This window comes from Kitasatospora sp. NPDC048662 (assembly GCF_055587065.1).
In genome coordinates this window covers 1-57671 of sequence record NZ_JBVJHA010000008.1, presented here as the reverse complement: position 1 = coordinate 57671, position 57671 = coordinate 1, and the positions used below count along the sequence as shown (strand labels likewise).

Below are 57671 nucleotides of genomic sequence, written 5' to 3'. Positions count from 1 at the left end.
CGCTCGCTGGCGGCCAAGCCGATACCGCCACAGGCGTAGGCCGGGCACCGACGGCCGGGGCCCCGGGAGTTCACCCTCCCCGGGCCCCGGCCGTCCGCATTGCTGTCGGCGGTGTCAGGCGCGGCGCCTGCGGACGGCGAGCAGGACGGCGGTGCCGGCGGCGAGCAGGATCGCTCCGCCGGTCAGGGTGTACGTCAGGGCGGTGTCGTTCATGCCCGTGTAGGCCAGGCCGCCCGAGGGCTGTGACGACGGCTCCGGGGTGGGCGTGGGCGCCGGGGTGGTGGGGGGCGGGGGGATGAGGCGGTTGACGGCTGTGGTGGTGATGCCGTCGTCGAGGTGGTCGTCGTCCAGGACGACCCGGCCGAGGACCGGCTGTTCAGGGGTCTGGTAGCCCTTGGGCGGGGTGACTTCCTGCCAGTAGTACGTGCCCTTGTCGGTGACGGTGTGGCAGGTGCCGTCGTCGCCGGTGGTGCACGGGTCGCCGACCTTGGTGTCCGCCTTGTCGCCGTCGGCCTGGAGGCCGTCGGTGCCATTGGTTTCGCGCCACAGCTGGAACACGGCGCCGGGCAGCGGCTTGCCGTCCTGGTCGTGCTTGACCAGGCGGAGTTCGCCCTGCTGCTGCATGAAGCCGAAGTCGAAGGTGTGGTCGTTCTGGCCCGGGCCGCCCGTGGTGAGCTTCCGCTCGACGTAGGTGCCGCCCTTGGGGACGGTGCCGTCGGAGTCGATCGCGCGGTTGTCGCCGACCTGAGCCTTGGTGGGCACCCAGTGGTGGAGCGGGCCGCCCTTGGCGTAGTCGGCCGGGTTGTCGAGGCGGATGGTGTAGGCGGTGTTGGGCTTGAGTCCGCCGGTCACGTTGGTGTTGTCGAAGTAGTACTCGCCGCGCGGGGTGGTCCTGGTGGTGCCGACCTTCTTGCCGTCCGCGTCGTACAGGTTCACCGTCGCGCCGGGAACCGGCTTCTGCTGCGGCAGTTGAAGGCCGGAGCGCTCCGGGTCGTACCAGACCCGGTTGCCGATCTGCAGCGGCGCCCGGTCGCAGAGCACTTCGAGGTCGGCCATCGCCGCGCCCTTGCCGAACTTCGAGCCGCTGGACAGCTCATTGCCGAAGCCCGGGTCCTGCGCGCCGTTGCGGAGGGTGAACATGGTGCCGGCGCTGTAGGCGTGGTTGTACACGTCGTAGCCGGAGGTGGCGATGGAGTTCTCGACCTTGGAGAGCGCCATGCCCGCGTAGGTGGCGTAGGTGTGGACGTCGCCGACGCGTCGGAGGTCGAAGAAGCCCTTGCCGCGGGTGGTGTTCCCGCAGCCGAGGTTGACGTCCATGACGTACGTGTCGCCGCTCTTGCAGGCCTTGTTGAGGTCGCCGGAGGCGATCGCGAACACGTACTGGGCGGCCATGGTCCCGCTGGCCTGGTCGCCGTAGCGGTCGCGGAAGGAGAGCAGCATGGAGCCGTCGGTCTCGAAGCCGATCTCGCCGAGCTCGGGCTGCCCGAAGTAGTAGCACGTGCCGTCGGTCGGCCGGGCGTCCTTCCACGGGTACCAGTAGTAGTTGGAACAGACGGCCGGGGACGGGCCCCGGTAGTCCATCGGCTGGTTGAGGACGGCGGCGCCGAACTTCCCGGTGGCCGGGTCGAAGGGCAGCACGATCGCCCGCACGTCGCCGATCTTCTGGGTGGACTGGCCGGAGCAGACGCCGCCGACGTAGCCGACGCCGTCCTGCATGCCGAGGCCGAAGGGCCGCCAGTCGTCCGCCGACGGGCAGTCGGCGGGGGTGGGGATGCTGTAGGCGGCCTTGGGCGCGGAGGCGGTCTTCGCCGTGGCGTCGTAGCGGTACAGCTTGCGGTTGTTGAGGTTGACCACGTACAGGTCGCGGTTGTCCTCGGTGAGTTTCAGCCCGCCGAGGCTCTCCTTGCCCGTGGCGGTCAGGTAGGCGACGTCACCGTCGTTGGTGTGGGCGGTGCTGCCGGCGTCCGGGACGGTGGCGAACAGCGAAGTCGCCTTCGTCGTCGGGTCGGTGACGTAGATCGCGCCGGGGCCGCCGGGGCCGTAGGGCGCGTCGCGCTTGGCGTGGGCGGAGCTGAACAGGCGCCGGTCGTCGCGGTTCCAGGCGATGCCGTAGACGTTGCCGGTGTCACCGCTGGTGCTGAGGTCGGTGACGTCCTGGTTCATGCCCCGGGACCGGTACGGGAAGCTGAGCAGGGTCCGCCTGGTCTCCGGTTCGGCGACCGAGGGCTGGCAGGCCGTCGCCAGTGGGGCGTTCTGCTGGCAGTAGTCGGCCGGGTTCCACAGGCCGGTGGTGACGGTGGCCTTCTTGCCCGCCGACAGGTCGACGAACTCGGTGTTGCTGCTGAGCTTGTCCGGCCCGCCCGCCAGGCCCTCGCGGGAGGCGAACGCCGGGTACAGCACGCCGGGCTTCGGATTGACCACGTCCACGCGGTACTTGCCGCTCGCGGTCGACTTGCTCGGCTTCAGCGTGACCGTGCCGTCGGCGGCGGTGACACCGGCGCTGGCCGCGCCGTCCTCGCCGGTCAACGTCACCGTCACCCCGCCCATGCCGGGCTCCAGCGCCGGGCTGTACGTCCCGCTCTCGTCCACCGCGCGGATCACCCGCACCGTCACCGAGCCGTCCGCGGTGGCGGCGGGTGCGGAGACTGCGGGGCCGGTGGCGATTCCTGCTGCGAGTAACGCCGCCAGTGCGGCGGAGCGCCGGTAGCCGCTTCTCTTGAGTTGCACGTTCCTCCCCTCCTCTTGTCGGCGCCCACTCCCCCGGAGCGGGCACACGATGTGTCGGAGGTTAGCGTGTCCCGGACGGGCTTCGGAACAGCGCCCTCCGCTTTCCCCACAAAGGGGTAACGGGCTTTGTTGACAAGGTGACTGACTGTTCGTCACCTCGAAACCCCGAGGTGGCCCCGCGCGTCCCTGCCGACACTCCGGTAACGAACGCGCATCCGACCGTTGACATCGCGCCCCGGCGATTGGAAACTTTCCTAACAGTTGGCCGCGACGGCGTCACCGGATGGAGGATGATCGGGCCCGTGACCACCCAGAAGAGTCCCCGTTCCCCGCTGGCCGGCACGCCCAGCCTGCTCCGGGCGATAAACGACCGCGCCGCGCTGGAGCTACTGCTCGCCAACGGCCCATTGTCCCGTACCCAGATCGGGAGTCTGACCGGACTGTCGAAGCCGACCGCGTCCCAGCTGCTGGCCCGGCTGGAGGCCGCGGGCCTGGTGGTGCCGGTCGGGACGACCGCGGGCGGGCCGGGGCCCAACGCGCAGCTGTACCAGGTGAATCCGGCGGCGGGGCACGTCGCGGGGCTGGACGTGACCAGCACGACGGTGCGGGTCGCGGTGGCCGACATCACCGGCGTGACGCTCGCGGAGCACCAGGTGTCCTGCAAGGGCTGGCCGGCGGCGGCGACGGTGGAGCGGGTCGCGGAGGCGGTCGCCGAGACGGTGCGCCGCGCGCAGCTCGCACCGGGGTCGCTGCGCGAGGTGGTGATAGGGATCGGCGGCGCGCCGGACCCGGTGACCGGCAAGCTGCGGTACGCCTCGCACCTGCCGGGCTGGCATTCGCCGCGCCTGCTGGAGGAGTTGGCGGCGGCGATCGGCGCGCCGGTGTCGATCGAGAACGACGTGAACCTGGCCGCGGTGGCGGAGCAGTCCGTGGGCGCGGCGGCCGGGTGCGAGGACTTCGTGCTGCTGTGGGCCGAGGAGGGCATCGGCGCGGCGATCGTGCTCGCGGGCCGGCTGCACCGCGGGTTCACCGGCGGCGCGGGCGAGGTCGGCTACATGCCGGTGCCGGGCGCGCCGGTGTCGTTGAACGCCCGGCGCAAGCACTCCGGCGGGTACCAGGACCTGGCCGGCGAGTCGGCGGTGCTGGCGCTGGCCCGGGCGCACGGACTGCGCGGCACGGAAGCGGCGCAGGTGGTGGCCGCGGCCCTGGACGCCCCCGAGGGCGATGCGTTCCTGGCGGAGCTGGCCGAGCGCCTGGCGGTCGGGCTGGCGGTGATCGCCTCGGTGGTCGATCCGGAGCTGGTGGTGCTCTCCGGGGGGACGCCGACCGCCGGCGGTGAGCGCCTGCGGGCGCTGGTCCAGCAGGCGCTGGGCCGGATGTCGATCCCCCGGCCGGAGGTGCGGCTGTCCGCCCTCCCCGGGTCTCCCGTCCTGGCCGGTGCGCTGCAGCGCGCGCTGGCGACCACCCGGGACGCCCTGTTCAGCACCCGCTGAAACGCGCAGCACGCAGGTTCGAACGGCCCGCAGGTCCGAACAGCTAAGCACCGAACAGCACAGGCACGTCCGCTCTCCCCTTCCCCACACGGGCGCCGGGCCTCCCCGGTCTGCCGCCCGGCCCCTCATCAGGAGTGCATTTCCGTGGACACCACCCGAAGCTCCCCGCGCGCCCGCCGCCCGCTGGCCGCGCTCGCCGCCGCGCTCTGCACGGCCGTCCTGGCCTCCGCCTGCACCGGCACCGACTCCGGTGGCGCGGAGGACGGTTCGGCGTCCGGGCAGGACGTGACGATCAATTTCTGGCACGGCTGGAACCAGGACAACGAGGTGAAGGCGATCAACGACAACGTCGCCGCCTTCGAGAAGCTGCACCCGAACATCCACGTCAAGGTGCGGGGGGACATCGCCGACGACAAGAGCGAGCAGGCGCTGCGGGCCGGCGGCCCGGACGCGCCGGACGTGGTGTCCTCGTTCAGCACCGACAACGTCGGCAAGTTCTGTTCCGCGCACGTGTTCGCGGACCTCGGGCCGCTGCTGCAGAAGGACGGCATCGACCCGGCGAAGACCTTCCCGTCGGCGATGCTCAAGTACAGCCAGTACCAGGGCAATCAGTGCACGCTGCCGCTGCTCGGCGACGCGTACGGCCTGTACTGGAACAAGACCGCGTTCGCGCAGGCCGGGATCAGCGGCCCGCCGAAGACGTTCAGCGAGTTCGCCGAGGACGCCGCCCGGTTGACGATCCCCAGCGGCGACTCGTACCGGCAGCTCGGCTTCATGCCGAACTACCACGGCTACGAGACGCCGATCGCGCACTACCTCGGCCAGTACGGTTCGAGCTACTTCGGCCCGGACGGCAGGTCGAACGTGGCGACCGACCCGACCGTGGCGGCCGCGATGACCTGGCAGAAGCAACTCGTCGACCGGCTCGGCGGGTTCGAGAAGCTGGAGAAGTACCGGACGGGCTTCGGCGACGAGTTCAGCGCGAAGAATCCGTTCGGCACCGGGCAGGTCGCGATGAGCCTGGACGGCGAGTGGCGGGCCGCCGCGCTGGCCGAGGACAAGCCGTCCTTCGAGTGGGCGACCGCGCCGTTCCCGGTGCCGGACGAGCTGGCCGCCACCTACGGGCGCGGCTACCAGACCGGCACCATCATCGGCGTCGCCAACGGCTCCAAGAAGCGCACCGCGGCCTGGGAGTTCGTCAAGTACCTGACCACCGACACCGACGCGGTGGTGTCCTTCGCCAACGCGATCCACAACGTGCCGAGCACCCTGGCCGCGCTGGATTCGCCGAAGCTGGACACCGACCCGAACGTCAAGACCTTCCTGGACATCGCCCGCAACCCGAACTCCTCGACCACCCCGGCCAGCATCAACGGCGGCGCCTACCAGATCTCCTTGCAGAACCTCAGCTTCGAGGTCGAGTCCGGCAAGCTGACCGACCTGAAGGCCGGCCTCACGGCCACCGCCAAGGAGATCGACGACGCGGTCGACCAGGCGAAGAGGTGACGGGCGGGCCATGGCAGTCGTGAGTTCGCCCGTCCCGCCGGCGCTGCGGGCCAAGCGCCGGCGGGAGCGGGCCAGGACGCTGGCGTTCCTGTCCCCGTGGCTGATCGGGTTCGGGGTCTTCTTCCTGTACCCGCTGGTCTCGACGGTCTACTTCTCGTTCATGCACTACGACGGGTTCGCCCCGCCGAGCTTCTCCGGCCTGCGGAACTGGGACTACGTCTTCACCAAGTACCCGTCGTTCTGGAAGGGCCTGGGCAACACCCTGTGGCTGGTCGCCGTGATGGTCGGCCTGCGGGTGGTGTTCGGGCTCGGCATCGGAATGCTGGTCACCAAGCTGAAGTCCGGCGCCGGGTTCTTCCGCACCGCCTTCTACCTGCCGTACCTGGCGCCGCCGGTGGCCGCCACCATGGCGTTCGCGTTCCTGCTGAACCCGGGCACCGGCCCGGTCAACCATCTGCTGGGCGAGCTGGGCCTGCCGCAGCCGGGCTGGTTCAACGACCCGTCCTGGTCGAAGCCGGCGCTGACCCTGCTGGCCATGTGGGGCATCGGCGACCTGATGGTGATCTTCATGGCGGCGCTGCTGGACGTCCCCAAGGAGCAGTACGAGGCGGCCGAACTCGACGGCGCGAGTGCCCTCCAGCGGTTCCGGTACGTCACGCTGCCGAACATCTCGCCGATCGTGATGTTCGCGGTGGTCACCGGGGTGATCCAGACCATGCAGTACTACACGCAGGCGATCGTCGCCGGGAAGGTCGCCTCCGGCGTGATCGGCGGCTCCGGGCAGCAGTTCGAGCCCGGGTATCCGTCCGGCTCCACCTGGACGCTGCCGCAGATGGTCTACAACCTCGGCTTCCAGCAGTTCGACTACGGCGCGGCCAGCGTCGTCGCCGTCATCCTGTTCGCCCTCTCGATGGCGTTCACCTCACTCCTGCTGCGCCGCAGGTCCGGCTTCCTCGCGGAGGACTGAGCCCATGACCCTCGCCCCCGCCCTGCCGCGCGAGGCCGCCGCCCCGGCCTCCACCGCCGCCGCCCGCACGGCCCGCCGCCGGGCCGCTCTGCACTGGGTGGCCGTGCACGCGCTGGCGATCGCCGCCGCGCTGTTCTTCCTGCTGCCGTTCGTGTTCGTCTTCCTCACCTCGGTGATGACGGACCATCAGGCGCTCACCTCCGACCTGTGGCCCACCCGCTGGCAGTGGTCGAACTTCTCCAAGGTCTGGCACACCCCCGGCTTCCTCACCTGGTGGCGCAACACCCTGCTGTACGCGGCGGCCGGCACCGCGCTGACCGTCGCCTCCAGCCTGCCGGTGGCGTACGCGCTCGCCAAGTTCCGCTTCCGGGGCCGCAACCTGGCCCTGATGGCGGTGGTGTCGATGATGATGCTGCCGCCGCAGGTCACGGTCGTTCCGATGTACCTGTTCTGGGCCAAGCAGCTGCACCTGAGCGGGTCGCTGTGGCCGCTGATCGTCCCGATGGCCTTCGGCGACGCGTTCTCCATCTTCCTGCTGCGCCAGTTCCTGCTGACGATTCCGCGCGAGTACCTGGAGGCCGCCCGGATCGACGGCTGCGGCGAACTGCGCACCCTGCTGCGGGTGGTGCTGCCGATGGCGAAGCCCGCCGTGGCCGCCGTCGCGCTGTTCCAGTTCTTCTACTGCTGGAACGACTACTTCGGCCCGCAGATCTACGCCAGCGAGAACCCCGGTGCCTGGACGCTGAGTTACGGCCTGGAGTCCTTCAAGGGCGCCCACCACACCAACTGGAACCTCACCATGGCGGCGACGCTGCTGGTGCTGGCACCGGTGATCGTTCTGTTCTTCTTCGCGCAGCGCGCCTTCGTCGAAGGCGTCACACTGACAGGGGTCAAGGGCTGATGTCCGCACTGAAGTTGGCAATCGTCGGCGGCGGTTCCACCTACACACCGGAGCTGATCGACGGGTTCGCACGGCTGCGCGACACTTTGCCGATCGGCGAACTCGTGCTGATCGACCCGGCCGTGGACCGCCTGGAGCTGATCGCCGGGCTCGCCCGCCGGATATTCGCCAAGCAGGGCCACGACGCCGTCGTCACCACCGCCACCGACGTCACCGCCGGCGTGCAGGGCGCCGACGCGGTGCTGCTCCAGCTGCGGGTCGGCGGGCAGGCGGCGCGCAACCAGGACGAGACTTGGCCGCTGGAGTGCGGCTGCGTCGGCCAGGAGACCACCGGCGCGGGCGGCCTCGCCAAGGCGCTGCGCACCGTCCCGGTGGTGCTGGACATCGCCGAGCAGGTCCGCCGCACCAACCCGGACGCCTGGATCGTCGACTTCACCAACCCCGTCGGCATCGTCACCCGCGCCTTGCAGACCGCCGGACACAGGGCCGTCGGCCTGTGCAACGTGGCGATCGGTTTCCAGCGCAAGTTCGCCGCCCGGCTCGGTGTCGCCCCGGAACTGATCCGCCTCGACCATGTCGGCCTGAACCACCTCACCTGGGAGCGCGGCGTCACCCTGCTCGACGCCCCGGACGCCACCACCGGACGCGAGGTGCTGCCGCAGCTGCTCGCCGAACACGGCGCGGCCATCGCCGCCGACCTGCACCTGCCGCGGCCGGTGATCGAGCGCCTCGGCGTCGTCCCCTCCTACTACCTGCGCTACTTCTACCAGCACGACCTGGTGGTGGAGGAGCTCAAGGTCAAGGGCTCGCGGGCCGCCGAGGTCGCCGCCATCGAGCGGCAGCTGCTGGAGATGTACGCCGACCCGGCGCTCGACACCAAGCCCGAACTGCTCGGCAAGCGCGGCGGCGCGTTCTACTCGGAGGCCGCCGTCCAGCTGATCGCCTCGCTCCTCGGCACCGACGGCCGCACCACCGTGCAGGTGGTCAACACCCGCAACGACGGGGTGCTGCCGTTCCTGCCCGACGACGCGGTGATCGAGGTACCCGCCGAGGTGGACGCCACCGGGGTGCGCCCGCTGCCGCAGCGCCCCGTCGAGCCGCTGTACGCCGGCCTGATCGCACACGTCACCGCGTACGAGCACCTGGCGCTGGACGCCGCGCTGCACGGCGGCCGCGACCGGGTCTTCGACGCACTGCTCGCCCACCCGCTGATCGGCCAGCTGGAGCTCGCCGACCAGCTCACCGACCGGCTGCTCGCGCACAACCGCGACCACCTGAGCTGGGCGTGACCACCGGCATGAGAACGATCAGCACCAGCACGCACCACCACGGGGGGACCGGCCGATGAGCCACGTCGCACACCTGCCCGGCGTCCTCGCGGTGGACGCCGGCAACAGCAAGACCGACCTCGCCCTGGTCGGCGCCGACGGGCGGGTCCTCGGCACCGCCCGCGGCGGCGGCTTCCAGCCGCAGAACACCGGCTTCGAGGCCGCGATCGCCGCGCTCGCCCCGCTGGTCGAGGACGTCGCCCGGCAGGCCGGCGTCCTTCTGCGGCCCGGCGGGCGGCCGCTGACCAGCCACGTCAGCGCCTGCCTGGCCAACGCCGACCTGCCGATCGAGGAGCAGCGGCTGCACGAGGCGATCACCGCGCACGGCTGGGCGCCGTCCGTGCACGTCGCCAACGACACCTTCGGCCTGCTGCGGGCCGGCACCGACGGGCCGCTCGGGGTGGCCGTGGTGTGCGGCGCCGGCATCAACTGCGTCGGCCTGCGGCCCGACGGGCGCACCGCCCGCTGGCCCGCGCTCGGCCGGCTCACCGGCGACTGGGGCGGCGGCGGCGGACTCGCCGACGCCGCGATGTGGCATGCCGCCCGGGCCGAGGACGGCCGCGGCGAGCCCACCCTGCTCTCCCCCATGATCGGCGCCCACTTCGGCCTGGCCGGGGCCAACGCCTTCGCCGAGGCCCTGCACCTGGGACAGTTCGACCGGGCCCGGCTGCACGAGGTCTCCCAGGTGCTGTTCGCGGCCGCCGAGGCGGGCGACGCGATCGCGCTGCGGCTGGTGGACCGGCAGGCCGACGAGATCGCCCGGCTCGCCACCATCGCGCTCACCCGCCTCGACCTGCTCGACCGGCCCGTCCCGGTGGTCCTCGGGGGCGGCGTCCTCGCCTCCCGGCACCCGCTGCTGATCGACAACCTGACGGCCCGCCTGGCCGCCGCCGCCCCGCTCGCCGAACCGCGCATCGTGGTCGCCCCGCCCGTCCTCGGCGCGGCCCTGCTCGGCCTTGACCACCTCGGCGCCGACCCGGCCGCCCATCGCCGGCTGCGCGACGCCTACCCCACCGTCCAGCCCGTGGCGGCCTGACGGCCCGTCGCCGCGCAACCGCCGCCGGGAGCGGTTCGCCCGGCGGCGTCCTGCCTCCCGGGCCCGGTGCGGGTCTTCACGGGCCTTGACCTTCACCTTCGGGGAAGGTCCAGCATCAGTGCTGCCGGACACCGGTCCGGTACGAGGAGGCGGGGATGGAGCTGCTCACCATCGGGGCGTTCGCCCGGGCGGCCCGGCTGTCGCCCAAGGCACTGCGCCTGTACGACGAACTCGGGCTGCTGCGGCCCGCCGAGGTGGACCCGGCGACGGGCTACCGGCGTTACGCGCCGGGCCAGTTGGAGCGGGCCCGGCTGGTGCTGTGGCTGCGGCGGCTCGGAATGCCGCTGGCCCGGATCCGGCTGGTGCTCGGCCTGGAACCCGCCCGGGCGGCCGAGGAGGTCGCCCGGTACTGGGAGTCGGTGCGGGCCGAGACCGAGGCCCGCCGGGAGCTCGCGGCCCTCCTCGTCGACCACCTCTCCGGGAAGGCCGGCACGATGACGGACAGCACGATGACGGACGGCACGACGACGGGCAGCGCGACGGGCGCCCTGCGGATCCGGTACGCGGCCCGGACGGACGTGGGCCTGGTCCGCGAACGCAACGACGACGCCGCCTACGCCGGCGCCGGGCTGGTCGCGGTCGCCGACGGCATGGGGCCGCAGGGCGGCGGCGGCTCGGCCAGCGCCGCCGCGATCGAGGCGCTGAAGGAACTGGAGCTGCCCACCGGGGAGTTGCTGAACTTCCTGGAGGAGGCGGTCTCCCGGATCGACGACCGGGTCGGGGAGGCCTCGCAGCTCCCGGACACCGGAACCACCCTGACGGCGATGCTGTGGTCAGCCCCGCAGCTCGCCCTGGTGCACATCGGCGACTCGCGCGGGTACCTGTTGCGCGGCGGCGAGCTGTTCCAGATCACCCACGACCACACCCTGGTGCAGTCGATGGTCGACGACGGCCGGCTGACCCTGGAGGAGGCCGCCTCGCACCCACAACGCACCCTGCTGGTCCGCGCGTTGACGGGATCGGGCGACAACCGGCCGGACGTGTCCCTGCACACCGCCCGCGCGGGCGACCGCTACCTGCTGTGCTCGGACGGCCTGTCCCGCTGGGTCACCGACGACGCCCTGCACACCGTGCTGAGCACCGTCGCGGTGCCGGAGCAGGCGGCGCAGCAGCTGGTCACGCTGGCCAACCGGGCGGGCGGGCCGGACAACATCGCCTGCGCGATCGCGGACGTGGTGGCCGGGGAGTGACCGTTCCGGGGGCGTCCCGTGCCGCTCCGCGCAGGTGACGGTACGTCACCGGGGTGACAAGTTCCGGTACGTATCTCAATTGGGGAAAATCTCGGCGAGGTGCGCAAGTTGCCCCGTTCTGTCCGTTGAACGGCACCGTGCGGGGCCGCTAGCGTCGCGCACTCACAGCGTGTCCGACGGGGGTGCGCGGGGAGACCGGGAGCCGACGCCAGATGGCGATCCGCAAGTCCACCATGCAGGAGCAGGTCGCCGCGGCGATCGCCGCGATCGAGCCGAACGACCGCCCGGTGGTGACCTTCCACACCATCTCGGGCCCGAGCCCGTGGCTGATGAGCCAGCTCGGCCTGATCGGCCAGCTGTTCATCAAGTACTACTTCGTGACCCTGACCCACCGGGTCGTCACGGTGCACCGCGCCTCCCGGATGAGCAACCGTCCGCAGGAGCTCGTGCACGTCATCCCGCTGGACCAGGCCCGCGCCTCGGTCACCGACGTGAACCGCGCCACCCTGTGGAGCTCGCTGAAGTTCCAGTTCCCGGGCGAGCCGAATCCGACCCGTCTGAACATCGCCCGCTACTGGCGCGCCGAGCTGGACACCTTCGTCAACGGCATGTTCGGCGGCGGCCCGGCCGTCCCGCCGCAGGGCCAGCCGTACCCGCCGCAGGCGTCGGCCGTCCCCCCGCAGGGCCAGCCGTACCCCCCGCAGGCCCAGGCCCAGGCCTACCCGCAGCCGGGACAGCCGCAGGGCCAGCCGTACCCGCCGCAGGGCCAGGCCTACCCGCAGCCGGGACAGCCTGGACAGCCGGGACAGTCGGCCCCGAACCCGTACCAGGTCTGAGCCAACGCCGGGGCGCCCGTCCGAACCTTCGGGCGGGCGCCCCGACACGTCACCGGCTCACCGCAGGTGCGCGGCCACCCACTCGGCGAGCAGCCGGGCGCAGCCGTCCACGGACGCCTGCCAGCTGAGCTCCGCGCCGTCCCCGGCCTCGTCGCTGACGTGCTTGACCAGCCGGACGGGCACCTGGGCGCGGTGGGCGACGGTGGCGATCGCGTAGCCCTCCATGTCCACCAGGTCGGCGGCGCGGGCGAGTTGGTCGCGCTCGGCGTCGGAGGAGACGAACCGGTCGCCGGTGGCGAGCACCCACTCGGCGGGGCCGAGGTCGATCGAACCGTCCATCGGGCGGCCGGTGAGCTGCTCCAGCAGCGGGGTGTCCAGGTCGTGCTGGAGCACCCGGCCGATCTCGTGGGTGCCGGCCAGGCCGGGCCGCAGCGCCCCGGCGGTGCCCAGGTTGACCACGGCGGAGGGCTTCGGTCCGCTCGCCAGCACGGTGGCCAGCGCGGCCGCCGCGTTGACCTTCCCCATGCCGGTCAGCAGCACCGGCAGCGTGGCGTCCAGGTACGCGGCCTCCTCGGGCAGCGCGAGGACGAGCAGCGGGCGGTCGGGGGTGACGGTTCCGATCAGGCGCATGACCAAAAGCTTACGAGGGCCCGGAACCGTTCGAACCCGGCCGGGCGTCGCAGCGGGCGGACCGCACCGCGGCCGGACGGGCACAAAGAGATCAACTCCCGCTCAAGTCAGGTGTGGTGGACGGCGCGGACCGCCATACTGCGGGATGACGGGGGACGTCGGACGGGGAGGTCGGACGGTGACAGCACCGGCAGTGGCACAGGAGCGGACGGGCACACTCGCGGCCCCGGTGGCCCGGCTGCGCCGAGCGGCGGCCACCCCGCCGGGGCGGCTGCGCACGGCGGGCGCGGTGCTGGCCGCACTGGTGCTGCTGTTCGGCGCGGTGGCGGTGTGGCAGTCCGCGCACCGGTCCCGGGCGGCCGGCCAGGTGGTGTCGGCCAGCGGCCCGCTCAGCCAGGACGTCGCCGAGATCCACCGCAGGCTCGCGGACGCCGACGCGACCGCCGCCGCCGGGTTCCTGCTGGCCGGCAGCGAGCCCGCCGAGGTCCGCGCCCGCTACCAGGACGACCTGGCGACCGCCGCCCGGCTGCTCGCCGAGGCCGCGGGCCGCAGCGGCGGCTCGGCCGAGTCGCAGCAGGCGCTGGCCGAACTCAACCGGCAACTGCCGCGCTACGCGGGCCTGGTGGAGACCGCCCGGGCGGTGGACCGGCAGGGCCTGCCGCTCGGCGGGGCCTATCTGCGGTACGCCTCCGACCTGATGCAGGGCACCGTGCTGCCGCAGGCGCAGCGCCTGGCGGAAGCCGAGTCGGCCCGGCTGGACGCCGACTACCGCGAGGCCGGAGCCGTCCCGTGGACGGCGCTCGCGCTCGGTGTGCTGGCGCTGGCCGCGCTGGCCCGCTACCAGGTGCTGCTGTTCCGGCGCACCAACCGGGTGTTCAACCTCGGGCTGCTCGGCGGTTCGCTGGCGGTGCTGGCGGCGCTGGGGTGGCTGCTGGTGGGCACCATGACGGCGGGCGGTGATCTGGAGGGCAGCCGGATGTACGGCACCCGGCCGCTGCGGGAGCTGGACCAGGTGCGGATCGCGGCCCTGCAGGCGCACACCGCGGAGAACCTCGATCTGGTGGCCCGCGGCGCCAGCGACAAGTACACCAAGCAGTGGAACGACCTGGTCGCCACACTCGACGAGGACCCGCGCACCCCCGGTTCGGTCACCAGGCTGAAGGCCGGCGCAGCCCCTGCGACGGCCGGTCCGCTGACCGACGCCGAGAGCGCGTACCAGCAGTGGCAGGACCGGCACAAGGACGCCGCCGCGAAGAACTCGGCCGGCGACTACGAGGCCGCGCTGCAACGGACGTTGACCGCGGGCGGCACCGACACCGCGGACGCCGCGTTCCGGGCCGCCGACGGGAAGTGGGCGGCCGCCGCGCAGATCGAGCAGGACGCGTTCGCCCGGGAGGCGGGCGGCGTGGACGGGGTGCTGGCGGGGCAGGCGGTGGCCGCCGGAGTGCTGTCCGTCCTGGGCGCGGCCGCCGCACTGCGCGGCATCGGCCGCCGACTGGCCGAGTACCGGTAGGAGGGGGGACGAGGGATGCGCACGGCAAGGTCACGTTTCCTGGTGGCGGCGGCGGTGCTCGCGGCCGTGGTGCTCGGCACCGGCAGCGCCGACGGCGCGGGCGGCACCGCCCCGCAGGCCGCACCCCGGGCACCGGCAGCCCCCGCGGCGGCCGCCGACAGCTGCGACCCGACGGACTCGCTGCCGCCCCGCCAGGCCGTCGGCGCGAAGATCGCCAAGATCCGCGAGCGCGGCACCCTGGTGGTCGGCGTCGACCAGAACAGCTACCACTGGGGCTTCCGCAACCCGCAGACCGGCCGGATCGAGGGCTTCGACCTCGACCTGGCGCACGCCATCGCCAAGTCCCTGCTCGGCGACCCGGACAAGGTCACCCTGAAGACCGTGCCCACCGCCCGCCGGGTCGAGGCGGTGAAGAACGGCGAGGTCGACCTGATCACCCGCACCATGACCATCACCTGCGAGCGCAAGAAGGACATCGCTTTCTCCGCACCGTACTTCCGGGTCGCCCAGCGGGTGGTGGTGCCGAAGTCCGCGCACGCGAAGACGCTGGCCGACGCGCTGAAGGGCAAGCGGGCGTGCGTCGCGCAGACCTCCTCCTCGGAGGCGGAACTGAAGCGCGACCCGCACGGCACCGTCTCGGTGCTCGCCCTGGAGAGCCAGCTGGACTGCCTGGTGCGGATGCAACTCGGCGAGGTGGACGCCACCTTGACGGACAGTGAGCTGGCCGCCGCGCAGGTCGCCCAGGACCCGCAGGTGGAGATGGTCGGCGAGCCGATCCTGCCCGCCTGGATGGGGGTGGCGATGAACCAGAACGACACCGACCTGATCGCCTGGGTCAACCAGGTGCTGGCCGACTGGCGGGCCGAGGGCGGCTGGCGGGCGTCCTACGACCACTGGCTGCGCGACACCATGGGGGCCCCGGACCCGTACCTGCCGTGAGCAGCCGGGGGACCGGCGTCCGCCCCGCGCCGGACGTCGGGGAGACTTGCCGCCGACGGACCGACGCCCCGTCACCACGAGCGTGCCCGAGAGGAGGAACCGCGATGGCCGGAGGGATCCGCCCAGTACTGAACCGTGAGCAGGTGGACCGCGCGCTGGCCCGACTGGGCGCCGAGCGCGACGCGGTCGAGGCGGCGCTGCTGGCGCTCCAGGACCACCCCGGGCTGCGGCTGCTGACCGGCGCCGAACTGACCGGGCGCACCCAGGAACGCTGGGCGGTCGCCGAGGGCGGCATGGCCCTGCTGTGGGCGCTGTTCGACCGGTACGCGGAGGCGCTGGCCTCGGCCCGCGCGGTGCGCTCGCGCCGCACCCGGCCCACCACCGCCGAACTCGCCGAACTCGGCGAACTGCTCACCGGCCGCGCGGTCACCGTCTCCGGCGGCCGTCTCCCGGAGGCGGCCGGCCAACTCGGCGCGCCCGCCCGGCTGGTGGAGCGGGTCACGCTGGCCGAGCTGCTGGAGCGGATGAACGCCTGGTACGCCGTGGTGGTCGAGGTGGTCAGCGCCGTCGACGCGGTGTGGACGGCGCTGCCCGCCCGGATCGACCTGCTGCTCGCCGAACTCGGCCGGGTGCAGATGCTCGCGCTCTCCGTCGGCGTCCGCCCCGGCGGGCACCCGCTGGCCGACGACCTCGCACAGCTGGCCGGGCAGTTGACGGCCCTGCGGGCCGAGGTGGTGGCCGACCCGCTGGCCCTGTGGCGGCCCAGCCGGGTGCCCGCGCAGCGCGGCCGGGCCGCCGAGGACGCCGCCTGGGCCTCCCCCACCGGTGCCGTGGACACCAGCGGCTTCGACCGGATGGGCCGGGCCCTGGACGACGTCCGGGTCGAGCTGGAAGCGCTGCTGCGGCTGCGCGACGAGTCCCACGAACGCCTGCAGCAGGTCGCCGACCTGCTCCAGCGCGCCGACCTGACGCTCGCCGAGGCGCGGCGGGCCCGCGGCGAGGTCCTGGCGAAGATCGCCGCCACCGAGGTGCCCGCCGTACCCGGCCCGGCGTCCGCGCTGCGCGAGGCGATCACCCAGGCGGTGGCCTTCCAGCAGACCGGCCAGTGGCACCGGCTCGGCCCGCTGCTGGACGCCCTGGAGGACGCCGCCGCCAAGGAGCTCGGCCGGGCCCGGCAGGCCCTCACCGAGGTCGCCCAGCCGCTCGCCGTCCGGGCCGAACTGCGCGGCCGGCTGGAGGCGTACAAGGCGATGGCCGCCCGGCTCGGCCTGGCCGAGGACCCCGAGGTGGTCGAACGCTTCGAGAAGGCCCGCTGGCTGCTCTGGAGCGCCCCCTGCGACCTGCGGGCCGGCGCCGAGGCGGTCGCCCGCTTCCAGCAGGCGCTGCGCGACCCGGAACGCCGGCCCGCGCCGCAGCTCGAAGCCGCACCACCGAGCGAGCCCGCGCCGCAGGCCGAGCCCGCACCGCCGAGCGAACCTGCACCGCATGCCGAGCCCGCACCACAGGCCGAGCCCGCACCGCCGAGCGAGGACAGTTCCGAGGGGGAGGAGACCGATGGCTGAGGCGTGCGCCCGTCCGGGCTGCGACGGCGAGATCGACGGCGACGGCTACTGCACCGAGTGCGGCCTCGCCCCCACCACCGCCACCGCCGCCAAGTCCGCCGCCCCGGACCGGCCGTGCGGCCGCCCGGGCTGCGACGGCCGGATCGACGGCGACGGCTACTGCACCGAGTGCGGCCTCGCCCCCACCACCGCCACCGTCCCCGCCCAGCGCGAGGCGTCCACCTCCGTCTCCACGCCCGCCCCGCGCAAGGCCCCCGCCACCGGCGAGCCGTGCGGCCGCCCCGACTGCGCGGGCACCATCGACGCCGACGGCTACTGCGACGACTGCGGCCTGGCCGCCGAACCCGCCGCCACCAGCGGCACCCTCACCACCGGCTCGGGCGTGTCCACCTCGGCCTGGTCCGGCCCGGCCCGGACCTCCTCGGGCCGCTCCCGTTCGCTCCGCTCCGCCCGCACCGCCTCCGGCCGGTCGGTCTCGGTGCGCAGCTCCCGGGGCAGCACCGGCAGCGGCCGCCGCGGCAACCTGGGCGCGGGCCTGGTCACGGTGCCGCCGGTGCCGACCGCCGACCCGTCGAAGGCCGTGCTGACGGACCCGCAGGTGCCCGAGGGCAAGCGGTTCTGCTCGCGCTGCGACCACCCGGTGGGCCGGGAGAAGAACGGTGTCCCGGGCCGCCCGGAGGGTTTCTGCACCAAGTGCGGCACCCCGTACTCGTTCACCCCGAAGCTGGTGCGCGGCGATCTGGTCGGCGGCCAGTACGAGGTGATGGGCTGTCTGGCGCACGGCGGGCTGGGCTGGATCTACCTGGCGGTGGACCGCCGGGTCAACGACCGCTGGGTGGTGCTCAAGGGCCTGCTGGACACCGGCGACGAGGACGCGCTGGCGGTGGCGATCGCGGAACGCCGCTTCCTGGCCGAGGTCGATCATCCGAACATCGTCCGGATCATCAACTTCGTCGAGCACCCCGACGCCCGCACGGCCGCCGCCGACGGCTACATCGTGATGGAGTACGTCGGCGGCAAGTCGCTCAAGGACATCGCCGGCCGGCGCCGCACCCCCGACGGGCGCCGGGAGCCGATGCCGGTCGAACAGGCCGTCGCCTACGCACTGGAGGCGCTGCCCGCGCTCGGCTACCTGCACGCCCGCGGGCTGGTGTACTGCGACTTCAAGCTGGACAACGTGATCCAGTCGGACGACACCCTCAAGCTGATCGACCTGGGCGCGGTCCGCCGGCACGACGACGACGGACCGATCTACGGCACCGTCGGCTACCAGGCGCCGGAGATCGCCACCGACGGCCCCTCCCCCGCCTCCGACCTGTACACGGTGGGCCGCACGCTGGCCGTGCTGACCTGCGACTTCCACGGCTGGACGGGCCGTCGGCGGCACGAGCTGCCGGGCCCGGACGAGGTCGAGGTGTTCGCCCGCTACGAGTCCTTCCACCGTTTCCTGCTGCGCGCCACCGCCCCTGACCCGGGCCGCCGGTTCGCCTCCGCCGAGGAGATGGCCGGGCAGCTCACCGGCGTGCTGCGCGAGGTGCTCAGCCTCCAGGACGGCCGGCCCCGGCCCGCCGTCTCCACCCTGTTCGGCCCGGAACTGCGGGTGGTGGACCCGGACTTCGGCGAGCAGCCGCCCGGCCCGCGGGCCGCCGCGCTGGCCCTGCCCGCGCCGCTGGTCGACCCGTCCGACCCGAACGCCGGCTTCCTGTCCGCGCTGCCCGCCACCGACCCCGCCGAGGCCCTCACCGCGCTGCGCGCGGCCGGCGCCGACTCCGCGGAGCTGCGGCTGCGGGTGGTGCGCGCCTACCTGGAACTCGCCGAGGACGACACCGCTTGCCAGGCGCTGGCCGCCCTGGAGGCCGAACACCCCGGCGACTGGCGGGTGGTGTGGTACCGGGGGCTGGCCGCGCTCGCCGCGGGCCGGGCCGAGGCCGCCGCCGAGTCCTTCGACGCCGTGTACGACGCCTTCCCGGGCGAGGCCGCGCCCAAGCTGGCGCTCGCCGTCTGCGCCGAACTGCTCGACGACACCGAGGAGGCCGCCGCCCTCTACGGACTGGTCTGCGGCACCGACCGGTCGTTCGTCGGCGCCGCGTTCGGCCTGGCCCGGGTCCGGCTGCGGGCCGGCGACCGGCCCGGCGCGGTCGCCGCGCTGGAGTCGGTGCCGGAGAGCTCCACGCACCACACCGCGGCCCGGATCGGCGCCGTCCGGGCCCGGCTGCGCGGCCGGGCCGCCACCGAGCCGCTGGCCGCCGAGCTCGCCGACAGCTCCGTCCAGCTGACGGCCCTCGCGCTGGACGCCCGGCGGCGCGCGGAACTCGCCGCCGAAGTACTGGAGACCGCCCTGGAGTGGGTGCTGGCCGGGGCCACCGGGAAGCCCGCCACGCTGACCGTGCTGGGACATCCCGCCGCGGAACGGGAACTGCGGCTCGCCCTGGAACACTCCTACCGGGTGTTGGCGCGGTTGACCGACCGCGCCGAGAAAAGGATCGAGTGGGTGGAACGGGCCAACCGGGCCCGCCCCCGGACGTGGGTGTGAACATGCCGCAGCAGACCGAGTGCCCGACCTGTGCCGAACCGCTGGGGCCCCAGGACGCCTTCTGCGGGGCCTGCGGCACTGCCCTGACCGGGCCGCCGACCGTCCGCGACCTGCCGGTGGTGCCGAGCTGCCCGAACTGCGGGTCCACCGAGCTCGCCGAGGGCTGGTGCCAGCACTGCGGGCACGCCCAGCCCCGCGAACGCGACCACCAGGAACACCAGGTGACGGGCGTCGCGGCGGTCTCCGACCGGGGCCTGCGCCACCACCGCAACGAGGACGCGTTCGGCGTCGCCGCCACCGAGGGCCCCGACGGCTCGCCCGCCGTGGTCGCCGTGGTCTGCGACGGCGTCTCCTCCTCGGCCCGCCCCGACGAGGCGTCCGCCACCGCCGTCACCGCCGCCACCGACTCGCTGCTCGCCGCGCTGGGCGCCGGCCGCGACCCCGGCCGGGCCATGCACGAGGCGATCGGCGCCGCCAACCGGGCCGTCACCGCACTCGCCCACGACGGCACCCCCGCCGAGCCGGGCCGCCACAACAACGCGCCCGCCTGCACCTACGTCAGCGCGGTCAGCACCGGCGGCCTGGTCACCATCGGCTGGGTCGGCGACACCCGCGCCTACTGGATCCCCGACGACCGGGAGTCCGCCGAGCCGTACCGCCTCACCGAGGACGACTCCTGGGCGGCCCGGATGGTCGCCGCCAAGCTGATGGACGAGGCCGAGGCGTACGCCGACCCGCGCGCCCACGCCATCACCGGCTGGCTCGGCGCCGACGCCGAGGACCTCGACCCGCACACCGTCAGCTTCACCCCGCACGTCCCCGGCGTGCTGCTGATCTGCACCGACGGCCTGTGGAACTACGCCGAGGCCGCCACCGACCTGGCGTTCTTCGTCCGCGCCGACGCCCGCGCCGAACCGCTGGCCGCCGCCCGCGCGCTGGTGCGGTTCGCGGTCGAACGCGGCGGGCACGACAACATCACCGTCGCCGTGCTGCCGATCGACCCGCCCGTCGCCCCGTCCACCCACGACGCCACCCTGGTCGACGTCCCGCTGCCGCGCGCCGCCGCCGACCCGGACGCCACCGTGCCGCTGCGCCAGGCCGCCGAACCGGCCGTGAACTGACCTTCACCCGACTTCTGACCTTCCGACAGGAGCCCACCGCATGGCCTCGTTGTCCAAGCCCGGCGCGCCGAGATTCGACGTCGACGTGTTCCAGAACGAGTACCTCGCCCAGGGCGCCCGGGAGGTCAACGCGATCGTCACCGTCACCGCGACCGGCGGCGGCACCTCCGGCGGGCGGCCGCTCGGCGCGGCGCCCGCCCCGGGGCCGGGCGCCGCCGTGGTGCTGGTGATCGACTGCTCCGGCTCGATGGAGCACCCGAACACCAAGATGCGGCACGCCCGGGAGGCCACCGCCGCCGCCATCGACACCCTGCGTGACGGCGTCGCGTTCGCTGTGGTGGCCGGCACCCACGAGGCCGTGGACGTCTTCCCCGGCAACGGCCGGCTCGCCGTCGTCGAGCGGTACACCCGCGGCCACGCCAAGGAGGCGCTGCGCCGCCTCAAGCCGTCCGGCGGCACCGCGATCGGCACCTGGATCACCAAGGCCCGGCAGCTGTTCGACTCGCACCCGCAGGCGTCGATCCGGCACGCCGTCCTGCTCACCGACGGCCGCAACGAGCACGAGAAGCCCGCCGAACTGCAACGCGCCCTGGACGCCGCGACCGGCGCCTTCACCGCCGACTGCCGGGGCGTGGGCACCGACTGGGAGGTCGCCGAGCTGCGGAAGATCTCCTCCGCGCTGCTCGGCACCGTCGACATCGTCGCCGAACCCTCCGGCCTCGCCGACGACTTCCGCGCCATGATGGCCACCGCCATGGGCAAGCAGGTCGCCGACGTGGCCCTGCGGGTGTGGACGCCCGCCAATGCCCGGGTGAAGTTCGTCAAGCAGGTCGCACCCGCCGTCGAGGACCTCACCGAGCGCCGCACCGAGGCCGGGCCGAGGGCCGGGGACTATCCGACCGGCTCCTGGGGCGACGAGTCCCGCGACTACCACGTGTGCGTCGAAGTCCCGGCCGCCGCCGTCGGCAACGAGATGCTGGCCGCCCGGATCAGCCTGGTGCTGCCGCAGGCCGACGGCACCGCCGAGGTGCTCGGCCAGGGCCTGGTGCGCGCCGTGTGGACCGACGACCTGGCCTCCTCGACCCGGATCAACGCCCAGGTCGCGCACTACACCGGACAGGCCGAACTCGCCGACTCCATCCGCGACGGCCTGGAGGCCCACCGGGCCGGTGACCTGGACCGCGCCACCGCCAAACTCGGCGCCGCCGTCCGCCTCGCCCACGCCGGCGGCAACGAGGGCACCCTCAAACTGCTGCGGAAGGTGGTGGACGTCGTGGACGCCGGGGAGGGTACGGTTCGGTTCCGTAAGAACGTGAGCGAGGCCGACTCGATGACACTCGAGACCCGATCGACCAAGACCGTACGCGTGAAGAAGTGAGCCGGACACCGCCGGACCCGAACCTGCTGGAGTGTGGGGGACCTGATGCCGATCTGCCCTAGGGGACACGAGTCTCAGGCCGAGGACTGGTGCGACTACTGCGGATTCCCGATGACCCCGCCGCCCGGGCTGGCGATCCCCGGGTTCCCGGCCGCCGCCGCACAGCCCGGCGGCCCCGGCGCGCCCGCCGCCGCGCCCGCCCCGCCGCAGGCCCCGTACGGCGGCGGATTCCCGCCCGCCGGGCCGGGAAGCACCCCGCCGGGCGGCACCCCGGCCGGGGGCGGCGGCGGTTACTTCGAGCCGCGCCGGCCCGCCACCCCGGCGGGCGGCACGCCCACCGGGCCCGCCGCCGGCGCACCCGGGGCCCCCGGCCCGTACGGCGCCCCGCCGCAGGCGGCCGCCACCTCGGCGCTGGCCACCTGCCCGATCTGCCGCACCCCGCAGACCGGCCGGTACTGCGAGGACTGCGGGTACGACTACAACCTGGCCGTCTCGGCCCGCCCGCCGGGCGGCCCCGCCCCGGCCGGGCACCAGCCGCCGCCCGCGCCGCAGCCCACCGGCGGCCCGCACGGCCGCCCCGAGCCCGGCCGGGCCCCGCAGGGCGCGCCGTCCGCGCAGCACGGCTACGGCTTCCCGCCGCCCGCCGCGCCGCCGGCCGCACCCGCCGGGTTCGAACCGTCCGCGTTCGAGCCGGCCGCGCCCGCGCCCGCCGGATTCGAACGGCCGACGCCGTTCGAACGCCCGCAGCAGCCGTTCGAGCCGCAGAACCCGTACGAGCGGCAGGACTACGAACGGCAGGACTACGAGCGGCCGGGCTACCAGCAGCCCGCGCCCGGCCCGTCCGTGCCGCCGCCCGGCTACCCGGCCGCGCCCGGCGCACCGTCCGCACCTGCCGCGCCCGGCGGCCCGGCCGCGCCCTCGTTCGACAAGCGCCCGCCGGCGGCCTTCCCCGACGGCGACTACGAGCGGCCCGGCCCGGTGTACGCCGAGCCCTCCGGCCCGCAGCCGGGGCAGCCGGGGCAGCCGGGGCAGCAGCAGCGTCCCCCGCAGAACGGCGACGACTTCGGCACCTCGTTCCGGCTGACCCCGCCCGGGCAGCAGGGCCAGCCGGGTCAGCCGGGCCAGCCGCCGGCCGCTCCGCAGCGCACCACCTGGTTCGCCGTGGTGGCCGCCGACCACGACTACTTCAGCGACATGATGACCCGCAGCGGCCCGGAGGCGGCCGGACTGTTCTTCCCGCCGTACACCCAGGAGCGGCGGATCCCGCTGACCGGCCGGGGCCAGCTGCGGATCGGGCGGCGCAGCCAGCAGCGCGGCACCGTGCCGGAGATCGACCTGTCGGTCTCCCCGGAGGACCCGGGCGCCTCGCACCAGCACGCCCTGCTCGCCGAACAGCCGGACGGCAGCTGGGTGGTGGTCGACCAGGACTCCACCAACGGCACCACCCTCAACGGCGGCCCGGACACCCTGCCGCCGCACACCGCGGTCCCGCTGAACGACGGCGACCGCATCCACATCGGCGCCTGGACCACCATCACGGTGCACCGGGCCTGACTTCCGGTCACCCGGTCCGGCCGCTGACAGCGCGTCATCACCGGCCCGGCGGCGGAGCGTTCCTCGCTCCCGCCGCCGGGCCGGTGGCGTGTCCGGCCATCACCGAACGATCAAAATTCGCACAACGGTGCTCGTGGGGAGTGCCGCACCCCCTACGCTCGCCCCATGACTGAAGCAATAACCGCGGACGGGATCCGGAAGCGGTACGGGGATGTCCAGGCTGTCGACGGAGTGTCACTCTCCGTCGGCACTGGCGAGTTCTACGGCCTGCTCGGGCCGAACGGGGCGGGCAAGACCACCACGCTGGAGATCCTGGAGGGCATCCGGGAGGCCGACGAGGGCCGCGTGGAACTGCTCGGCCTGTCGCCGTGGCCGCGCAACAGCAAGCTGCTGCCGCGCATCGGCGTGCAGTTCCAGGCGTCGGCGTTCTTCAACAAGCTGACGGCGCGCGAGACCATCCGCACCTTCGCCTCCTTCTACGGCATCGGCCCGAAGGCAGCCGACGCGATGCTGGAGCGGGTCGGCCTGACCGAGTCCGCGGGCGCGCTGACCGACAAGATGTCCGGCGGCCAGGCGCAGCGCCTGTCCATCGCGTGCGCGCTGGTGCACGACCCGGAGCTGGTCTTCCTCGACGAGCCGACCACCGGCCTCGACCCGCAGGCCCGCCGCAACCTGTGGGACCTGCTGCGCGACATCAACGCCGAGGGCCGCACCGTCGTCCTCACCACGCACTACCTGGACGAGGCGGAGATCCTCTGCGACCGCGTCTCGGTGATGGACCACGGCAAGGTGCTGAAGACCGGCGCGCCCGCCGCCCTGGTCCGCGAGATCGACGACACCGTCCGGATCCGGGTGGAGTCCGGAATGCTGACCGCCGACCGGGCCCGTGAGCTGCTCACCGCCGCGGGCGCCGCGTTCAGCAAGCTGGAGGACGACGGCATCACCCTGGCCCTGTCCACCCACGTGCCCGGGCCGGTGCTCGCCATGCTGGCCGAGGAGAACGCGCTGCGCGGCCTCGAAGTCCGCGGCGCCACCCTGGAGGACGTCTTCCTCCAGCTGACCGGACGGGAGTACCGGGCATGACCGCCACCGACCAGGCCCGCACTTCCCCCGCCTCGCCCGTCTCCGACGGCGGCGGCCCGGAGAAGGCCAACGCCTTCGTCGGACTGTCCCGGGTCATGCTGCTCGGCTTCGTCCGCGACAAGGGCACCCTGTTCTTCACCCTGGCCCTGCCGCTGATGTTCCTGGTGCTGTTCGGCGTCCTCTACAAGGGCGGCGGAACCTCGCACGTCAAGGTCGCCGAAGTCGGCCAGGTCAAGCTGCTGGACGCGCTGAAGGACCAAAAGGACGGCCCGCTGTCCGTCCTGGAGATCACCCCGTTCACCGACGAGAACGCGGCGCTCGCCAAGGTCAAGAAGGGCGACCTGGACGGCCTGGTGACCGAGGGCCCCGACGGCAGGCTGGTGCTCCGCTTCAGCCAGGCCGACCAGGTCAAGGCCGGCACCGTGCAGGGCATCATGAACTCCCTGGTGCAGACCGCCAACCAGCAGGCCTCGCACGCCACCCCCGCCTTCACCTTGGACGCCTCCAAGGTCGAGGACGACTCCACCCAGCCGATCCAGTACCTGACGCCCGGCCTGCTCGCCTACGCGATCGCCATGGGCGCGGTCTACGGCGCCTCCTTCACCCTGGTGACCTGGCGCAAGAAGCGGGTGCTGCGCCGCCTGCGGCTGGCGCCCATCTCGGCGGGCACCATCGTCGGCGCCCGGGTGCTGGTCAGCGTGATCGTGGCGCTCGCCCAGACCGCGCTGTTCCTCACCGTCGCGCAGCTGGACTTCTTCGGCCTGAAGCTCACCGGCAACTGGTGGCTGGTGATCCCGCTGGTGATCTGCGCCACCCTGGCCTTCATGTCGCTGGGCCTGGTCACCGGCTCGCTGGCGAAGTCCGAGGAGTCGGCGAACGGCATGAACCAGCTGATCATCCTGCCGATGTCCTTCCTCGGCGGCGCGTTCATCCCGCTGGACTCCGCGCCGAGCTGGCTGCAGGACATCTCCAAGGCCCTGCCGCTGCGCTACCTGATCAACCCCGCCAAGTCGGTGCTCAGCCAGGGCGGCGGCCTCGCCGAGGCACTCCCCGGCATGGGCATCCTGCTGGGCTTCACCGTGGTGCTGTCCGCCATCGCCTGGCGCTTCTTCAACTGGGACGACGCGTAGCCGCCCCTGCCCGCCCCGCGCCGGGGGCCGTACACCGGGACGTTCGGCGGTGTACGGCCCCCGTCGGCGTCTGCGACCATGGACGGGTGACTGACACCGGGCGCGACACCGCACACGAGGAGACCGTGCAGCCGACGACCGCGGAGGAGGAGCAGAGCTTCTACGACCGCGTCGGCGGCGAGCCGACCTTCCGCCGGCTGGTCCACCTCTTCTACCAGGGCGTCGCCCAGGACGAGTTGCTGCGTCCGATGTACCCGGAGGAGGACCTCGGCCCCGCCGAGGAGCGCTTCGCGCTGTTCCTGATGCAGTACTGGGGCGGCCCGCGTACCTACAGCGAGCACCGCGGCCACCCGCGCCTGCGGATGCGGCACGTCCCGTTCCAGGTCGACCGGGCCGCGCACGACGCCTGGCTGCGGCACATGCGCACCGCCCTCGACCAGCTCGCGCTGCCCGCCGAGGACGAGCACGAGCTGTGGAACTACCTGACGTACGCCGCCGCCGCGATGATCAACACGGCGGGCTGAGCGGGCCGCCCCGGCTCGGCGCAGCGGGCTGAGCGGGCCGCCCTGGCTCGGCGCAGCGGGCTGGCGCCTCTCGGGGCCGCCCCGGCCGGGGCCCCGCCGGGAGCTATCGCAGCGGGCTGAGCCCCAGGCCCGCGCCGGGGGCGCCGCCGGACCGCAGGGCGACCGAGCCGGCGGGGGCGTCCAGCCGCAGCCAGGGGCCGGCGCGGAACGCGTGCAGCGGGGTGCCGGGCCGCAGGAACCCGATCGCGTGGGCGGCGTGCGCGGCCCGCAGCGGCAGGCCCTCGGCGGCGCCCAGCGGCCGGGACCAGATCTCGTCCGCTATCGCGTCCACCGCCTGCCGGCTCCGGTGGTGCTCCGGCACCTCGGCGACGCGCTGCTTGAACTCGGCGACGGCGGTGCGCACTTCGTCCATCACCTGGTCGACCGGCGGTTGCCCGAGCGGCTGCCAGCCGGAGCGCGGCGGCAGCAGGCCGGCCCAGGACGGACCGGTGACCGGGGCGGGCAGTGCCAGGCGGGCGCCCGGCTCGTCCACGGACTCCAGCAACTGCCCGGCGGAGACGGTGAGGTCGGCCGCCGCCGGCTGCCCGGCGAGCCGCACGGTGCGCACCGCGAGTACCGCCGACCCGCCCAGCGGCAGCCGCCCGAACACCGCCAGCACGCCGCCGCCGTCCGCCCCCGGCACCACCTGCAACCGGACCGCGGCGGCCCGGTCGAAGCGCAGCAGCCGCCTCAGGAAGGCCACCAGGTCGGCGGCCTCGCCCTGGTCGGCGAGGTCGAGGCGGGGGTTCGCGGTCACCGGGGTTCAGCTCGATTCGTGAGTGCGGCGGTCTCGGTGCGAGGTCGTCGGACGCCCGTCAGACGGTGCAGTCGGCGGGCTGCTCGTCCATGAAGCGGCTGAGGAACTCCCGCTCCACGGGGCTGATCCGGCGCGGGCGGCCCTCGACGAGGTTGTAGGGGACGACCACGGTGGAGGCCTTGACGTAGACCGTCTCGGTGCCGTCCTCCGCGATGTCCTTGATCTCGTAGGAGACGGTCAGGGAGGCTCCGCCGATCTTCGTCACCCAGGTCTCGATGGTGACCGGCTCAGGGCGGTGCACCAGCGGCCGCTTGTAGTCGATCTCGTGGCGCGCCACCACGGACCCGCCGGCGAACTCCCCGGCCCCGGCCTCGGCGGCCTGGGTGAACATGAAGTCGATCCGGGCCTCCTCCAGGTAGCGCAGGAAGACCACGTTGTTGACGTGACCGAAGGCGTCCATGTCCGACCACCGCAGGGGGCAGGCGTAGATGTGGCGTGCCACGGTGTTCTCCTCACATCAGGTGGACCCGCAGGAAGCCTACGGGCCGCGGCCCGGCAGTCCGCCCCGAGGGGTGGGCTGCCGGGCCGCCGTGCGAACCGCGGATCAGCCGCGGGTCAGCTTCTTGTAGGTCGCGCGGTGCGGGCGGGCCGCATCGGCGCCCAGGCGCTCGATCTTGTTCTTCTCGTAGGACTCGAAGTTGCCCTCGAACCAGAACCACTTGCTGTCGCCCTCGTAGGCGAGGATGTGGGTGGCCACTCGGTCCAGGAACCAGCGGTCGTGGGAGATGACCACGGCGCAGCCGGGGAACTCCAGCAGCGCGTTCTCCAGCGAGGACAGCGTCTCGACGTCGAGGTCGTTGGTCGGCTCGTCGAGGAGCAGCAGGTTGCCGCCCTGCTTGAGGGTGAGCGCCAGGTTGAGGCGGTTGCGCTCACCACCGGACAGCACGCCGGCCGGCTTCTGCTGGTCCGGGCCCTTGAAGCCGAAGGCGGAGACGTACGCGCGGGACGGCATCTCGACCTGGCCGACGTTGATCCAGTCGAGGCCGTCGGAGACGACCTCCCACAGGGTCTTCTTCGGGTCGATGTTGGAGCGGGTCTGGTCGACGTAGCTGATCTTGACGGTCTCGCCGACCTTGACGGTGCCGCTGTCCGGGGTCTCCAGGTCCTGGAGCATCTTGAACAGGGTGGTCTTGCCGGCGCCGTTCGGGCCGATGATGCCGACGATGCCGTTGCGCGGCAGGGTGAAGCTCAGGTCTTCGATCAGCACCTTCTCGCCGAAGGCCTTGTTGAGCTTGTCGACCTCGATGACGACGCTGCCCAGACGCGGGCCCGGCGGGATCTGGATCTCCTCGAAGTCCAGCTTCCGCATCTTGTCGGCCTCGGCCGCCATCTCCTCGTAACGGGCGAGACGGGCCTTGGACTTGGCCTGGCGGCCCTTGGCGTTGGAGCGGACCCACTCCAGCTCTTCCTTGAGCCGCTTGGCGCGCTTGGCGTCCTTCTGGCCCTCGACCTTGAGACGGGTCTGCTTGGTCTCCAGGTAGGTGGAGTAGTTGCCCTCGTACGGGTAGGCGCGGCCGCGGTCGAGCTCGAGGATCCACTCGGCGACGTTGTCCAGGAAGTACCGGTCGTGGGTGACGGCGACGACGGTGCCGGGGTACTTCTCCAGGTGCTGCTCCAGCCAGTTCACCGACTCGGCGTCCAGGTGGTTGGTGGGCTCGTCGAGCAGCAGCAGGTCGGGCTGCTCCAGCAGCAGCTTGCACAGCGCCACGCGGCGCTTCTCGCCACCGGACAGCTTGGTGACCGGCCAGTCACCGGGCGGGCAGCCCAGCGCGTCCATGGCCTGCTCCAGCTGGGCGTCCAAGTCCCAGGCGTTGGCGTGGTCCAGGTCCTCCTGGAGCTTGCCCATCTCTTCGAGCAGCGCGTCCGAGTAGTCGGTCGCCATCAGCTCGGCGATCTCGTTGAACCGGTCGAGCTTGCCCTTGGTCTCCTTGACGCCGTCCTGGACGTTCTCCAGCACGGTCTTCGTCTCGTCCAGCGGCGGCTCCTGCTGGAGCATGCCGACGGTGAAGCCCGGCGAGAGGAAGGCGTCACCGTTGGAGGGCTGGTCCAGACCGGCCATCATCCGCAGCACGGTGGACTTGCCGGCGCCGTTGGGGCCGACGACGCCGATCTTCGCCCCGGGGAGGAAGGAGAGCGTCACGTCGTCAAGGATGACCTTGTCGCCGTGTGCCTTGCGCACCTTGCGCATGGTGTAGATGTATTCCGCCACGTGAGATCGCTCCGGCGTCGTCGTCGAGTAATCGGCTTGCAGCCTTCCATTGTGCCGTAAGGCCGGTGCCGCCCCGAACGCCCTTCGGGGTGCGCGGTGACGGCGGCCTGCCGGGCCGCGGCTGCGGGCGGCCCAGGACGCGAACGGCCCCGCCCCCTGTATGCGGGGGCGGGGCCGTCCCCTCCCCCCGACCGGATGGCCGGGGAGAGGGTCAGCGTGCGGGTCAGGCGCGGCTGTGGCGGCCGCGGCGGCGCAGGGCGTAGACCGCGGCGGCACCGGCGACGACCAGCGCGCCGGCGATCGCGGCGGTGATGCCGGTGCCCATACCACCACCGGTGGAGGCCAGCTCAGGACCGGACGAGCTGGGCTTCGGGGTGGCCGGCGGGGTGGTCGGCGGCAGGCTGACGCTGTCGGTCTTGCAGTTCAGCACCCCGCTGAAGGTCTGCGAGAAGCCGCCCGGGCCGGTGACGGTGAAGTTGTAGGCGGTGTCCTCGGCGACCGGCAGGACGACGTCCTGGGTGGCGCCGGGCTTCACGGTGACGTCCTTGCCGCCGACGGTGAACTTCCAGTCCCGGTCGCCCTTGTTGGAGACGGTGAGGACCAGCGCGCCCTGCGTGCAGTCGACCTTGCCGGTGGCGGCCGGGATCGGGCCGGTGGGCGCCCAGGCGAGGGTGGCGAGGGCGTTGACCTTGACCTTGTTGCTGCCGGCCAGGATCAGCGTCTGGCTGTGCTTGCCGTTCTCGTCGCCGACGAACGCCCGGCCGAGCTTGATGGTGGCGGAGGCGTCCGCGTTGATGGTGGCGGTGCCGGCGTCCGCACCGGCCGGGACCTTCGCGAACAGCTGGTCGCCGTTCTTGGCGGTCTTCACCGTGGCGCCGTTCTTGTCGACCAGGGTGACGCCCGCGTCGGTGCCCTTCTTGTCGAGGGCGACGGCGACGTCGGCGGCACCGCCGCCGGTGGTGACGGTGATCGGGCCGAGCGTCTCGCCGCTCTTGCCGGCCACCGAGCCCGGGTTGAGGGCCAGCGAGGGCTTGGGCTCCTCGGCGCCGCCCTTGGCGTCGGCCTGGGCTATCAGCCAGGCGGTGAGCTGCTTGGCCTTCGGGAAGTCGTTGCTCTGCCTGGTCGCGACGTTCGGGTCGGAGAAGTGCCAGATCGCCACCTGGGTGGCCGCGGCGGCGTCGTCCTTGGTCAGACCGTCGATCCCGGACGCCTTGGAGAGCGCGGCCTCGTCGATGTTCGGGAAGGAGTTCTCGAGGATCCACTGGATCTTCGGGCCGGCCTTGGCCTTGACCTTCTCCGGCTGGGAGAGCGAGGTGGAGGCCCAGTCGGTCTCGTGGTACGTGGCGTTCTTGAGCGTGTCGTTGAGCAGGTCGATGCAGTAGACGTCCAGGGTGCTCTCGGTGCCGACCACACCGAGGGTGAACTGTCCTGCGGGGATGGCCAGCCAGTGGCCGGGGCTCACCTCGTGTTCGATCTTCTCGCCGTAGCGGACGCCGCCCTGCAGCTTCCCGGTCACTCCCGAGTGGCCGTCGGCCGCGGCGGCGGTGCCGGTGGCGAGCAGCCCCGACCCGACGACAAGACCGGACGCGAGCATGACAGCAACGATGCGGGAGACAGCCCGCCCCTGCTTGTGGAACATGTGCGATCCCTCCGGGCGGCGACGTGCCGGTGGCAACCCGCCCCCTGCAAAGCGGCAACCCCCTGTGGCGCCGCTGCACGTGTGTGGACCAGACGCATCCTATTGACGCCGCCCGGGCGCTCGGCGCCCGTAGCAAATCAGGACGATATCGTGGCTGTTTCGTTATCAAGGAGCAGTCTGCCAGCGGGAGTTGATGAGTCGACATAAAGCCATGGACCGCCGCCGCGGCAATCAGGATTGCACCGATCGGTGCCTCAGGTGCCCAGAATCCGTCAGTTCAGAACCTCCTCCGTCACATCCGAACCCCCCGGCCCCGCGGACCCGGCGATCCCACCCGTCGGGCCGCCCGCCGCACCACCGGCCGCACCGGCCGCGGCCGCCGCCGCATCCGCCTCCCGACGGGCCGCCACCGCTTTGACGATCCATTCCGGCACCGCCTCCTCCACCAGCCGCACCGCCCGCGATCCGCCCCGGGCCGGGCCGGTCGGCCACTCGGCCGCCGAACTGCCCTGCACCACAGCCGTTCTGGCCTCCGCTGCCCGGGCCTCCACCGCACGTTTGAAGACCGCGGTGCCGCGGGTGAGATCGTGCCCCACCGCGCGGGCGTCGATCTCCACCTCGGTGCGCCGACTGCTCTCCTCCCCCCATTCGCGCACCCGCAGCCGCCCGCTCACCACCAGCGGGTCTCCCTTGGTGACCGAACTGACCACATTGACGGCGAGCCGCCGCCAGGCCACCACCGTCACCCAGGTGGTCTCACCGTCCGACCAATCCCCGCGCTCCCGGTCGTAGCGCCGCTCGGTGGCGGCCAGTCGGAAGCTGGCAACGGCCACGCCGCCGGCCGTCTCCCGGTACGTCACATTCGAGGCCGCATTGCCGACCATCGTCACCAGCGCGCCGTCCATTCCCCTGACTCCGTTCTCCGGCCGCCGCACCGGCCGAACCGCTTTTCGCCGACGGTATTTCCGCCGCGGACAGATCCTCCGCCCATCGGCGAATTCGGACCAGCAACTTCGCCTCCCCTGTGGAAAACTCGGCCCTGTGGAAAACCTCGATAACTCGGGAGAGTGAAATGTCGGTGATTTCCTGTTCGGAATCGATCACTTGAAGTGACAAGCTGGAGGCGTGTCCACGACAAATCACGCCGTGCACCCACTGGACACCCGTACGCCACCGCCGAAACCCCGAACGGGCGGACGTCAACTCGCCCCGTCCATGTCATCCGCCGGAACGAACCCCTAAACACGCCCCCACCCGCGGGCCGGTTCGGGGGATTGCCGCGCCGAATGCATAACGGGTGGGGAGACAGCCCCGTAACGACTGCACAACGTCCGGCTCCAGGACGCCACAGGACGCTGCGCACCACGGCACTACCTGCGATTATCGGACCGCCCCGTGGAGGCCGACACACCCCTGTCCGGTCTTCCAAGTCCAGGTGGCGGAACTGAACACCCGTATCCTGTCCCGGAACATCCCGTCCGGCGCCCAGGCCCGGCAAGCGGGCCGACGTCACACCCGGCCCCCATAGCTCAGCGGATAGAGCACCCGCCTTCTAAGCGGTAGGTCGCAGGTTCGAATCCTGCTGGGGGCACACCACACTCCGGCGACCCGTCGAGGAGCCCCACCCCCGCCCCGGCCAGTCCGGTCGGCCCCCGGTCGGCCCAGGCCGACCTCCGCCAGTCCCCACCCCGCGCCGGCCAGTCCCGGTCTGCCCCACCAGTCCCCCGCCAGTCCCTGCCCGGCCCCCGGTCAGCCCCCGGCCGGGCCCGGCCCCTCCCCCGCCACCAGGCCGGCCAGGAACCCGTCCAGCAGCGCGCGTTGGCGCTCCGGCGGGAATTCGGCGGGCGCGAACAGCGCCTGCACCACCAGTCCGAGCGCGAAGGACTGGGCCAGCGCGGCAAGGTCCGCGGCCGGCCGGTCGGTGGGGAGTTCGCCCCGTTCCTGGGCCTCGGCGCACAGCTCGGTCATCCGCCGCCGGCTGCGGCGGTAGCGCTCAGCGTGTTCGGCGGTCAGTTCGGGGTCGGTGAGCGCGACGTCCCAGGAGCCGACCCAGATCCGGTTGCCGGCCGCGCCCGCGCCGTCCAGCGGCAGGATGTCGAGCAGGGCGGCGCGCAGCACGGTCAGGCCGCGGGCGGTGGCGGCTTCGGCGGTGGCGGGGCGGTGGCGTTCGGCGGACTGCCGGTCGAGGACGTCCAGTGCGTGTGCGACCAGGGCCCGCTTGTTGGGGAAGTAGTGGGTGAGCAGCCCGGTGGAGGCGCCGAGTTCGGCGGCCACGGCGCGCAGGGTGAGTCCGCCGAAGCCGCGGGCGGCGAGTACCCGCCAGACCGCCTCGGAGACGTCCCGGCGGCGGGCTTCATGGTCTCCGCGAGCGGGTGGTGTCATCGCGCTAGGGTACCTACCAAACGTTTGTTATGTATGTCGGAACACCGGAGGGGCCGCCCATGTACACCGTCGCACTCGCCGAGAACGCCGAGCTCCGCCCGCTGGAGCCGTGGCAGGCCGAGGAGTTCCTGGCGCACATGGACCGCGCCCGGGCCACCGTCGACCCGTTCATCCCGTGGGCCGCCTCCAGCACCGACCTGGCGTCGGCCCGCGCGACCCTGCAGCGGTACGCCGACAAGCAGGCCGGCGACACCGGCCGGATCTACGGGATCTGGCTCGACGGCACCCTGGTCGGCGGGACGATGTTCGTCCACTTCGACGCCAAGGGCGGGGTGTGCGAGATCGGCGTGTGGTCGGAGCCGGCCGGCCGGGGCCGCGGGCTGGTCACCGAGGCGGTCCGGCACCTGCTGGACTACGCGCTGCTGGAGCGCGGCCTGTACCGCGCCGAGTGGTGGAACTCCACGGTGAACCCGCGCAGCCGGGCGACCGCCCAGCGCCTGGGCATGACCCTGGACGGGACGCTGCGCAAGTACACCGAGCACCGCGGCGAGCGCCTGGACCTGGAGATCTGGTCGATGCTGGCGCCGGAGTGGCGGGCGGCCCGCCAGGCGGCTTGATCCGGATCACATGGCCCGCACCCGGCGCGCTGTGGAAGGCTGACGCCCGCCCCTTCCCCAGCGTCCCGGAGGCCGTGATGTCCGCGAGCACCGATCCGCTCGACCGCCCCGGCCCCGGGGACACCGAGTTGCCGACCGAGGTGGCGGGCCTGCGCTGCTGGGTGGGCGCGGACCGGGTGGCGACGGTGCTGCTGGACCGGCCGGAGCGCCGCAACGCGGTGACCGGCGCCATGTGGCGGGCGCTGCCGGGCCTGCTGGCCGAGCTGGGTACCCGCACCGACGTGCGGGCGCTGCTTCTGACCGGCGCGGAGGGCACCTTCTCGGCCGGTGCGGACATCGCCGAACTCGCCGAGGTGTACGCCGATCCGGCCGCCGCGGACGCCTACCACGCGTTGAACGTGGCGGCCGAGGAGGCGCTGGCGGCCTTCCCGCGCCCGACGCTGGCGGTGATCCGGGGCGCCTGCGTGGGCGGCGGCTGCCAGCTGGCGGTCGCCTGCGACCTGCGGTTCGCCGCCGAGGACGCCCGGCTCGGCATCACCCCGGCCAAGCTGGGCGTGGTGTACCCGGCGGTGCCGACGCTGCGGCTGGCCGCGCTGGTCGGCCCGGCCCGGGCCAAGTACCTGCTGTTCTCCGGCACGCTCGTCCCGGCCGCCCGCGCGGAGCTCTTCGGCCTGCTGGACGAGGTCGTCCCGGCCGGCGAACTCGACTCCCGGGCGCGGGAGTTCGCCCGCCTGCTGACCCATCGTTCGCCGCAGACGATCGGCGCGGTGAAGGCGGCGCTGGCCGTCGCCCCGGCGGACGCGGCGGCCGCCCTGGAGCCCTGGGAGCGCGCTTCCCGCACGGCGCCGGACGTCCGTGAGGGCCTGGCGGCGTTCCTGGAGCGCCGCGAGCCGAGTTTCTGATCGGCGCACAGCGGCCCGCCGGTGCCGCCCGATTTCCGATGGTCCGATCGCCACACCGCGAGTCCGGCCCATTCGGAGGAGCAGCATGTCCGCCCCCGCCGTCGAGACCGCCCGGGCCTGCCGAATCAGCGACGGCGTGGAGCCGAAGAACGTGATCATCGCGGTGGTCCCGCGTGGTGCAGCGGGACCACACCCGGGCCGGCGGGTGGCCCGTCAGCGGATCGGCGCGCCGGAGATGGCCCGGGCGATGACCAGGCGCTGGATCTCGCTGGTGCCCTCGAAGACGGTGTAGATGGCGCTGTCGCGGTGCATCCGCTCGACCGGGTATTCGCGGGTGAAGCCGTTGCCGCCGAGGATCTGCATGGCCTGCGCGGTGACGAACTTGGCCGTCTCGCCGGCGTACAGCTTGGACATCGAGCCTTCGGCGTTGGTGAACGGCTGGTTGTTGACGGCCATCCAGGAGGCCCGCCAGACCAGCAGCCGGGCCGCGTCGATCCGGGTCTTCATGTCGGCCAGCTGGAAGGCGACGCCCTGGTTCTCGATGATCGGCTTGCCGAACTGGACCCGGGTCCTGGCGTAGTCGAGGGCGACCTCGTACGCGGCCCGGGCGATGCCGATGGCCTGCGCGCCGACGGCCGGGCGGGAGGCCTCGAAGGTGGCCATCGCGGCGTTCTTGCCGCCGCCCTTGCTGCCCTCGCGGGCCCGGGCGAGGCGGGCGTCCAGCTTCTCCTTGCCGCCGAGCAGGCAGTGGCCGGGGATCCGTACGTCGTCGAGGACGACCTCGGCGGTGTGCGAGGCGCGGATGCCGTGCTTCTTGAACTTCTGGCCCTGGCTCAGGCCCTTGGTGCCGGGCGGGATCAGGAAGGACGCCTGGCCGCGCGCGCCGAGCTCGGGGTCGACGGTGGCGACCACCACGTGGACGTGGGCGATGCCGCCGTTGGTGGCCCAGGTCTTGGTGCCGTTGATCACCCACTCGTCCTTGGCCTGGTCGTAGACGGCGCGGGTGCGCAGCGCGGAGACGTCGGAGCCGGCGTCGGGCTCGGAGGAGCAGAACGCGGCGACCTTGACGTCCTCGGGGGTGCCGAACATCTGCGGCGCCCAGGTGCCGATCTGCTCGTCGGTGCCGTTGGCGAGCACGGCGACGGCGGCCAGGGTGGTGCCGGTGATGGCCAGGCCGATGCCGGCGTCGCCCCAGAACAGTTCCTCCATGGCGATCGGGATGCCGACGCCGGACGGGTCGAAGAACTGCTGGGCGTAGAAGTCGAGCGAGTAGATGCCGATCTTGGCGGCCTCCTGGATGATCGGCCAGGGGGTCTCCTCGCGCTCGTCCCACTCGGCGGCGGCCGGACGGATGACGTCGGCGGCGAAGCCGTGCAGCCAGTCGCGGACGGCGATCTGGTCCGGCCCGGGGTCGAGCGAGAAGGTGGTCATGGTCGGCCTCCATGAGACGGGGATGCGGGCCGGAGCGTCCGCGCCACTGCGCTGTTACCTCCGGTAACATGGTGGCGAGTCTGCTACCGATAGGTAACCGGTGTCAACGCCCGTCCCGGGCCGCCCTGCACGCACGAGGAGCAGCGCATGACCAGCGAACCCCGCCGCGAACAACTGCTCAACGCCGCCGACCGGGTCGTCCAGCGCGAGGGCCCGAGCGCCAGCATGAACGCGATCGCCGCCGAGGCGGGCATCACGAAGCCCATCCTGTACCGGCACTTCGGCGACCGGAACGGCCTGATCGGCGCACTGACGGCACGTCACACGGCCGGACTGCTGGCCGCCGTCCGGGCCGCCCTCAACGAGCCGCTGGAGCGCCGCGACCGGGTCGAGCACGTGCTGGACATCTACCTGGCCGCGATCGAGGCCCGCCCGCAGGTGTACCGGCTGCTCACCCACCCCGAGCCCGGCGACCCCACCGGCGCGGGCAACGCGCTGGCGCCGGCGCTGCGGCAGATCGCCGAGGAGATCACCCGGGCCATCCAGCAGCAGATCGACCTCGGGCAGGACGGGCCGCTGCTCTCCGAGACCTGGGGCCGCTCGATCACCGGCATGGTGCTGGCGGCCGGCGACTGGTGGCTGGAGACCCGCCCCTGCCCGCGCGCCCGGATGGTGCAGGCACTGGCCGACCTGCTGTGGGGCCGGCTCTCCGCCGCCGCCGACCTGCCGCCGATGATCGTCGCCCCGGAGGCCTGACCGCCCGTCAAACATGAGCGGGTCTCACCTCTTGTGCGGCGGGGACGGCTCCGGCAGGATCGGCGCACTCCCTCCCCCACCCCGCCGCGAGGTGCCCCGTGCGCGTCCGCCGCTCCGCCGCCGCCCTGCTGCTCACCGCCGCCGCCGTCCTCGGCACCGTCTCGGCCGGCCCGCCCGCCGACCGCGCCGACCGGTTCGACGCCCGCAAGGTCTCCGCCACCACCCTCCCCGACGGCCGCACCGCCTTCACCGACCGGCACGGCCGCGTCCTCGACCTGCGTGGCTTCAACCTCGACAAGTACGACGAGACCACCGAGGCCGACCTGCGCGACCTCGCCTCGCACGGCTTCCGGCTGATCCGCGTCGCCGTCTCCTGGGCCCGCCTCGAACCCGCCCCCGGCCGCTACGACCGGGCCCAGCTCGCCCGCCTGCACCGCATCCTGGACTGGGCCGAGAAGTACCACCTGTACGCCGTCGTCGACTTCCACCAGGACGTCTACGGGCAGTACTTCGGCGGCGGAAAGGGCGGCGCGCCCAGCTGGGCCACCCGCGACGACGGCCTGCCGTTCACGCCCGACCCGAACGACTGGTTCGCCGGCTACTTCCAGCCGTCCGTCCAGGCCGCCTTCCGCCACCTCTACGACGACCGCGACCTGCAACGCGCCCAGGCCGACCTGTACACCACCGTCGCCCGCGAACTGCGCGGCCACCGCGCCCTGCTGGGCTACGACCTGTTCAACGAGCCGTTCGGCCCGGTGGACGGCGACCCCACCGACCCGGCCGTCCTCGCCGCCTCCGCCGCCGCCCTCGAACAGGGCCGGCTCCCCGCCATGTACCGCCGCCTGATCACGGCGGTCCGTCAGGCCGACCGCGACGCCTGGCTGTTCGTCGAACCCACCGTCCTGGTCGGCCAGGGCGTCCCCACCAGGCTCCCCGCCTTCACCGACCCCCGCCCCGGCGCCGACCGGATCGGCTACGCCCCGCACTTCTACGACACCGCCGTCGAAGCCGGCCGGGACTGGGACCCGGCCGGCGGCTTCATCGACGCCTACACCGACGCCATCACCGCCTACCCCCGCGCCCACCACCTCCCCGTCCTGGTCGGCGAGTGGGGCCCGCCCAGCGCCGCCACCCCCGGCAACGCCGAACTGATCCGCCGCCAGGTCACCGCGATGAACGGCTTCGCCGCCGCCTGGACCATGTGGTATTGGTGCCGGGGCACCGGCGGCTACTGCGCCCTCACCCCCACCGGCAACCCGGCCCCCGGCTACGGCCCCGTCTTCACCGAATAGACGTCACAGGACCCCCGCGCCCCGACCGGGGCGCGGGGGTCCCCCGGCGAAGCGAGGGTGCGAACTGCGCGAGCAGGACCGAGGGCGCACGCGACGAACCCGCACGCCCTGCGGCCCGGCTACTTCAGCCCGCGCCGAACCAGCAGCGGCTCGATCGACGCATCCCGCCCCAGCACCGCCCGCACACACTCCATCGCGTCCCGGCTCCCGCCCCGCGACAGCAGCTCGGCCCGGAACAGCTCCCCGCTCTCCCGCACCGCGCGCCCGCCCTCCCGGAACCACTCCACCGTCTCGGCGTCCAGCACCTCGGACCAGATGTACGCGTAGTACCCGGCGCTGTACCCGTTCGAGAACACGTGGTTGAAGTACCCGGTCCGGTACCGCGGCGGCACCGTCGCCATCCCCACGCCGGCATCGGCGAGAGCCCGCACCTCGAACGCCTCCGCGTCCTCGACGACCGTCCCGGCGGGCAGCGAGTGCCACGCCCAGTCGAGCAGCGCCGCCGCCAGGTACTCGACGGTGCGGAAGCCCTGCCCGTAGTTCTCGGCGGCCAGCATCCGCTCGACCACCTCGGCGGGCAGCGGCTCGCCGGTGACGTGGTGCCGGGCGTAGTTGGCCAGCACCTCGGGCCAGACCATCCACATCTCGTTGACCTGGGACGGGAACTCCACGAAGTCCCGCGGCACCTCGGTGCCCGCGAACAGCGGGTACGTCACATCGGAGAACAGGCCGTGCAGCGCGTGCCCGAACTCGTGGAACAGCGTCCGCACCTCGTCCCAGCTGAGCAGCGCCGGTTCCCCGGCCGCCGGGTGCGCGATGTTGAGGTTGTTGACCACCACCGGCTTGCCGCCCAGCAGGCGGGACTGCGAGACCAGTTCGTTCATCCACGCGCCGCCGCGCTTGGACTCCCGGGCGAAGAAGTCGCCGATGAACAGGCCCAGCGCGGAGCCGTCCGCGTCGGTCACCTCGAAGACCCGGGCGTCGGGGTGGTAGGCCGTCAGTTCCGGCCGCTCGGTGAACCGCAGGCCGTAAGCCAGGTTGGCCGCGAAGAACACGCCGTCGCGCAGCACCCGCTCCAGTTCGAAGTACGGGCGCAGTGCCGCGGTGTCCACGTCGTAGCGCTCGGCGCGCACCTTCTCGGCGTAGAACGCCCAGTCGTGCGCGGCGAGTTCGGTGACGCCGTCGGCGGCCGCGGCGGCCGCCAGCTCGGCGGCCTCGCGCTGCGCGTTGGCCACGGCGGGCCCGACCAGTCGGCCGAGCATCGCGCCGACCGCCTCGACGGTGCCGGCGGTCTCGTCGGCGACCACGTACGCGGCGTGGCTGGCGTGGCCGAGCAGCGCGGCGCGTTCGGCGCGCAGCGCGGCCATCCGGGCGGCCAGCGGGCCGTTGGTGTCCAGGCCGCGCCGCAGCGAGGCGGTGAGCAGGCGCTCGCGCAGCGCGCGGTCCGTGAGCTGGGCGAGTTCGGTCTGGTTGGAGAAGTTCTTCAGGCTGAGCACCCAGTGGCCGTCGTGGCCGAGCGCGCGGGCGTTCTCGGCGGCGGCGGCGATCGCGGTGTCGGGCAGCCCGTCGAGGGCGTCGGCGCTGTCCACCACGATCGCGCCGGCCAGCGAGGCCTCGTGGGTGTTCTTGCGGAACGCGGCGGCGTCGGCCGCGAGTTGGGTGTTGATCTCGCGCAGCCGCTGCTGGCCGGCCTCGTCGAGGCGGGCGCCGGCCCGGACGAAGGCGGTGTGGCGGCGCTCCAGCAGGCGCAACGACTCGGCGTCCAGGCCGAGTTCGTGGCGGGTGCGGTGGAGGGTGTCGAGGCGGGCGAACAGCGCCGCGTCGAGGTGGATCGCGTCGGAGTGCGCGGCCAGCCGGGGGCTGATCTCGGCGTCGAGTTCCTGGACTCCGGGGGTGGTGTCGGAGGAGTCCTGGTTCTCGAACACCACGCTCACCCGGCGCAGCACCGCGCCGGAACGCTCCAGCGCCACCACGGTGTTGTCGAAGGTCGGCGGCTCCGGGTCGGCGACGATCGCGGCGACCTCGGCGAGCTGGTCGGCCATGCCCCGCTCGAACGCCGGACGGTAGTGCTCTTCCCGGATCTCGGCGAAGGGCGGAAGCTCGAACACCAGGGTGCTGGGCGAGAAGAAGGGATTGTCGCTCATGTTCGCCGACCCTACGGGGCGCCGGGCCCGGGCGGAACACCGAATCCCCCACCTGCCGTCCTCGCGGCGGCTGTCACCGGTACCGGCTACCGTCAACAGGTCCACCCGCACGCCCCCGTACCGCTACCCGGAAGGAGCCGCCCCGTGCGTTACGCCCTGGTGCCCGACCCGCACGGCCCGGGCGGCCGGCTGCGCCCGCTGGCCGAGGACGGCTCCCCGCTCGGCCCGGCCGAGCGGGTGCCGCGGCTGGCCGAGGCGGTGGCGGCGGTGGAGGCCGAGCACGCGCCGCGCTGGGTGTGGCCGACGGCCGACACCGCGTACGGCCCGCTGCTGGCCGAGCTGCCGGACCGGGTGGCGCGCTGCCACGACCTGCGGCTGACGGAGACGCTGCTGCTCGGCCAGGAGGGGCGGCTCGGCGCGCCGCGTTCGCTGGGCGCGGCCTGGGCGCGGCTGCGCGGGCTGCCGGTGCCGGCCGATCTGCCGGAGGGCCTGCTGCCGGACGACGACGGCCTGTTCGCGCCGGACCGGCTCCAACTGCCGCCCGGCACCGATCCGTTGGAGGCCACGGTGGCCGTCCACGCGGAGCAGCTGCGGCGACTCGCGGCGATCGCCGATCCGGCGGCCCGGTCCCGGTTCCGGCTGCTGGTGGCGGCCGAGTCGGCGGGGGCGCTGCTGGCCTGCGAGATGGCGTACGACGGACTGCCGTGGCGTGCCGACGTGCACGACGCGCTGCTGACCGAGCTGCTCGGCCCGCGCCCGACCCTGCCGGGCACGCTGCCCGCGAAGCTGTCCGAGCTCGCCGTGGAGGTCCAGCAGGCGCTCGGCGTCAAGCCGTTCAACCTGGACTCGCACACCAAGGTGATCAAGGCGTTCGCCGACCGCGGCATCCACCTGTCCTCCACCCGCTCGTGGGAGCTGAAGGCGATCGACCACCCGGCGGCCGCCCTGATGATCCGCTACAAGGAGCTGTCGCGGCTGCACACCGCGCACGGCTGGGCCTGGCAGGCGACGTGGGCGCGCGGCGGCCGGTTCCGCCCCGAGTACGTGGTGGGCGGCGTGGTCACCGGCCGCTGGGCGTCCCGGGGCGGCGGCGCGCTGCAGATCCCGCGCACCATGCGCCGCGCCGTGGTCGCCGACCCGGGCTGGCTGCTGGTGGTCGCGGACGCCGCGCAGCTGGAGCCGCGGGTGCTGGCCGCGATGTCCGGCGACCGCGGCCTGGCCCGTACCGCCGCCGGCGGCGACCTGTACGCGGCGCTCGCCGCCAGCGCCTTCCAGGGCGACCGGGAGAAGGCCAAGCTGGGTCTGCTGGGCGCGATGTACGGCCAGACCGGCGGCGGCATCGGCCCGCTGCTGAACACGCTGCGCCGCCGCTATCCGGTCGCGATGGGCTATGTGGAGGCCGCGGCCCGCACCGGCGAGGACGGCGGCGTGGTCTCCTCCCGGCTGGGCCGGGTCTGCCCGCCGCCCTCGGCGGACTGGCTGGACCTCACCGAGGCCCCGGAGGCCGGCGAGGCGGCCGGCCGTTCGGCCCGCGCCCGGGGCCGTTTCACCCGCAACTTCGTCATCCAGGGCAGCGGCGCCGACTGGGCGCTGGCCCTGCTCGCGGCGCTGCGCCGCCGGCTGACCGCGCTGCGCAACGGCCCGGACCGCCCGCACCTGGTGTTCTTCCAGCACGACGAGGTGGTGGTGCACACCCCGGCCGATCTGGCCGACGCGGTGGCCGCCGAGGTCGCCGCGGCCGCCGACGAGGCCGCGGCCCTGGTCTTCGGCGACACCCCGGTGCGCTTTCCGCTCAGCACCGCGGTGGTCGACTGCTACGGCGAGGCCAAGTGATCACCCGGCCGGGCCCGGCCGGGTGATCAGCAGCAGCAGCGCGTCGTCGGCGAGTTCGCCGCCGGTGTGCGCCAGTAGGTCGGAGTAGATGCGGGCGACGGCGGTCTCCAGGTCGGCCAGGGAGCGCCAGCCGTCCTTGACCAGCGGGCCGACGCGTTCGGCCAGCGGGTAGAAGGTGCCGGAGCGGCGGCCCTTGGCCTCGACCACGCCGTCGGTGCACAGCACCAGGACGTCCTGCGGGCCGAAGGCGACGGTGGTGGGGCAGGGCGCGCCGGCCGCCGCGAGGTCGCCGAGGCCGAGTGGCAGCCACGGGTCGGTGGCCTCCAGTACCTCGGCGCGGCCGTCGGCGCCGACCCGGATCGGCGGGACGTGTCCGAGGTGCAGCAGTTCGATCCGGCCGGTGGCGCCGAACTCGGCGAACAGCGCGGTGGTGAACTCCCCGTCGGCGACGTGCCGGTGCATGCTGGCCTCGATCCGGCCGGCCACCACGGGCAGTTCGGTCTCGTCGTAGGCGGCCTCGCGGAACGCGCCGAGCACCACGGCCGCGGTCTGCACCGCGCCGAGGCCCTTGCCGCGGACGTCGCCGACCAGCACCCGGGTGCCGTACGGGGTGTCCAGGACGGAGTACAGGTCGCCGCCGATCCGTGCGGCGTCGGCGGCGGAGACGTAGCGCACGGCGAGCCGCAGCGGCCCGACGACCGGTTCGGGCTGGCTCAGCAGCGCCCGTTGGGCGGCCTCCGCGACCGAGCTGACGGCCGTGAAGGCCTCGGCTCGTCGCATCCGCAGTTCGGCGACGAAGGCGCTGAACGCGCTGAGCGCGAGGTAGCTGATCGTCGCGCCGAACAGGAAGCGGCTGTCGGCCGGCGCGGTGACCCTGTCGTAGTAGTGGTTGAGGCCGAACATCACCAGCAGGCCGAGCAGGCAGACCGCGATCAGCTCGCGCGGTTTGAGGGTGAGCGTGGCGATGGACGGCACCACGACCATCAGCGGCGCGAGGTAGGTGCTCGACCCGGCCAGGATGTCGGCCACGGCCACCACGCCGATGGCCAGCAGTGCGGGCATGGCCCGGCGCAGGACGGAGATGTCCTGCGGGTCGGCGGCGAGCAGCGCGCTGTGGCGGCGGGCGGGCGACGGGTCGCCGCTCCCGGTGGCCGCCGTGCGATCCCGGCGTCGAAGGGGCACATTCCCGAACATATCGGACGCGTACTCGCCCCGCCCTGTTCGGCCGAGCGGGTATCGGAGGGCGGCCCGGCCGTTCGGAGCAGCAGGCGGCGACGGGCCGCCCGCCGTGGCGGACGGGCGACGGGCGCGGACTAGGCTCGGGGTCGGGCCGCCGGTTGCTCCGACCGGAGAAAACACCGGTCACCCCTGGAGGGAATACCCCTAGGGGGTATGCTGTTCCTATCGGTACAAGCGCGAGCGTCCCGGAGGTCTCCATGTCCAGCACCGTCACCTACACCGTCAGCGGCATGAGCTGCGGCCACTGCGAGAAGGCGATCAACGGCGAGGTCTCCGCCCTTCCGGGTGTCACCGCGGTCTCCTCCGACGCCAAGGCCGGTACCGTCACCGTGACCGCCGAGTCCCCGATCGGCGACGAGCAGATCGCCGCCGCCGTGGACGAGGCCGGCTACGAGCTGGTCGGCCGGGCCGCCTGAGCCACCACGGGGGCGGCCGAGCAGTTCCGGCCGCCCCCGCCGAGAAGGAACGAGCCGATGAGCACCACCACCGATCCCGCCGCCCCGTCCGGACCCAGGGAACGCGTCGAACTGGCGATCGGCGGCATGACCTGCGCGTCCTGCGCCGCCCGGATCGAGAAGAAGCTCAACCGCATGGACGGCGTCGAGGCGGGCGTCAACTTCGCGACCGGGAAGGCCCGGGTGGACTTCGGCCCCGGCACCAGCGTCGCCGAGCTGATCGCCACCGTGGAGAAGACCGGCTACACCGCCGAACTCCCGGCGCCCCCCGAGCCCGAACCGGAAGCACCCGCGCCGGAGCCCGACCCCCTGCGCGAGCGGCTGCTGATCAGCGCCGTGCTCAGCCTCCCGGTGGTGCTGCTCTCGATGGTCCCGGCCCTGCAGTTCGACAACTGGCAGTGGCTGTCCTTCGCCCTCACCGGCCCCGTCGTGGTGTACGGCGGCTGGCCGTTCCACCGCGCCGCCTGGACCAACGCCAAGCACGGCGCCGCGACCATGGACACCCTGGTCTCGCTCGGCACCCTGGCCGCCTTCGGCTGGTCGGTGTGGGCGCTGTTCTGGGGGCACGCCGGGATGCCCGGCATGCGGCACTCCTTCGCCTTCACCGTTGACCGCACCGGCGCCTCCTCCACCCTGTACCTGGAGACCGCCGCCGCCGTCACCACCCTGATCCTGCTCGGCCGCTGGCTGGAGGCCCGCTCCAAGCGCCGCGCCGGCGCCGCCCTGCACGCCCTGCTCGACCTCGGCGCCAAGGACGTGGCGGTGCTGCGCGGCGGCCGCGAGAGCCGTGTCCCAATCGGCCAACTCGCGGTCGGCGACCGGTTCGTGGTCCGTCCCGGCGAGAAAATCGCCACCGACGGCACCGTGATCGAGGGCAGCTCCGCCGTGGACGCCTCGATGCTGACCGGCGAGTCGGTGCCGGTCGAGGTCGCCGTCGGCGACCCCGTCACCGGCGCGACCGTCAACGCCGGCGGACGGCTGGTGATCGAAGCCACCCGGGTCGGCGCGGACACCCAACTCGCGCGAATGGCCAAGCTGGTCGAGGACGCGCAGAACGGCAAGGCCGCCGCGCAGCGCCTCGCCGACCGGATCTCCGCCGTCTTCGTGCCCGCCGTCATCCTGATCGCCCTCGCCACCCTGGTCGGGTGGCTGCTGGTCACCGACAGCCCCACCGAGGCGTTCACCGCCGCCGTCGCGGTGCTGATCATCGCCTGCCCCTGCGCCCTGGGTCTGGCCACCCCGACTGCCCTGATGGTCGGCACCGGTCGCGGCGCCCAGCTCGGCATCCTGATCAAGGGCCCCGAGGTTCTGGAGAACACCCGCAAGGTCGACACCATCGTCCTCGACAAGACCGGCACCGTGACCACCGGCAGGATGACCCTGGTCGGCGTCCACACCACCGAGGGCACCACCGAGGACGAGGCACTGCGGCTGGCCGGCGCGCTGGAGCACGCCTCCGAACACCCGATCGCCCAGGCCGTCGCCACCGCCGCACAGGAGAAGTTCGGCGAGCTGAAACCCGTCGAGAGCTTCGAGAACCTGCCCGGGCTGGGCGTGCAGGGCATGGTCGAAGGCCATCAGGTGCTGGCCGGACGCGCCGCACTGCTCGCCGACACGCCCCTGCCGCCTGCCCTCGCCTCCGCCCGGGCCGCCGCCGAACGGGCCGGCCGGACCGCCGTCACCGTCGCCTGGGACGGTGCGGCGCGGGCCGTGCTGGAGGTGGCGGACGCCGTGAAGCCGACCAGCGCGGAGGCGATCGCCGAGCTGCGGGCCCTGGGCCTGCGCCCGGTACTGCTGACCGGTGACAACCGGCTGGTCGCCGAGTCGGTGGCGGCCGAGGTCGGCATCCCCACCGAGGACGTGATCGCCGAAGTACTGCCCGAGGACAAGGTCACCACCATCCAGCGACTGCAGGCCGAAGGCCGCACCGTCGCCATGGTCGGCGACGGCGTCAACGACGCGGCCGCCCTCGCCCAGGCCGACCTCGGCCTGGCCATCGGCACCGGCACCGACGCCGCCATCGAGGCCGCCGACCTCACCCTGGTCCGCGGCGACCTCCGCTCCGCCGCCGACGCCATCCGACTGTCCCGACGCACCCTGGCCACCATCAAGGGCAACCTGTTCTGGGCCTTCGCCTACAACGTCGCCGCCCTGCCACTGGCCGCCACCGGCCTGCTCAACCCCATGATCGCGGGCGCCGCCATGGCCTTCTCCTCGGTCTTCGTGGTCACCAACAGCCTGCGCCTGCGCAACTTCCGACCGGCCTGAACGGACACCGGCCTGAACGGACACCGGCCGCCCGGTCAACGGCCGAGCAGTTCACCGCCGTTGCAGTGCAGGATCTCGCCGGTGATGAACCCGGCCTCCTCGGAGGCGAGGAAGCACACGGCGGCGGCGACCTCCCCGGACTCGCCGATCCGCCCGAGCAGGGTGCGCGCCGAGCGGCGGGCGACCTCCGCCTCGTCCAGGCGCGGCCCGAAGAACTCGGTGCCCGCCACCGTGCCGGGCGCCACGATGTTGGCGGTGATCCCGGACGGGCCGAGCTGGGCGGCCAGGAAGTTGTTCCAGGCGTGCAGCGAGGCCTTCGCCGCCCCGTAGGAGCCGGCGCCGCGCAGTGCGGCGATCGAGGAGATGGTGACGACCCGGCCGGAGCCGGGGGTGAGCCGGTCGCGGACGGACTCGGTGAGCAGCACGGCGGTGAGCACGTTGCGCTCGAAGTCGCCGCGCCAGCGGGCCAGTACGGCGTGCGGGCCGGCGCCGAACACCGTCTCCCGGCTGCCGGCGTTGTTGACCAGCACGTCGATCCGGGCGGGCAGCTCGGCCAGGGCGGCCTCCACGGCGTCCGGATCGGCCAGGTCGCACACCAACGGGGTGACGTTGGGGCCGAGTTCCGCGGTGGCGTGGTCCAGGACGCCGGGGCGGCGGCCGACGATCACCACCCGCTCCCCGGCCTCGGCGAAGCGCCGGGCCACCTCAAGGCCGATGCCGGTGCCTCCACCGGTGACAACAACGTTCCTGGCCATGGCGCACTCCCTCCCTGACCGTTCACCGCTCCGCGGATGGCAGGCGGTCCGTACCGGATTGCCACGATTCCTATCACGCTGGGTTGCGGTGTCTGCGGGGTGGGTGACGCCGCGCGCTCGCCGTGCGGTGTGATATGCGCTCCGCCGTCCGGGTGCGCGGATGCACACGGAGAGTGGAGAGAGGCAACTCACACCCCCCTGGCGTAACTCTGCGCCCCCTGTTACGTCTTACCTTTTGTAGAGCGGGGCTCCGGCGGGCCCCGGACGGTCGTCGATTCGTCGACGGCCCTCGCGCACGGCGCCGGGCCGGATCCGGGAGCCCGGGGATTGCTTTGAGCGGCCGTTCCCCACCCCGGGATCGTCCCGGGCGCCGTGCGCCCCAACCATCACAGCCATGAAGACATGAAGAAGGGCCCGGCCCCCGCCTCCCTCATCGGGTGGCAGGGGGCCGGGCCCCTTCGTTGCGGCTGCGGCTCGCTCAGCGGGCGTCGAGCGGCACGTAGTCGCGGATCTCGACGCCGGTGTAGATCTGCCGCGGGCGGCCGATCCGGCTGGTCGGGTCCTTGATCATCTCGTGCCAGTGGGCGATCCAGCCGGGCAGCCGGCCGAGCGCGAACAGCACGGTGAACATGCTGGTCGGGAAGCCCATCGCGCGGTAGATCAGGCCCGTGTAGAAGTCCACGTTCGGGTACAGGCGGCGCGAGACGAAGAAGTCGTCCTTGAGCGCGTGCTCCTCCAGCTTGAGGGCGATGTCCAGCAGCTCGTCGGACTTGCCGAGCTGGGACAGCACCTCATGGGCGAGCACCTTGACCTGCGCGGCGCGCGGGTCGAACGCCTTGTAGACGCGGTGGCCGAAGCCCATCAGCTTGACGCCGTCCTCGCGGTTCTTCACCTTGCGGATGAAGGCGTCGACGTCGCCGCCGTCGTTCTTGATCTGCTCCAGCATCTCCAGCACGGCCTGGTTGGCGCCGCCGTGCAGCGGACCCCAGAGCGCCGAGATGCCCGCCGAGATCGAGGCGAACAGGTTGGCGTGCGAGGAGCCGACCAGGCGCACCGTCGAGGTGGAGCAGTTCTGCTCGTGGTCGGCGTGCAGGATGAGCAGCTTGTCCAGCGCGTTGACCACGACCGGGTTCAGCTCGTAGTCCTCGGCCGGGACGGCGAAGGTCATCCGCAGGAAGTTCTCGACGTAGCCGAGGTCGTTGCGCGGGTAGACGAAGGGCTGGCCCACCGCCTTCTTGTACGCGTACGCCGCGATCGTCGGCAGCTTCGCCAGCAGGCGCACCGTCGACAGGTGGCGCTGGGCGGCGTCGAACGGGTTGTGGCTCTCCGGGTAGAAGGTGGAGAGCGCGCCGACCACCGAGGACAGCATCGCCATCGGGTGCGCGTCCCGCGGGAAGCCCTGGAAGAAGCGCTTGACGTCCTCGTGCAGCAGGGTGTGCTGGGTGATCTCGTTGTTGAACGCCGCCAGCTGGTCCGCGTTCGGCAGCTCGCCGTTGATCAGCAGGTAGGCGGTCTCGATGAAGTTGGCCTCGCCGGCCAGCTGCTCGATCGGGTAGCCGCGGTAGCGCAGGATGCCGGCGTCACCGTCAATGAAAGTGATCGCGGACTTGTTGGCGGCGGTGTTGCCGAAACCGTTGTCCAGGGTGACCAGGCCGGTCTGCGGAAGCAGCTTCGAGATGTCGAAGCCGGCGTTGCCCGCAGTGCTCTCGACGACGGGGTACTCGTACTCGCCGTCCTGGTACCGCAGTACTACCGATTTGTCGCTCACGTCTTCCTCACCGACGAAATTTGATCCTCATCCGACTGCCCTGACTGTCTCAACGATCCCTCACCCGAAGGACGGCCGCGCACCGGGGGTGGCCCCGGAAAGGACCAGGGCCTACAAACTCTGCTGCCGCAGCCGGTGTGAACCGGACAAGATCGGCACCAGACCAGGTTCCGCTGTAAATCTCTTCACGTCAAGACAACCTCTGACCGTACCGTACCCCCTGAACCGCGCCCCGAGGCCAATCTGTGGTCCAGCGCGGAGTGCCGCCGCCCGGCGCTCACCGCCCGCACCGCCTGCCCGATCGCCTTCCGCGACCCCACCAGGACCACCAGCTTCTTCGCCCGCGTCACCGCCGTGTACAACAGGTTGCGCTGAAGCATCGTCCACGCCGAGGTCGTGACGGGAATCACCACCGCCGGATATTCGCTGCCCTGCGAACGGTGGATCGTCACCGCGTACGCGTGCGCCAACTCGTCGAGCTCGTCGAAGTCGTACGGCACCTCCTCGTCCTCGTCGGTCATCACCGTCAGTCGCTGGTCGTCCACGCTGAGTGAGGTCACGACGCCCACTGTGCCGTTGAAGACGCCGCTGCGGCCCTTGTCGTAGTTGTTGCGGATCTGCGTCACCTTGTCGCCGACCCGGAACGTCCGCCCGCCGAAACGGCGTTCGGGCAGGCCCTCGCGGGCCGGCGTCACCGCCGACTGGAGCAGCGTGTTCAGCGCGCCCGCCCCCGCGGGGCCGCGGTGCATCGGCGCCAGCACCTGGACGTCGCGCCGCGGGTCCAGGCCGAAGCGCTGCGGGATACGGCGGGCCACCACGTCCACCGTCAGGCCCGCCGCGCGCTCCGCGTCGTCCTCCGCGAACAGGAAGAAGTCCGGCAGGCCATCGGTCAGCGGCGGCAGGCCCTCGTTGATCCGGTGCGCGTTCACCACCACACCCGACTGCTGCGCCTGCCGGAAGATCCGGGTCAGCCGCACCGACGGAATCGGGCTACCCGAGGACAGCAGATCCCGCAGCACCTCGCCCGCACCCACCGACGGCAGCTGGTCCACGTCCCCCACGAACAGCAGGTGCGCGCCCGGCGCGACCGCCTTGACCAGCTTGTTCGCCAGGATCAGGTCCAGCATCGACGCCTCGTCCACCACCACCAGGTCGGCGTCCAACGGCCGGTCCCGGTCGTACGCGGCGTCCCCGCCCGGCTTCAGCTCCAGCAGCCGGTGCACGGTGGACGCCTCCGCGCCGGTCAGCTCCGCCAGCCGCTTCGCCGCCCGCCCGGTCGGCGCCGCCAGCACCACCTTCGCCCGCTTCGCCAACGCCAGCTGGACGATCGACTTCACCGTGAACGACTTGCCGCAGCCCGGGCCGCCGGTCAGCACCGCGACCTTCTCGGTCAGCGCCAGACGCACCGACTGCTCCTGCTCCGGGGCGAGTTCGGCGCCCGTCCGCTTCGCCAGCCAGCCCAGCGCGGCCGGCCAGTCCACCCCCCGGAACCACGGCAACCGGTCCTCCTCGGCCCGCAGCAGCCGCAACAGCTGACCCGCCAGCGAGATCTCCGCCCGGTGGAACGGCACCAGGTACACCGCCGTGATCTCCAGCCCGTCCCCGCCCGGCAGCCGCTCCCGCACCACGCCTTCCGCCGCGACCAGCTCCGCCAGGCAGTCGATCACCAGTCCGACGTCCACCTGCAGCAGCTTCACCCCGTCCGCGATCAGCCGCTCCTCCGGCAGATAGCAGTGCCCCTGGTCGGTCGACTGCGACAACGCGTACTGCAGGCCCGCCTTCACCCGCTCCGGCGAATCGTGCGGAATGCCCACCGCCTGCGCGATCCGGTCCGCCGTCAGGAACCCGATGCCCCACACGTCCGCCGCCAGCCGGTACGGCTGGTTCTTCACCACCCCGATCGACGCGTCCGCGTACTGCTTGTAGATCCGCACCGCCAGCGAGGTCGACACCCCGACGCTCTGCAGGAAGACCATCACCTCCTTGATGGACTTCTGCTCCTCCCACGCCTTGGCGATCATCTTCGTCCGCTTCGGCCCCAGACCCGGCACCTCGATCAGCCGCTTCGGCTCGTTCTCGATCACCTCCAGGGTCTCCACCCCGAAGCGCTCCACGATCCGCTCCGCGAACCGCGGCCCGATCCCCTTGATCAACCCCGAACCCAGGTACCGCTGAATGCCCTGCACGGTGGCCGGCAGCACCGTCGTGTAGTTCTCCACCGTGAACTGCCGCCCGTACTGCGGATGCGACCCCCACCGCCCGAACAACCGCAGGCTCTCCCCCACCTGCGCCCCGAGCAGCGCCCCCACCACCGTCAGCAGATCGTTCGCCCCACGCCCGGTGTCCACCCGCGCCACCGTGTACCCCGTGTCCTCATTGGCGTACGTGATCCGCTCCAGGACCCCCTCCACCTGCGCCAGCTGCAACGGACACCTCACACGCAATCAGGACACATCGCCACGACGAACGTACCGTGCGCCACTGACACTCCTTCTCCGTACCCCACTTGCTGCACCCCGGTTCCGCGCCCCGCCAGGGCGCGGGGAACCGCGCGGCCACGCACGACGGGGCCGTACGCCGACGACGCACGACGCCGTTGCCCTGTCCGCCCAACCGTTCACTGCGCCCCTTCACCGAGGCGAAGCAGCTGGGGCACCCGCCGCCGCCCCGTCACCCCCTCCAGCGCCGCCGCGCACGGCACCAGCACCAGCAGCCCCACCGCCGCCACAACGATGCTTGCCCAGTCCGGAGCGAGCACCGGCGCCCCCGGCCCGGAGGTGAACGCCCGCAGCTCCAACGCAGGTCCCAGCAACCACGGCAGGCCCAGCCCGAGCACTGTCCCCCCGATCACCGCCGCCGCCATCACCGGGAGCAACTGCACCAGTTGGACTCCCGCCGCGGCCCTCGCCCCCAGGCCCAGCGTCCGCAGGTACGCGAGCACCCGGCCACGCTCCGCCGAGCCGAGCAACAGCTCCAGGACCACCGCCGCCAGCCCGAGCAGCAGGCCGACCGCCGCCGCCACCCGGAACGCCAGCTCCAACGCCGACACCAGCCCGTCGTCCGCCGACTCCCTCAACTGCCCTGCCAGATCGCGGACTTCCACCGGCGCCCCACGCAGCACCGCACCACCGGCCGCCCTTGCGCCGCCCGCGCCCCCGGTCGCCGCCGAGGCCGCCACCACGGCGCGCAGCCGAGTCCCGTCGATCCGCCGCGCACCGGCCACCGAGCCGGCCCGGCCGGGCTCGGCGAACAGCACCGCCGCGTTGCGCTGCCCGGTCTGCCGGGGCAGGCGGTCCGCGGCGGGCCCGCCGAACACCAGCAGCGGACCGGTCGCGACGTCACCCACCACCGGGCCGATCGCCCGGTCCCGGTCCGCCCCGGCGGGCAGCACGCCGACGATCCGGACCCGGAACCTGGTCGCCCCGGCATCCGCGTCGAACGACCCCTCCGGGAACCGCGCCGCGGTCCTCGCGTCGGCCAGCGCGGGCAGTTCCGCACCCGCCGCGAGCGGCGCGGACAGGCCCGGGCCGGACAGCGCCGACGCCACCGGGGAGCCCGGCTCCAGCGCCGCCAGCACCGACTGGTCGACCCCGACCAGCCCCACGCCCTTGACCACCGCGCCGTCCTCGTCCGCGGTCAGCGTGGCCACCCCGCCGCGCACCGGCAGCACCCCGCCGACCCCCGGCACCTTCGCCAACTCCTCCAGCGGCAACGGCCGTTGCGACGGCCCGAGGACCACCGCGTCCCCGCCGGTACGCCACTCGGCGGCCTCCACCCGGCCCTGCCGGACCGTCCCGGACACCAGCGCGCCGAACACCGCGCAGGCCAGCGCGGGCACCAGCACCAGCAGGGCCGTCGCCGCCGCCGCGGAACGCCGCCCGGCCTGCGACAGCCCGACCAGCGCGACCGTGCCGCGCCCCCGCCGCGCCCAGCCGGTCAGCAGCCGCAGCGGCACCGGGTACACCCGCAGCACCACGACCACCGCTGCCAGACCCAACACCACAGGAACCAAAGCCAGTTGAGGATCCGGATCGGTCGCCGCCGACACCGCGCCGCGCAACCGCAGCTGCAGCACGCCCGCCGCCGCCAGCACCAGCACCGCGCCCTCCACCACCGGCCGCGCCGACCGGCCGAGCACCCGCTTCACGCCCCGCCGCCGCACCGGCTCCCGGCCCGCCCGGCGCACCGCCCGGCCCTGCCACCACACCGCCACCGCGGGCGCGCCCGCCACCAGCACCGCCGCCACCAGCGCCGGCCACCAGGCGCCGAGCGGCCGCTCCCCCGCCGACCACCGGGACGCCAGCCAACCCGCCGGCACCCCCACCAGAACCGCCGGAACGGCCTCCATGGTCCGCAGCGCCGCCAGTGCGATCTCACCCGCCCCGCGCGCCCGCTGGAGCGTCAGCGCCGCCTCCCGGCGCCGCGCCCCCAGCCGGGCCGCCACCGCCGTGGACACCCCGATCGCCAACAGCCCCGCCAGCGCGAACGACTGCAAGGACACCGTCCGGGCCCGCTGCTCCGCGAACCGGTCCACCAGCACCGACAGCCGCTCGTGCACCTGCGGCGGCGACACCGTCCGCACCCCCGCCGGGCACGGCAGCGCGTCCGAGACGATCCCCCCACACACCCGGTCCACCGCCGACCTGCTGAACCCCTTTGCCCCGGACGCCAGTTCACGCACACCCGCAGCCGTGCCACCGGTCCCCCAGGGCTGCTGCTCCGACCGGAACGCCCAGGTCGCCGACACCGACAACGACCCCCGCGCCTCCAGCGCCTCCAGCCCCGCCGGAGCCACCAGCGCCTGCCCGTACCGGATGTACCCGTTCGGCTCCGCCGCGTCCAACGGTGCGCTCAACAAAGGGAGTTCACGCCACAGATCGTCCGCGCCGTCGAGCGGCTCGAACTCCCCGACCACCACCGCCTCGGTGGCCCCGGTCTGCCCCTCCAGCCACACCCGCTGACCGACCGTCAGCCCGAACTGGTCCAACCCCCGGCGCGACAGCCCCAGTTCGATCGGGGCCTCCTTCGCCCCGTCCGGCCGGCCCGGCGCCCGGCCCGCGGTCCAGCGCACCCGGTCCGCCGCGTCCTGCGCGTACGCCAGCGACACCGACCCGGGATTGCCGTGCGGCCTCGCCACACCCGCCCCCGACAGCTGCATGCCGTCGCTCTGCGCCCAGCCCGACACCCGCACCAGGGTGTGCGCCAACTCCCCCGACGCGCCCTGCCGCAGGCCCTCCCCGACCCGCGTCAGGTCACTGTCCAACGAGCCGAACCGCGGCGCCGTGGACTGACCGGAAAAGTTCCGCGGCGCATTCAGCGACGCCCGCGCCATCACCAACGGCCCGTCCACCTGCGCCACCGCCAGCCGGCGCTGCAACTCCTTCGTTGCCAGAGCGTCGAACACCGGCGGCCACAGCAACGACGCCACCGTCAGCACCACCGACAGCGCCGCCGGCACCACCAGCACCGGCCACCCCGTCCGGGCCTCCCGCAGCGCCGGACGCCACCCCCCGAACCCACCGAGGCCCCTCATCCGCTCTCCCCCGCCCGCAGCTCACGCGCCAGATCCACCCGCGCCAACATCCGCGACAGCACCAGCACCACCGTGCCGACCCCCAGGCCGGTCGCCAGCACCACCGCCGCCGTCCAGCCCCAGCCCACCGTCAACTCCAACGACGGGAACACCGCCCGGCCGGTCCCGTCGACCACGATCAGCGGCAGCACCACCGCCGCCAGCGCGATGCCCAGCGCCCCGCCCAGCAGCACCGAGAAACCCACCACCACCAACTGCTCCAGCCGCAGCACCCCCGCCAACTGCCGGCGCCGCACCCCGATCGCCCGCAACACCGCGAACTCCCGCCGCCGCGACCGCGCCGAACCCACCGCGTGCACCGTGAACCCCGCCACCGCGAACGCCGGCGACAACACCAAGGACAGCACCAGCGCACTGCGCCGACCCGACCGGAACGGATCCGCCGCCAACGCCGCCGCCCGCGACCGGACACTCTCCACCCGGCCCAGCCGCGGATCCGCCGCGATCACCCGCTCCGCCTGCTCCGCCCCCGCCCTCGACCGCGCCGCCAGCAGCCACGCCCCGTCCGTCACCGGCGGCAGCCCCAGCCCCGACCGCGCCGCCGACAGCGCCGGCAGATCCACCAGCACCTGCGCCTTGTCACGATCCCCACCACCCGGCAGATCCGGCAGCACCCCGACGATCCGCAGCCCGAACAGATCCACCGGACCATCCATCAGCCGCAACTCGCCACCGACCCCGAACCGGACCTTGCGCGCGAACGCCTCGTTCACCAGCGCCGGCACCAAATACCCCGCCACCGGCATCCCCTGCACCCGCTTCGGCGTCCCCGGCGGCACCAGCGCGAACGACACCCCGTCCGTCGCCTCCCCCTGCGCCGGATCCGCCCGCGCACCACCGCCGACAGCAAACCGCCACCCTCCGCCTTCGACACCTCGCAGACCCCAGCCTCGACCCGCCGCTCCCCCTGATCCGACACGCCAGGGCACCCCAGGCCCGCCACCCGGACGTCCCCGCGCGTCACGTTCACCCAGCTCGCGCCGGACGGCACACTCGCCCCCTCGATCCCCGACACCGTCCACCGGAACGTCGCCCGCGGAAAACCCCGCGTCGCACTCCGCAGCCCCAACTGCGTCACCTGAAGCGGATAGTGCAACGCCCCCAACGCCAACGGCAGCGACACCGACCGCGCCACCCCGTCCGCCGTCAGCTCCGCCCGCACCTAACGCCACCAGGCCGCTCGCGTCCTCCACCTGCGCCACCAGCCACACCGGCCCACCCGGTCCGCCGCCGACACCGCCACCCGCACCTTCAACTCCGACGGACGCCCCTCCAACGGCATCCCGTGCACCGGCACCTCGTCCCTGAGCCGCGCCAACTGATGGGCCAGCGCGCCCTGTTCGAGATCCGACCGGACCGCCGGAACCGCATGCGTCCAAGCCCCCGGTACCATCCGCTCCGACGTCGCCACCGGCTGCACCGCCGCCGTGTCCAGGGCCAGCACCGAGACCTGCGCCCCCTGCACCTGGCCCGCCACCGAAGCCACCGGCGTCACCGCCGCCACCCCCGGCACCGCCGACAGCGCCGCCTGCCGCGCCCCCGCCGGCAACTCCCCACCCGTCACCCGCAGATCCGCCCCCAGCTCGAACGCCGCCCGATCCCGGTCGCTCGGCCCCTCCCCCGCGATCGCCGTCGTCGTCAACGCCCCCACCGCCAACGCCAACGCCATCAACAGCACCGGCGCCGCCTGACCCGACCGGCCCCGGCTCACCTGCCAACCACTGAGCGGAGCCACCAGACCCCGCCCCCGCCGCGCCAACGCCTCCAACGCCCGCCCGAGCGGCGGCAGCAACCTGAGCAGCAGCAACGCCGCCGCCACCGTCATCACCACCGGCGCCGCCACCAGCACCGGATCGAACCCCACCGCACTCGACGCCGGGCTCAACAGCCCCTCGTACTGCCGCAGTTGCAGATACGCCAGCACCGCCACCGCGGCCGGCACCAGGTCCGCCCCGGCCCGCTGCGCCACCGCCCGCCGCGCACTGCGCGACGGCGTCTCCCGTTCGCCGCCGTCCGCCGTCCACAGCACTGGCAGCAACGCCGCACACCCGTGCAGCAGCAGCGCCACCCCGGCAACCGCCCACGCCGCCGCGCCCGTCGCCTCCGCGGCCGCGCCGTCCACCGGCAGCCCCAGCCGATCCAGCAGCCGCAGCAACGGCCCCGCCGCCCACACCCCCAGCAGCGCCGCCGGCACCGTGCACAGCACCCACTCCACCGCCGCACCGCCCAACAACCGGGCCCGACCCGCACCGCGCGCCAACTGCAGCAGCAGCTCCGCCCGCCGGACATCAGCCAGTTGACGTGCCGTCAGCACCATCGTCACCGCCGACAGCACTGCCAGCATCGTCACCGGCACCAGCATCCCCGACCGCGCCACCATCATCGGCGACCGCAGATCGTTCAAGGCCGCCAACAGATCGCTCGACGCCCGCAACCCCTTCAGCGACGGCTCCGCGCCCCGAAACACCGCCTGGTTCGTATCACCTCCGGTCAGCCGCTCCACCCGATCCCGCAGCAGCCCCAACCCCTCCGGCCGCACCTGCCCCGGCTGCGGCACCGCCGTCCACTGCACGTCCACCTGGTCGTGCAGCAACGGATGCGTCCGCAGCAACTCCTGCGACCCCAGCACCAACGCCTCCCGCGACTCCACCGAGGACGCCGTCCGCCACGCCCGCCACAGCCGCTCCGCCCCCGGCAGCTCCCGCTACACCCCGCTCACCGTCACCGACAACGTCCCGCCGGCCGGCAAGGTCAACGGCAGCTTCGCTCCTGTCGCCACCCCCAGCCAACGCGCCGCCGCCTCCGACACCGCCACCTGCTCAAGCCCCGTCGGCCAGGCCCCCTGTGCCAACTCCGCCACCCGCTGCGGTTCCGCCACCGCCACCGGCGCCACCGCCAACCCCGGCGACGACGCCTCCGCCACCGCCACCCTCGGCAACGGCGTCCGCAACGGCATCGTCCCGTGCCACGCCTCTTCGATCTCCGCCGGCATCCCCGGCAACGCCCGGTGCAACGCCGCCCGCAGCGGCGCATCCGCCGCCGCGTCCCCGCCCTCGGCATACCGCCCCGACACCGACACCGAGAACCGCGGATCCGCCGCCAAGCGGTGCCGCATCCCCTGCGCCACCGAACTCCCCGTCAGCGCCGTCAGCGCGGTCAACACCGCCACCAGCACCGTCACCGCAGCAGCCCCCAGCACCACCCCGTGCTGCCCCGCCCGCCGAACCCCTGCAGGCGAACCCCACCCGTCCGCGCCCATTCCCCCGAAGCCCTCCCGCCCGCCGATGGTCTGGACCAATCTCCGACGGGCAGTCTGTCCCCAACCCCGGCCCGGGCAACAGCCCACCGATCACAGACCGGACTCGTTCGGCACCGGCTCCCGGAAATGCAGAAAGGGCCCCAGCCAAATGGCTGGAGCCCTTTCCAGAAGAATTGTTCGGCGGCGTCCTACTCTCCCACAGGGTCCCCCCTGCAGTACCATCGGCGCTGTGAGGCTTAGCTTCCGGGTTCGGAATGTAACC

General features: G+C 73.2%; 44 protein-coding genes, 1 tRNA gene and 1 rRNA gene (1 of these 46 running past the window's edge). 27 read left to right on the top strand and 19 right to left on the bottom strand.

All coding sequences use genetic code 11. The features are described 5' to 3' along the window. Positions 1–39 carry the final stretch of a mechanosensitive ion channel family protein gene (locus tag ACZ6R9_RS22195; protein ID WP_465539827.1) on the top strand. It extends 1032 nt beyond the left edge of the window, so only the last 39 of its 1071 coding nucleotides appear in the window; the start codon falls outside the window, past its left edge; it ends in the stop codon at positions 37–39. 75 nt (positions 40–114) lie between these two features. Here ACZ6R9_RS22195 and ACZ6R9_RS22190 read toward each other — a convergent pair whose 3' ends face one another. Next, positions 115–2727 (bottom strand): SdrD B-like domain-containing protein, encoded by a 2613-nt coding sequence (locus ACZ6R9_RS22190; protein ID WP_465539825.1) that lies wholly within the window; start codon positions 2725–2727, stop codon positions 115–117. A 290-nt stretch (positions 2728–3017) separates the two neighbouring features. Here ACZ6R9_RS22190 and ACZ6R9_RS22185 point away from each other — a divergent pair, with 290 nt between their 5' ends. The 8 genes from ACZ6R9_RS22185 to ACZ6R9_RS22150 all read left to right on the top strand — a co-directional run bounded on the left by ACZ6R9_RS22185 (position 3018) and on the right by ACZ6R9_RS22150 (position 12044). Further along, entirely contained in the window at positions 3018–4220 is a 1203-nt protein-coding gene (locus ACZ6R9_RS22185) for an ROK family transcriptional regulator (RefSeq protein ID WP_465539823.1), read from the top strand. Positions 4221–4364: 144 nt separating this feature from the next. Beyond that, entirely contained in the window at positions 4365–5726 is a 1362-nt protein-coding gene (locus tag ACZ6R9_RS22180) for an extracellular solute-binding protein (RefSeq protein WP_465539821.1), read from the top strand. Positions 5727–5736: 10 nt separating this feature from the next. Next, complete coding sequence (locus ACZ6R9_RS22175; RefSeq protein ID WP_465539819.1) at positions 5737–6693, top strand: carbohydrate ABC transporter permease; 957 nt, start codon at positions 5737–5739, stop codon at positions 6691–6693. Positions 6694–6697: 4 nt separating this feature from the next. Next, positions 6698–7594, top strand: coding sequence for a carbohydrate ABC transporter permease (locus ACZ6R9_RS22170; protein ID WP_380485570.1), 897 nt, complete (start codon positions 6698–6700; stop codon positions 7592–7594). Between the two features lie 8 nt (positions 7595–7602). Next, positions 7603–8883, top strand: coding sequence for a 6-phospho-beta-glucosidase (locus tag ACZ6R9_RS22165; RefSeq protein WP_465540066.1), 1281 nt, complete (start codon positions 7603–7605; stop codon positions 8881–8883). 55 nt (positions 8884–8938) lie between these two features. Then, a complete protein-coding gene (locus ACZ6R9_RS22160; RefSeq protein WP_465539817.1) occupies positions 8939–9958 on the top strand; it encodes an N-acetylglucosamine kinase in 1020 nt (339 codons plus the stop codon). Positions 9959–10113: 155 nt separating this feature from the next. Next, a complete protein-coding gene (locus tag ACZ6R9_RS22155) occupies positions 10114–11208 on the top strand; it encodes a MerR family transcriptional regulator (RefSeq protein WP_465539815.1) in 1095 nt (364 codons plus the stop codon). A 212-nt stretch (positions 11209–11420) separates the two neighbouring features. Further along, positions 11421–12044: a hypothetical protein gene (locus tag ACZ6R9_RS22150; RefSeq protein ID WP_380485575.1), complete on the top strand. Its 624-nt coding sequence runs from the start codon at positions 11421–11423 to the stop codon at positions 12042–12044. A gap of 57 nt (positions 12045–12101) precedes the next feature. On the opposite strand, the gene ACZ6R9_RS22145 is transcribed toward ACZ6R9_RS22150, so the two are convergent. Next, entirely contained in the window at positions 12102–12674 is a 573-nt protein-coding gene (locus ACZ6R9_RS22145; RefSeq protein WP_380485576.1) for a nucleosidase, read from the bottom strand. 178 nt (positions 12675–12852) lie between these two features. Here ACZ6R9_RS22145 and ACZ6R9_RS22140 point away from each other — a divergent pair, with 178 nt between their 5' ends. From ACZ6R9_RS22140 to ACZ6R9_RS22095, 10 genes are all read left to right on the top strand, one after another. Continuing rightward, positions 12853–14187, top strand: coding sequence for a hypothetical protein (locus tag ACZ6R9_RS22140; protein ID WP_465539813.1), 1335 nt, complete (start codon positions 12853–12855; stop codon positions 14185–14187). Positions 14188–14202: 15 nt separating this feature from the next. After that, positions 14203–15126: a glutamate ABC transporter substrate-binding protein gene (locus tag ACZ6R9_RS22135; RefSeq protein ID WP_380485580.1), complete on the top strand. Its 924-nt coding sequence runs from the start codon at positions 14203–14205 to the stop codon at positions 15124–15126. A gap of 104 nt (positions 15127–15230) precedes the next feature. Then, positions 15231–16688: a hypothetical protein gene (locus tag ACZ6R9_RS22130; protein WP_380485582.1), complete on the top strand. Its 1458-nt coding sequence runs from the start codon at positions 15231–15233 to the stop codon at positions 16686–16688. Next, on the top strand, positions 16681–19221 hold the full coding sequence (locus ACZ6R9_RS22125) for a serine/threonine-protein kinase (RefSeq protein ID WP_465539811.1): 2541 nt from the start codon (positions 16681–16683) through the stop codon (positions 19219–19221). Before ACZ6R9_RS22130 ends, ACZ6R9_RS22125 begins: the two co-directional genes overlap by 8 nt. 2 nt (positions 19222–19223) lie before the next feature. Further along, positions 19224–20342, top strand: a complete 1119-nt coding sequence (locus ACZ6R9_RS22120) for a PP2C family serine/threonine-protein phosphatase (RefSeq protein ID WP_465539809.1) — start codon at positions 19224–19226, stop codon at positions 20340–20342. A 40-nt stretch (positions 20343–20382) separates the two neighbouring features. Further along, positions 20383–21720, top strand: coding sequence for a vWA domain-containing protein (locus ACZ6R9_RS22115; protein WP_380485587.1), 1338 nt, complete (start codon positions 20383–20385; stop codon positions 21718–21720). Between the two features lie 111 nt (positions 21721–21831). After that, positions 21832–23274 (top strand): FHA domain-containing protein, encoded by a 1443-nt coding sequence (locus tag ACZ6R9_RS22110; RefSeq protein ID WP_465539807.1) that lies wholly within the window; start codon positions 21832–21834, stop codon positions 23272–23274. A 165-nt stretch (positions 23275–23439) separates the two neighbouring features. After that, complete coding sequence (locus ACZ6R9_RS22105) at positions 23440–24357, top strand: ABC transporter ATP-binding protein (protein ID WP_380485590.1); 918 nt, start codon at positions 23440–23442, stop codon at positions 24355–24357. Continuing rightward, positions 24354–25487 carry an ABC transporter permease gene (locus ACZ6R9_RS22100; protein WP_465539805.1) on the top strand — a complete coding sequence of 378 codons (1134 nt, stop codon included), beginning with the start codon at positions 24354–24356 and terminating at the stop codon, positions 25485–25487. Before ACZ6R9_RS22105 ends, ACZ6R9_RS22100 begins: the two co-directional genes overlap by 4 nt. A 125-nt stretch (positions 25488–25612) precedes the next feature. Further along, positions 25613–26011, top strand: coding sequence for a globin (locus ACZ6R9_RS22095; protein ID WP_465540064.1), 399 nt, complete (start codon positions 25613–25615; stop codon positions 26009–26011). Between the two features lie 103 nt (positions 26012–26114). Here ACZ6R9_RS22095 and ACZ6R9_RS22090 read toward each other — a convergent pair whose 3' ends face one another. The 5 genes from ACZ6R9_RS22090 to ACZ6R9_RS22070 form a co-directional block, all read right to left on the bottom strand. Further along, entirely contained in the window at positions 26115–26807 is a 693-nt protein-coding gene (locus tag ACZ6R9_RS22090; RefSeq protein WP_465539803.1) for a DUF8010 domain-containing protein, read from the bottom strand. 58 nt (positions 26808–26865) lie between these two features. Then, positions 26866–27309, bottom strand: a complete 444-nt coding sequence (locus tag ACZ6R9_RS22085) for an acyl-CoA thioesterase (RefSeq protein WP_380485595.1) — start codon at positions 27307–27309, stop codon at positions 26866–26868. Between the two features lie 102 nt (positions 27310–27411). Next, positions 27412–29076 carry an energy-dependent translational throttle protein EttA gene (gene ettA, locus ACZ6R9_RS22080; RefSeq protein ID WP_380485597.1) on the bottom strand — a complete coding sequence of 555 codons (1665 nt, stop codon included), beginning with the start codon at positions 29074–29076 and terminating at the stop codon, positions 27412–27414. 223 nt (positions 29077–29299) lie between these two features. Beyond that, on the bottom strand, positions 29300–30715 hold the full coding sequence (locus tag ACZ6R9_RS22075) for a Cys-Gln thioester bond-forming surface protein (RefSeq protein WP_465539801.1): 1416 nt from the start codon (positions 30713–30715) through the stop codon (positions 29300–29302). Between the two features lie 272 nt (positions 30716–30987). Beyond that, entirely contained in the window at positions 30988–31620 is a 633-nt protein-coding gene (locus ACZ6R9_RS22070) for a single-stranded DNA-binding protein (protein WP_465539799.1), read from the bottom strand. A 613-nt stretch (positions 31621–32233) separates the two neighbouring features. On the opposite strand from ACZ6R9_RS22070, the gene ACZ6R9_RS22065 reads away from it, so the two are divergent. Further along, positions 32234–32306, top strand: a tRNA-Arg gene (locus ACZ6R9_RS22065). Between the two features lie 158 nt (positions 32307–32464). Here ACZ6R9_RS22065 and ACZ6R9_RS22060 read toward each other — a convergent pair. After that, complete coding sequence (locus ACZ6R9_RS22060; RefSeq protein WP_380485603.1) at positions 32465–33097, bottom strand: TetR/AcrR family transcriptional regulator; 633 nt, start codon at positions 33095–33097, stop codon at positions 32465–32467. A gap of 59 nt (positions 33098–33156) precedes the next feature. Here ACZ6R9_RS22060 and ACZ6R9_RS22055 point away from each other — a divergent pair, with 59 nt between their 5' ends. Together ACZ6R9_RS22055 and ACZ6R9_RS22050 are read left to right on the top strand one after the other, a co-directional pair. Then, complete coding sequence (locus tag ACZ6R9_RS22055) at positions 33157–33714, top strand: GNAT family N-acetyltransferase (protein ID WP_465539797.1); 558 nt, start codon at positions 33157–33159, stop codon at positions 33712–33714. Positions 33715–33791: 77 nt separating this feature from the next. Continuing rightward, on the top strand, positions 33792–34616 hold the full coding sequence (locus ACZ6R9_RS22050) for an enoyl-CoA hydratase/isomerase family protein (RefSeq protein WP_465539795.1): 825 nt from the start codon (positions 33792–33794) through the stop codon (positions 34614–34616). A gap of 213 nt (positions 34617–34829) precedes the next feature. Here ACZ6R9_RS22050 and ACZ6R9_RS22045 read toward each other — a convergent pair whose 3' ends face one another. Further along, on the bottom strand, positions 34830–36047 hold the full coding sequence (locus ACZ6R9_RS22045) for an acyl-CoA dehydrogenase family protein (RefSeq protein ID WP_380485609.1): 1218 nt from the start codon (positions 36045–36047) through the stop codon (positions 34830–34832). 147 nt (positions 36048–36194) lie between these two features. Here ACZ6R9_RS22045 and ACZ6R9_RS22040 point away from each other — a divergent pair, with 147 nt between their 5' ends. Then, a complete protein-coding gene (locus ACZ6R9_RS22040) occupies positions 36195–36803 on the top strand; it encodes a TetR/AcrR family transcriptional regulator (RefSeq protein WP_380485611.1) in 609 nt (202 codons plus the stop codon). Between the two features lie 98 nt (positions 36804–36901). Continuing rightward, a complete protein-coding gene (locus ACZ6R9_RS22035; protein ID WP_465539793.1) occupies positions 36902–38095 on the top strand; it encodes a glycoside hydrolase family 5 protein in 1194 nt (397 codons plus the stop codon). 119 nt (positions 38096–38214) lie between these two features. Here ACZ6R9_RS22035 and ACZ6R9_RS22030 read toward each other — a convergent pair whose 3' ends face one another. Next, positions 38215–40239, bottom strand: coding sequence for a M3 family metallopeptidase (locus tag ACZ6R9_RS22030; RefSeq protein WP_465539791.1), 2025 nt, complete (start codon positions 40237–40239; stop codon positions 38215–38217). Positions 40240–40383: 144 nt separating this feature from the next. Here ACZ6R9_RS22030 and ACZ6R9_RS22025 point away from each other — a divergent pair, with 144 nt between their 5' ends. Then, positions 40384–42072: a bifunctional 3'-5' exonuclease/DNA polymerase gene (locus ACZ6R9_RS22025; RefSeq protein WP_380485617.1), complete on the top strand. Its 1689-nt coding sequence runs from the start codon at positions 40384–40386 to the stop codon at positions 42070–42072. Here ACZ6R9_RS22025 and ACZ6R9_RS22020 read toward each other — a convergent pair whose 3' ends face one another. Then, positions 42073–43254 (bottom strand): PP2C family protein-serine/threonine phosphatase, encoded by a 1182-nt coding sequence (locus ACZ6R9_RS22020; RefSeq protein WP_465539789.1) that lies wholly within the window; start codon positions 43252–43254, stop codon positions 42073–42075. A gap of 254 nt (positions 43255–43508) precedes the next feature. Between ACZ6R9_RS22020 and ACZ6R9_RS22015 the strand changes: the two genes are divergently transcribed. Then, complete coding sequence (locus tag ACZ6R9_RS22015; RefSeq protein WP_380485620.1) at positions 43509–43727, top strand: heavy-metal-associated domain-containing protein; 219 nt, start codon at positions 43509–43511, stop codon at positions 43725–43727. A gap of 57 nt (positions 43728–43784) precedes the next feature. After that, complete coding sequence (locus ACZ6R9_RS22010) at positions 43785–46034, top strand: heavy metal translocating P-type ATPase (RefSeq protein WP_465539787.1); 2250 nt, start codon at positions 43785–43787, stop codon at positions 46032–46034. 35 nt (positions 46035–46069) lie between these two features. On the opposite strand, the gene ACZ6R9_RS22005 is transcribed toward ACZ6R9_RS22010, so the two are convergent. The 8 genes from ACZ6R9_RS22005 to rrf form a co-directional block, all read right to left on the bottom strand. After that, a complete protein-coding gene (locus ACZ6R9_RS22005; protein ID WP_465539785.1) occupies positions 46070–46789 on the bottom strand; it encodes an SDR family NAD(P)-dependent oxidoreductase in 720 nt (239 codons plus the stop codon). A 478-nt stretch (positions 46790–47267) separates the two neighbouring features. After that, a complete protein-coding gene (locus ACZ6R9_RS22000; protein WP_380485626.1) occupies positions 47268–48557 on the bottom strand; it encodes a citrate synthase in 1290 nt (429 codons plus the stop codon). 185 nt (positions 48558–48742) lie between these two features. After that, positions 48743–50983, bottom strand: coding sequence for an SF1B family DNA helicase RecD2 (gene recD2 / locus ACZ6R9_RS21995; protein WP_465539783.1), 2241 nt, complete (start codon positions 50981–50983; stop codon positions 48743–48745). A gap of 191 nt (positions 50984–51174) precedes the next feature. Beyond that, a complete protein-coding gene (locus ACZ6R9_RS21990; RefSeq protein ID WP_465539781.1) occupies positions 51175–54090 on the bottom strand; it encodes a thioesterase domain-containing protein in 2916 nt (971 codons plus the stop codon). Next, entirely contained in the window at positions 54087–54944 is an 858-nt protein-coding gene (locus ACZ6R9_RS21985) for an ABC transporter permease (RefSeq protein WP_465539779.1), read from the bottom strand. Before ACZ6R9_RS21985 ends, ACZ6R9_RS21990 begins: the two co-directional genes overlap by 4 nt. Positions 54945–55312: 368 nt before the next feature. Further along, positions 55313–56728: a hypothetical protein gene (locus ACZ6R9_RS21980; RefSeq protein WP_465539777.1), complete on the bottom strand. Its 1416-nt coding sequence runs from the start codon at positions 56726–56728 to the stop codon at positions 55313–55315. Positions 56729–56854: 126 nt separating this feature from the next. Further along, a complete protein-coding gene (locus tag ACZ6R9_RS21975) occupies positions 56855–57331 on the bottom strand; it encodes a hypothetical protein (protein WP_465539775.1) in 477 nt (158 codons plus the stop codon). Positions 57332–57584: 253 nt separating this feature from the next. Beyond that, positions 57585–57671: ribosomal RNA gene (gene rrf / locus ACZ6R9_RS21970) — 5S ribosomal RNA — on the bottom strand; the annotation flags it as partial.

Excerpts from the sequence above, each read along its gene's own strand:
- ACZ6R9_RS22185 (WP_465539823.1), top strand. The coding sequence starts at position 3,018 with ATGATCGGGCCCGTGACCACCCAGAAGAGTCCCCGTTCCCCGCTGGCC.
- ACZ6R9_RS22175 (WP_465539819.1), top strand. The coding sequence starts at position 5,737 with ATGGCAGTCGTGAGTTCGCCCGTCCCGCCGGCGCTGCGGGCCAAGCGC.
- ACZ6R9_RS22170 (WP_380485570.1), top strand. The coding sequence starts at position 6,698 with ATGACCCTCGCCCCCGCCCTGCCGCGCGAGGCCGCCGCCCCGGCCTCC.
- ACZ6R9_RS22160 (WP_465539817.1), top strand. The coding sequence starts at position 8,939 with ATGAGCCACGTCGCACACCTGCCCGGCGTCCTCGCGGTGGACGCCGGC.
- ACZ6R9_RS22155 (WP_465539815.1), top strand. The coding sequence starts at position 10,114 with ATGGAGCTGCTCACCATCGGGGCGTTCGCCCGGGCGGCCCGGCTGTCG.
- ACZ6R9_RS22150 (WP_380485575.1), top strand. The coding sequence starts at position 11,421 with ATGGCGATCCGCAAGTCCACCATGCAGGAGCAGGTCGCCGCGGCGATC.
- ACZ6R9_RS22145 (WP_380485576.1), bottom strand. The coding sequence starts at position 12,674 with ATGCGCCTGATCGGAACCGTCACCCCCGACCGCCCGCTGCTCGTCCTC.
- ACZ6R9_RS22135 (WP_380485580.1), top strand. The coding sequence starts at position 14,203 with ATGCGCACGGCAAGGTCACGTTTCCTGGTGGCGGCGGCGGTGCTCGCG.
- ACZ6R9_RS22130 (WP_380485582.1), top strand. The coding sequence starts at position 15,231 with ATGGCCGGAGGGATCCGCCCAGTACTGAACCGTGAGCAGGTGGACCGC.
- ACZ6R9_RS22125 (WP_465539811.1), top strand. The coding sequence starts at position 16,681 with ATGGCTGAGGCGTGCGCCCGTCCGGGCTGCGACGGCGAGATCGACGGC.
- ACZ6R9_RS22120 (WP_465539809.1), top strand. The coding sequence starts at position 19,224 with ATGCCGCAGCAGACCGAGTGCCCGACCTGTGCCGAACCGCTGGGGCCC.
- ACZ6R9_RS22115 (WP_380485587.1), top strand. The coding sequence starts at position 20,383 with ATGGCCTCGTTGTCCAAGCCCGGCGCGCCGAGATTCGACGTCGACGTG.
- ACZ6R9_RS22110 (WP_465539807.1), top strand. The coding sequence starts at position 21,832 with ATGACCCCGCCGCCCGGGCTGGCGATCCCCGGGTTCCCGGCCGCCGCC.
- ACZ6R9_RS22105 (WP_380485590.1), top strand. The coding sequence starts at position 23,440 with ATGACTGAAGCAATAACCGCGGACGGGATCCGGAAGCGGTACGGGGAT.
- ACZ6R9_RS22100 (WP_465539805.1), top strand. The coding sequence starts at position 24,354 with ATGACCGCCACCGACCAGGCCCGCACTTCCCCCGCCTCGCCCGTCTCC.
- ACZ6R9_RS22075 (WP_465539801.1), bottom strand. The coding sequence starts at position 30,715 with ATGTTCCACAAGCAGGGGCGGGCTGTCTCCCGCATCGTTGCTGTCATG.
- ACZ6R9_RS22070 (WP_465539799.1), bottom strand. The coding sequence starts at position 31,620 with ATGGACGGCGCGCTGGTGACGATGGTCGGCAATGCGGCCTCGAATGTG.
- ACZ6R9_RS22060 (WP_380485603.1), bottom strand. The coding sequence starts at position 33,097 with ATGACACCACCCGCTCGCGGAGACCATGAAGCCCGCCGCCGGGACGTC.
- ACZ6R9_RS22055 (WP_465539797.1), top strand. The coding sequence starts at position 33,157 with ATGTACACCGTCGCACTCGCCGAGAACGCCGAGCTCCGCCCGCTGGAG.
- ACZ6R9_RS22050 (WP_465539795.1), top strand. The coding sequence starts at position 33,792 with ATGTCCGCGAGCACCGATCCGCTCGACCGCCCCGGCCCCGGGGACACC.
- ACZ6R9_RS22045 (WP_380485609.1), bottom strand. The coding sequence starts at position 36,047 with ATGACCACCTTCTCGCTCGACCCCGGGCCGGACCAGATCGCCGTCCGC.
- ACZ6R9_RS22040 (WP_380485611.1), top strand. The coding sequence starts at position 36,195 with ATGACCAGCGAACCCCGCCGCGAACAACTGCTCAACGCCGCCGACCGG.
- ACZ6R9_RS22030 (WP_465539791.1), bottom strand. The coding sequence starts at position 40,239 with ATGAGCGACAATCCCTTCTTCTCGCCCAGCACCCTGGTGTTCGAGCTT.
- ACZ6R9_RS22015 (WP_380485620.1), top strand. The coding sequence starts at position 43,509 with ATGTCCAGCACCGTCACCTACACCGTCAGCGGCATGAGCTGCGGCCAC.
- ACZ6R9_RS22010 (WP_465539787.1), top strand. The coding sequence starts at position 43,785 with ATGAGCACCACCACCGATCCCGCCGCCCCGTCCGGACCCAGGGAACGC.
- ACZ6R9_RS22005 (WP_465539785.1), bottom strand. The coding sequence starts at position 46,789 with ATGGCCAGGAACGTTGTTGTCACCGGTGGAGGCACCGGCATCGGCCTT.
- ACZ6R9_RS21990 (WP_465539781.1), bottom strand. The coding sequence starts at position 54,090 with ATGAGGGGCCTCGGTGGGTTCGGGGGGTGGCGTCCGGCGCTGCGGGAG.